Origin of the sequence: Gluconobacter sp. (assembly GCF_047722525.1) — a bacterium.
GTDB lineage: Bacteria > Pseudomonadota > Alphaproteobacteria > Acetobacterales > Acetobacteraceae > Gluconobacter.
This window is the reverse complement of record NZ_JBDNYY010000003.1, coordinates 1-57,671: the sequence shown is the minus strand read 5'-3', so window position 1 is coordinate 57,671 and position 57,671 is coordinate 1. Positions and strand designations below refer to the sequence as shown.

Annotated in this window: 47 protein-coding genes, 1 tRNA gene and 1 pseudogene (1 of these 49 running past the window's edge); 26 read left to right on the top strand and 23 right to left on the bottom strand. The window is 64.0% G+C overall.

Annotated elements, in window-relative coordinates; translation table 11 throughout:
• From ABF859_RS03785 to ABF859_RS03770, 4 genes are all read right to left on the bottom strand, one after another.
• Positions 1 to 588, bottom strand: the 5' end (the start) of a protein-coding gene (locus tag ABF859_RS03785; protein ID WP_415526288.1) for a cytochrome-c peroxidase. 888 nt of this gene lie to the left of the window's left edge; 588 of the gene's 1,476 nt are visible here — the first part of the coding sequence; its start codon is at positions 586 to 588; the stop codon falls past the left edge of the window.
• 81 nt (positions 589 to 669) lie between these two features.
• Complete coding sequence (locus tag ABF859_RS03780) at positions 670 to 1,488, bottom strand: DNA-methyltransferase (RefSeq protein WP_408873675.1); 819 nt, start codon at positions 1,486 to 1,488, stop codon at positions 670 to 672.
• Positions 1,485 to 2,765, bottom strand: a complete 1,281-nt coding sequence (locus tag ABF859_RS03775; protein WP_415526286.1) for a murein transglycosylase A — start codon at positions 2,763 to 2,765, stop codon at positions 1,485 to 1,487. The genes ABF859_RS03780 and ABF859_RS03775 overlap by 4 nt, the downstream gene beginning before the upstream one ends.
• On the bottom strand, positions 2,689 to 3,492 hold the full coding sequence (locus ABF859_RS03770) for a Tim44/TimA family putative adaptor protein (RefSeq protein WP_415526284.1): 804 nt from the start codon (positions 3,490 to 3,492) through the stop codon (positions 2,689 to 2,691). Before ABF859_RS03770 ends, ABF859_RS03775 begins: the two co-directional genes overlap by 77 nt.
• Positions 3,493 to 3,685: 193 nt before the next feature.
• Between ABF859_RS03770 and secB the strand changes: the two genes are divergently transcribed.
• On the top strand, positions 3,686 to 4,207 hold the full coding sequence (gene secB / locus ABF859_RS03765; protein ID WP_415526282.1) for a protein-export chaperone SecB: 522 nt from the start codon (positions 3,686 to 3,688) through the stop codon (positions 4,205 to 4,207).
• Here the strand turns inward: secB and ABF859_RS03760 are convergent, their stop codons facing one another.
• On the bottom strand, positions 4,208 to 4,855 hold the full coding sequence (locus ABF859_RS03760; RefSeq protein WP_415526280.1) for a uroporphyrinogen-III synthase: 648 nt from the start codon (positions 4,853 to 4,855) through the stop codon (positions 4,208 to 4,210).
• 35 nt (positions 4,856 to 4,890) lie between these two features.
• Positions 4,891 to 5,940: a hydroxymethylbilane synthase gene (gene hemC / locus ABF859_RS03755; RefSeq protein WP_415526278.1), complete on the bottom strand. Its 1,050-nt coding sequence runs from the start codon at positions 5,938 to 5,940 to the stop codon at positions 4,891 to 4,893.
• Positions 5,941 to 6,007: 67 nt separating this feature from the next.
• On the opposite strand from hemC, the gene tsaD reads away from it, so the two are divergent.
• From tsaD to ABF859_RS03725, 6 genes are read left to right on the top strand one after another with little or no spacing between them, the layout of a single operon-like run.
• Positions 6,008 to 7,093 carry a tRNA (adenosine(37)-N6)-threonylcarbamoyltransferase complex transferase subunit TsaD gene (gene tsaD / locus ABF859_RS03750; RefSeq protein ID WP_415526276.1) on the top strand — a complete coding sequence of 362 codons (1,086 nt, stop codon included), beginning with the start codon at positions 6,008 to 6,010 and terminating at the stop codon, positions 7,091 to 7,093.
• A 14-nt stretch (positions 7,094 to 7,107) separates the two neighbouring features.
• Positions 7,108 to 7,464 (top strand): hypothetical protein, encoded by a 357-nt coding sequence (locus ABF859_RS03745; protein WP_415526274.1) that lies wholly within the window; start codon positions 7,108 to 7,110, stop codon positions 7,462 to 7,464.
• A gap of 1 nt (position 7,465) precedes the next feature.
• Entirely contained in the window at positions 7,466 to 10,144 is a 2,679-nt protein-coding gene (locus ABF859_RS03740) for a DUF4132 domain-containing protein (protein WP_415526272.1), read from the top strand.
• Complete coding sequence (locus ABF859_RS03735; protein WP_415526270.1) at positions 10,141 to 10,980, top strand: 23S rRNA (adenine(2030)-N(6))-methyltransferase RlmJ; 840 nt, start codon at positions 10,141 to 10,143, stop codon at positions 10,978 to 10,980. Before ABF859_RS03740 ends, ABF859_RS03735 begins: the two co-directional genes overlap by 4 nt.
• 2 nt (positions 10,981 to 10,982) lie before the next feature.
• Entirely contained in the window at positions 10,983 to 11,954 is a 972-nt protein-coding gene (locus ABF859_RS03730) for an NAD(P)H-dependent glycerol-3-phosphate dehydrogenase (protein ID WP_415526268.1), read from the top strand.
• Positions 11,955 to 11,970: 16 nt separating this feature from the next.
• On the top strand, positions 11,971 to 12,672 hold the full coding sequence (locus ABF859_RS03725; RefSeq protein ID WP_415526266.1) for a TylF/MycF/NovP-related O-methyltransferase: 702 nt from the start codon (positions 11,971 to 11,973) through the stop codon (positions 12,670 to 12,672).
• Positions 12,673 to 12,687: 15 nt separating this feature from the next.
• On the opposite strand, the gene sodC is transcribed toward ABF859_RS03725, so the two are convergent.
• Positions 12,688 to 13,212 carry a superoxide dismutase[Cu-Zn] gene (sodC, locus tag ABF859_RS03720; RefSeq protein ID WP_415526264.1) on the bottom strand — a complete coding sequence of 175 codons (525 nt, stop codon included), beginning with the start codon at positions 13,210 to 13,212 and terminating at the stop codon, positions 12,688 to 12,690.
• 100 nt (positions 13,213 to 13,312) lie between these two features.
• Positions 13,313 to 14,518 (bottom strand): NupC/NupG family nucleoside CNT transporter, encoded by a 1,206-nt coding sequence (locus tag ABF859_RS03715; RefSeq protein ID WP_415526262.1) that lies wholly within the window; start codon positions 14,516 to 14,518, stop codon positions 13,313 to 13,315.
• A 164-nt stretch (positions 14,519 to 14,682) separates the two neighbouring features.
• Here ABF859_RS03715 and ABF859_RS03710 point away from each other — a divergent pair, with 164 nt between their 5' ends.
• Entirely contained in the window at positions 14,683 to 15,177 is a 495-nt protein-coding gene (locus ABF859_RS03710; RefSeq protein WP_415526260.1) for a glutathione peroxidase, read from the top strand.
• On the opposite strand, the gene ABF859_RS03705 is transcribed toward ABF859_RS03710, so the two are convergent.
• Positions 15,171 to 15,560, bottom strand: coding sequence for a DUF4112 domain-containing protein (locus tag ABF859_RS03705; RefSeq protein ID WP_415526258.1), 390 nt, complete (start codon positions 15,558 to 15,560; stop codon positions 15,171 to 15,173). The genes ABF859_RS03710 and ABF859_RS03705 overlap by 7 nt on opposite strands.
• Before the next feature lie 108 nt (positions 15,561 to 15,668).
• On the opposite strand from ABF859_RS03705, the gene ABF859_RS03700 reads away from it, so the two are divergent.
• From ABF859_RS03700 to ABF859_RS03685, 4 genes are all read left to right on the top strand, one after another.
• Positions 15,669 to 15,914, top strand: coding sequence for a hypothetical protein (locus ABF859_RS03700; protein WP_415526256.1), 246 nt, complete (start codon positions 15,669 to 15,671; stop codon positions 15,912 to 15,914).
• Positions 15,915 to 15,990: 76 nt separating this feature from the next.
• Positions 15,991 to 17,547, top strand: a complete 1,557-nt coding sequence (gene murJ / locus ABF859_RS03695; protein ID WP_415526254.1) for a murein biosynthesis integral membrane protein MurJ — start codon at positions 15,991 to 15,993, stop codon at positions 17,545 to 17,547.
• 94 nt (positions 17,548 to 17,641) lie between these two features.
• On the top strand, positions 17,642 to 20,293 hold the full coding sequence (gene mutS, locus ABF859_RS03690; RefSeq protein ID WP_415526252.1) for a DNA mismatch repair protein MutS: 2,652 nt from the start codon (positions 17,642 to 17,644) through the stop codon (positions 20,291 to 20,293).
• Positions 20,290 to 23,157, top strand: coding sequence for a [protein-PII] uridylyltransferase (locus tag ABF859_RS03685; RefSeq protein WP_415526250.1), 2,868 nt, complete (start codon positions 20,290 to 20,292; stop codon positions 23,155 to 23,157). The genes mutS and ABF859_RS03685 overlap by 4 nt, the downstream gene beginning before the upstream one ends.
• Here ABF859_RS03685 and ABF859_RS03680 read toward each other — a convergent pair.
• On the bottom strand, positions 23,117 to 24,820 hold the full coding sequence (locus tag ABF859_RS03680) for a tetratricopeptide repeat protein (protein WP_415526248.1): 1,704 nt from the start codon (positions 24,818 to 24,820) through the stop codon (positions 23,117 to 23,119). The two genes, ABF859_RS03685 and ABF859_RS03680, sit on opposite strands and share 41 nt — an antisense overlap.
• Positions 24,821 to 24,999: 179 nt before the next feature.
• On the opposite strand from ABF859_RS03680, the gene ABF859_RS03675 reads away from it, so the two are divergent.
• The 6 genes from ABF859_RS03675 to ABF859_RS03650 all read left to right on the top strand — a co-directional run bounded on the left by ABF859_RS03675 (position 25,000) and on the right by ABF859_RS03650 (position 31,336).
• Positions 25,000 to 25,260, top strand: a complete 261-nt coding sequence (locus ABF859_RS03675) for a hypothetical protein (protein ID WP_415526246.1) — start codon at positions 25,000 to 25,002, stop codon at positions 25,258 to 25,260.
• Positions 25,261 to 25,324: 64 nt separating this feature from the next.
• The gene (locus ABF859_RS03670; RefSeq protein ID WP_415526244.1) at positions 25,325 to 26,308 is read left to right on the top strand and encodes a hypothetical protein; all 984 of its coding nucleotides are present in this window, start codon (positions 25,325 to 25,327) and stop codon (positions 26,306 to 26,308) included.
• Between the two features lie 22 nt (positions 26,309 to 26,330).
• Positions 26,331 to 27,731 carry a threonine synthase gene (gene thrC / locus ABF859_RS03665; RefSeq protein ID WP_415526242.1) on the top strand — a complete coding sequence of 467 codons (1,401 nt, stop codon included), beginning with the start codon at positions 26,331 to 26,333 and terminating at the stop codon, positions 27,729 to 27,731.
• A gap of 61 nt (positions 27,732 to 27,792) precedes the next feature.
• Positions 27,793 to 29,058 carry a M16 family metallopeptidase gene (locus ABF859_RS03660; protein WP_415526240.1) on the top strand — a complete coding sequence of 422 codons (1,266 nt, stop codon included), beginning with the start codon at positions 27,793 to 27,795 and terminating at the stop codon, positions 29,056 to 29,058.
• On the top strand, positions 29,055 to 30,389 hold the full coding sequence (locus ABF859_RS03655; RefSeq protein ID WP_415526238.1) for a TldD/PmbA family protein: 1,335 nt from the start codon (positions 29,055 to 29,057) through the stop codon (positions 30,387 to 30,389). Before ABF859_RS03660 ends, ABF859_RS03655 begins: the two co-directional genes overlap by 4 nt.
• Positions 30,389 to 31,336, top strand: a complete 948-nt coding sequence (locus ABF859_RS03650; RefSeq protein WP_415526236.1) for a Tim44 domain-containing protein — start codon at positions 30,389 to 30,391, stop codon at positions 31,334 to 31,336. The genes ABF859_RS03655 and ABF859_RS03650 overlap by 1 nt, the downstream gene beginning before the upstream one ends.
• Positions 31,337 to 31,534: 198 nt before the next feature.
• Here ABF859_RS03650 and ABF859_RS03645 read toward each other — a convergent pair whose 3' ends face one another.
• The 3 genes from ABF859_RS03645 to ABF859_RS03635 all read right to left on the bottom strand — a co-directional run bounded on the left by ABF859_RS03645 (position 31,535) and on the right by ABF859_RS03635 (position 34,427).
• Positions 31,535 to 32,485 carry a heme o synthase gene (locus ABF859_RS03645; RefSeq protein ID WP_415526234.1) on the bottom strand — a complete coding sequence of 317 codons (951 nt, stop codon included), beginning with the start codon at positions 32,483 to 32,485 and terminating at the stop codon, positions 31,535 to 31,537.
• Entirely contained in the window at positions 32,482 to 33,660 is a 1,179-nt protein-coding gene (locus ABF859_RS03640; RefSeq protein WP_415526232.1) for a cbb3-type cytochrome c oxidase subunit I, read from the bottom strand. The genes ABF859_RS03645 and ABF859_RS03640 overlap by 4 nt, the downstream gene beginning before the upstream one ends.
• An 86-nt stretch (positions 33,661 to 33,746) precedes the next feature.
• A complete protein-coding gene (locus ABF859_RS03635) occupies positions 33,747 to 34,427 on the bottom strand; it encodes a class I SAM-dependent methyltransferase (RefSeq protein ID WP_062507553.1) in 681 nt (226 codons plus the stop codon).
• 162 nt (positions 34,428 to 34,589) lie between these two features.
• On the opposite strand from ABF859_RS03635, the gene ABF859_RS03630 reads away from it, so the two are divergent.
• Positions 34,590 to 34,775: a hypothetical protein gene (locus tag ABF859_RS03630; RefSeq protein ID WP_415526230.1), complete on the top strand. Its 186-nt coding sequence runs from the start codon at positions 34,590 to 34,592 to the stop codon at positions 34,773 to 34,775.
• 33 nt (positions 34,776 to 34,808) lie between these two features.
• Here ABF859_RS03630 and gshB read toward each other — a convergent pair whose 3' ends face one another.
• The 4 genes from gshB to uvrB all read right to left on the bottom strand — a co-directional run bounded on the left by gshB (position 34,809) and on the right by uvrB (position 40,061).
• Complete coding sequence (gshB, locus tag ABF859_RS03625; RefSeq protein WP_415526228.1) at positions 34,809 to 35,786, bottom strand: glutathione synthase; 978 nt, start codon at positions 35,784 to 35,786, stop codon at positions 34,809 to 34,811.
• A gap of 545 nt (positions 35,787 to 36,331) precedes the next feature.
• Positions 36,332 to 36,838 carry a transcription elongation factor GreB gene (gene greB, locus ABF859_RS03620; RefSeq protein ID WP_415526226.1) on the bottom strand — a complete coding sequence of 169 codons (507 nt, stop codon included), beginning with the start codon at positions 36,836 to 36,838 and terminating at the stop codon, positions 36,332 to 36,334.
• Entirely contained in the window at positions 36,831 to 37,748 is a 918-nt protein-coding gene (locus ABF859_RS03615; protein ID WP_415526224.1) for an aldose 1-epimerase, read from the bottom strand. The genes greB and ABF859_RS03615 overlap by 8 nt, the downstream gene beginning before the upstream one ends.
• 102 nt (positions 37,749 to 37,850) lie before the next feature.
• Positions 37,851 to 40,061, bottom strand: coding sequence for an excinuclease ABC subunit UvrB (gene uvrB / locus ABF859_RS03610; RefSeq protein WP_415526665.1), 2,211 nt, complete (start codon positions 40,059 to 40,061; stop codon positions 37,851 to 37,853).
• Between the two features lie 169 nt (positions 40,062 to 40,230).
• Here uvrB and ABF859_RS03605 point away from each other — a divergent pair, with 169 nt between their 5' ends.
• The gene (locus ABF859_RS03605) at positions 40,231 to 40,644 is read left to right on the top strand and encodes a hypothetical protein (RefSeq protein WP_415526222.1); all 414 of its coding nucleotides are present in this window, start codon (positions 40,231 to 40,233) and stop codon (positions 40,642 to 40,644) included.
• A gap of 268 nt (positions 40,645 to 40,912) precedes the next feature.
• Positions 40,913 to 43,300 carry a membrane-bound PQQ-dependent dehydrogenase, glucose/quinate/shikimate family gene (locus ABF859_RS03600; RefSeq protein ID WP_415526220.1) on the top strand — a complete coding sequence of 796 codons (2,388 nt, stop codon included), beginning with the start codon at positions 40,913 to 40,915 and terminating at the stop codon, positions 43,298 to 43,300.
• A 65-nt stretch (positions 43,301 to 43,365) separates the two neighbouring features.
• On the opposite strand, the gene ABF859_RS03595 is transcribed toward ABF859_RS03600, so the two are convergent.
• Positions 43,366 to 44,727, bottom strand: coding sequence for an ABC1 kinase family protein (locus tag ABF859_RS03595; RefSeq protein ID WP_415526218.1), 1,362 nt, complete (start codon positions 44,725 to 44,727; stop codon positions 43,366 to 43,368).
• A gap of 8 nt (positions 44,728 to 44,735) precedes the next feature.
• Positions 44,736 to 46,544 carry a M3 family oligoendopeptidase gene (locus ABF859_RS03590; RefSeq protein WP_415526216.1) on the bottom strand — a complete coding sequence of 603 codons (1,809 nt, stop codon included), beginning with the start codon at positions 46,542 to 46,544 and terminating at the stop codon, positions 44,736 to 44,738.
• A gap of 124 nt (positions 46,545 to 46,668) precedes the next feature.
• On the opposite strand from ABF859_RS03590, the gene ABF859_RS03585 reads away from it, so the two are divergent.
• Positions 46,669 to 47,808, top strand: a complete 1,140-nt coding sequence (locus ABF859_RS03585; RefSeq protein ID WP_415526214.1) for an acyltransferase family protein — start codon at positions 46,669 to 46,671, stop codon at positions 47,806 to 47,808.
• Positions 47,809 to 47,884: 76 nt separating this feature from the next.
• Here the strand turns inward: ABF859_RS03585 and ABF859_RS03580 are convergent, their stop codons facing one another.
• The 4 genes from ABF859_RS03580 to ABF859_RS03565 all read right to left on the bottom strand — a co-directional run bounded on the left by ABF859_RS03580 (position 47,885) and on the right by ABF859_RS03565 (position 55,440).
• The gene (locus ABF859_RS03580) at positions 47,885 to 48,256 is read right to left on the bottom strand and encodes a hypothetical protein (RefSeq protein ID WP_415526212.1); all 372 of its coding nucleotides are present in this window, start codon (positions 48,254 to 48,256) and stop codon (positions 47,885 to 47,887) included.
• Positions 48,257 to 48,270: 14 nt separating this feature from the next.
• Positions 48,271 to 52,791, bottom strand: a complete 4,521-nt coding sequence (gene gltB / locus ABF859_RS03575; protein WP_415526210.1) for a glutamate synthase large subunit — start codon at positions 52,789 to 52,791, stop codon at positions 48,271 to 48,273.
• Positions 52,788 to 54,227: an NAD(P)-dependent oxidoreductase gene (locus tag ABF859_RS03570; RefSeq protein ID WP_415526208.1), complete on the bottom strand. Its 1,440-nt coding sequence runs from the start codon at positions 54,225 to 54,227 to the stop codon at positions 52,788 to 52,790. Before ABF859_RS03570 ends, gltB begins: the two co-directional genes overlap by 4 nt.
• A 190-nt stretch (positions 54,228 to 54,417) precedes the next feature.
• Positions 54,418 to 55,440 carry a complex I NDUFA9 subunit family protein gene (locus tag ABF859_RS03565; protein WP_415526206.1) on the bottom strand — a complete coding sequence of 341 codons (1,023 nt, stop codon included), beginning with the start codon at positions 55,438 to 55,440 and terminating at the stop codon, positions 54,418 to 54,420.
• Positions 55,441 to 55,549: 109 nt separating this feature from the next.
• Between ABF859_RS03565 and ABF859_RS03560 the strand changes: the two genes are divergently transcribed.
• The 4 genes and pseudogenes from ABF859_RS03560 to ABF859_RS03545 all read left to right on the top strand — a co-directional run.
• Positions 55,550 to 55,636, top strand: a tRNA-Leu gene (locus ABF859_RS03560).
• 62 nt (positions 55,637 to 55,698) lie between these two features.
• Complete coding sequence (locus tag ABF859_RS03555) at positions 55,699 to 56,343, top strand: ribonuclease D (protein WP_415526204.1); 645 nt, start codon at positions 55,699 to 55,701, stop codon at positions 56,341 to 56,343.
• Between the two features lie 20 nt (positions 56,344 to 56,363).
• Positions 56,364 to 57,362: a KpsF/GutQ family sugar-phosphate isomerase gene (locus tag ABF859_RS03550; protein ID WP_415526202.1), complete on the top strand. Its 999-nt coding sequence runs from the start codon at positions 56,364 to 56,366 to the stop codon at positions 57,360 to 57,362.
• Positions 57,359 to 57,671: pseudogene (locus tag ABF859_RS03545) on the top strand (LPS export ABC transporter periplasmic protein LptC); the annotation flags it as partial. The gene ABF859_RS03550 and the pseudogene ABF859_RS03545, both read left to right, overlap by 4 nt.

Sequence of the window (57,671 nt, the reverse complement as noted above, 5' to 3'; positions counted from 1 at the left end):
AGCCTTCTTCCAGTCCACATCAACCGTTTCCGGGATCGGCTGGATCGGCTCGCCACGAAACTGCGCGGCCACACCCGGCGCCGCATAATGAAGCTCGCGCTGCTCACGCACCCATTTCAGGATGTCCGCACGCTGCTTTTCGTCCAGATGCGCATGCGGATGCATCAGCAGATAGGCCGCGGGCGGCATCCGGTTCTGCGTAATGACTTCCTCGATCCGCGACAGTTCCTCGACGGAAGGCGGCTTACCCTGCTGCATGGCCTCCAGCACCGGCGCATAATCGAAATGACGCTGCCCCTGCACCAGATCACGCTTCATGATCTGATTGGCCAGCGGCAGCTTGAAATAGAACGGCAGCGCGACATTCTGCGTATGGCAGTAATCGCAGCGCACTTCCCGAAGCGCGGCAAAAGCCGCCATAGCCGCCGGATCCTGACGGGTCGGGCTGCTGGCGGGCAACTGCGGTGCACCAGCATGATCGAAATGCTCAAGATAGGTGACGGTACCGCCCCAGGCGACAACACCCAGCGCCACCAGACCGGCAATTCCCTTTGTAATCGTGCTGGAACGCACCACTTTTCTCCTCATACTCACGGTGTCGTGAGAATGACGAAAAGTGACAGGCAAAGTCAAAGTAATTGAATCTGTCAGGACAACAGGTCCTGTCGATCAGTCCTCGTCCTCATGATCGATCGCCGCCCGCACCCGCTTGCGCGCCACATTCACATAGGACGTATCGGTATCAATCCCGATCCCCACACAGCCCATCCGCTCCGCTGCCACGAGCGTCGTCCCCGACCCCATGAACGGATCAAGCAGCACTCCCCCCGGCCGCAGCCCGTGCAGCCGGATGCACGCCTCGGGCAGGGCCACCGGGAACGTCCCCGGATGGCTGAACTTTTCCTTGCGGCTGCGCACGGTCTCGTAGGGAATGAACCACGTATCGCCCCGGCACCGCCGGTCCGTGATGTGCTGCCGCCGCACGATGTTGCTCTTGTCCGTAAACGGCACACCCGCATCCAGCCGCGACACCGGCACATTCCCCGTCTTGGTCAGATGGAACACATGCTCATGGTTCCGATTGACGAAACGCGCCGAGTTCAGCGGCTTGAAATGCCCGTAGGTGATCTCTCCGACCGAAATCGACTTGATCCAGGTGATATGGTTCTGAAGCACGAACAGCCGCCGCAGCCGCGTCATCAGCTCGAACGGCAGCCAGGGCTGGGACGAGGAGCCCGCGATGTTCAGGAAGAACGACCCGTCATCCTTCATGACACGGGACAGACTGGTGCAGACATCCTCCATCCAGTCCAGATAGGCGTCCTCGGGCAGCCGGTCCTGATAGGTCCGGTAAGGCACCCCCAGATTATAGGGCGGCGACGTCACCACCACATCCACACTCTGCGACGGCATCCGCTTGAGAACCGTCGTGCAGTCCCCCCGGATCAGCGTATGGACACCGAGCTTCTCCCGGCGACTGCGGATCATTGTGCGGCAGGTTCCGCAGGAGGACGCGGCAGGAACAGCACCATCCGCCCATGCGCATGCAGGTTCCCGGCCACGGCCTGTGCCGCAGCCCCCCAGCCTGTGAACAGGTCGGCGCGCCCCGCACCCTTAATGTCGGTCCCGATATCCTGCGCGAACACCAGATGATCCCAGTTCACCTGCTGCCCGGCGCCATAAGGCAGCTTCGTCTCAACCCAGAGCGGCATCGCAAACGGCACCATGGACCGATCCACGGCCACCGACCGCCCGGCCGTCAGCGACATCCCGAATGCCCCTTTCGGCCCCTGCGCCAGATTGCCGTCATCACGGCGGAAAAAGACGTAATTCGGATTGCGCTCCATGACGGACATCATCCGGTCCGGATGCGTCTCCAGCCAGTTGCGGATGCTGTCCATGCTGACCCCATCCGCCGGCAGTTCGCCATCCTGCACCAGAACACGCCCGAGCGGCACATAAGCCTGCCCGTTGCGCCCGTCATAGCTGACACGTACCTGCCCGCCATCCGGCAGGATCAACCGCCCCGAACCCTGAATCTGAAGGAAAAACAGGTCTACCGGGCTTTTCAGCCAGGCAATCTCCAGCCCCTGCCCCACCAGCGCCCCGCCATCAATCGCGGTACGGTCGTAATAGGGCGCGAACTGCCCGTTGACCCAGCGCCCGCTGACCATCTGGCCATTGGTCGCCTTCGCCCGCACCAGATCACGCGGACGGCCATAGACCGGCGTCTGATACGCCCCACCCCGCGTCAGGGACGCCGGGATCTGCGGCTCGAAATACCCGGTATAAAACGCCTCTGTCCCGGCCTCGTAAGGCTGGAACCATGTCTGAAGATACGTCCGCGCATCTGTCGCCGTCGCCAGACCCGCACAGGCATTGGCCCAGTCGGCAGCATGACGGCCATACGTGATATCCTCACCCCCTCCGAGCACCGTCTCTGGCGGCAACTGCGCGAGACGATGACACTCATCCCGCAGCAGCGGCATCAGGGACGAAAAATCCTCCTGCCCCCACCCCGCAAGGGACTCATAACCAACAGGAGAGAGCGAAAACGAAGACGGCGCATTCTGCGGGGTGCATCCGCAAAGCACGCCGAATGTCACCAGGGTCAGCAGTTTTTTCATTGGATCGGCAAAAAACTCGAAGCAGGAAACGCGAACACGAAACAAAAGGATCTGGACCGGATCAGGCCGGACGCGACGCTGCCAGCCGCCACCGCGCATCGGACTGCCCTGCAACACGCTCGAACAGCCACAGGTCATGAAACTCGGTCACGGCCTCGGTCCCGACCAGAGGCTCACCCTGACGATCCGTCAGAATATTCACCTGCCGCGACACGATCTGCACCTCGACTCGGCCCGTACGCATCCCGTCGTCACCGGAGACGAGCATCGCATCCAGAATGGACAGGCTCTCGATCCCGCGCAGATCGCTCCGCTGCGTCTCGCCAGCCTGCACACGCGCATCGATCGCGGCGGAAAAAGCCTCCATGGACGCCGGCGTCAGCAGCTTTTCAAGCGCAGCACGATCTCCGACCGCGAAAGCCGGAACCACCTGCCGGAACGTCCCTTCGGCCTCCTTGAGGAAACCTGAAGGCGAAAATCCCGGAAAAACCGCTGCAATCTCACCCAGAACCGTTCCGACACGCGTCGCGGGAGCGGGAATTTCATATTCCACTTCCGGCGCCGCAGCCGTATCGAACGGCGCATTTCCGGCGCCCGGCTTTCCCGAAGCCTGTCCGGGCAGCGGCGGCGGGACACCCGGACGCGCCGCATCCGGAGCAGCCCCCTTCTGCGCACCCAGACCAAACCGCCCGGCACCCGGACGCTCCTGCCGCACGCCCTGCATCCCGACACGACGGCCAAGCACACGGTACAGCCTCACACCCAGCGCCACCGCGAGCACGAACAGGACCACAAGGTCCCAGGGAAAATAATGACCCGCATGATCCATGAGACCGGCGGGGAGATGAATGTCGTTGGAAGACATGAAGCCCTGTGTTTCGCAGTGTTCGGTTAAAGATCCGTTCTCCTAGAGATAGGGTGCAATCCCTCCGATCTCAACCGTCTGTCCGCCAGAACCGTGTCTTGGCGCGCAGCGGACATCATGCTACCGCCGAGGGATCGCAATCGTTCCAATCGATGTCCGCCCTGGGCTCAGCCCCTGCGGAACCGGAGACTGTATGTCAGAGAACACCACCGACAACGCCGCCCTGGGCCAGGAAAACGTGCCGGCCATGCCGCTCGCCATCAACCTGCAGTACACGAAGGACCTGTCCTTCGAAGTACCGGCCGGCGCCTCCATTTTCGCCACCCTGCGCTCCGCCCCGCAGATTTCCGTCAACATCGACGTTCAGGCCAACCGTCTGGAACAGGATCAGGCCGTCTATGAAGTCGCCCTGGCTGTCCGCGCCGAAGCCGCCGAACCGCCGGCACAGGAAGGTGGCCAGGCCGGTCGCACGGTGTTCATCGCCGAACTGACCTATGCCGCCGTCGTGACGCTGAACAACCCGCCGGAAGAGCTGATCGAGCCGATCCTGCTGGTCGAGGTTCCGCGCCTGATCTTCCCGTATGTCCGCTCCATCGTCAGCGACGTTACGCGTGACGGCGGCTTCCCGCCCGTCGTGCTGCAGCCGATCGACTTCGTTGCCCTGTGGCAGGCCAAGCGCGCCCAGCAGTTCCCGGAACCCGCCGGCGAAGCCTGATCAGACGGCTGGCCCGAGCTGCTCCAGCGGATCGGGCCACATCACCGCGCGCCACTCCTTAGGATCAAGGCGCGCGGCAATGGCCTCTGACAGACAGAGCGCCCGCACGGCAGACAACGCCGTCACCTCTTCGGCCCCAAGCGCTTCCCTGAACGCTTCCGCCGTTTTCCCCGAATACAGCAGCACGGAATCGACTCGCCCGCCCCGCAGGGCCTCAGCCGCTTCATCCGGCAGAGCCATGCGCTTGCAGGCCGCATAAACCTCGACCCGCTGCACACCCAGATCCCGCGCCAGATCCACGCCATAGCCCTCGCCACTGGCCAGCAGCACATCCGCACCCATAATGCCTCGCGCCCGACAGAACGCTGCCAGAGCCCGCGCATCCCCGTCCGCCGCCGCGACATTCACGAACCCGTCCCGCCGCGCCCGCGCCGCCGTCCGCGCGCCCACCGCCACGACAAGCCGATCCCGCGGCCAGTCCCGCAACGCAGGCAGTGCATTGGCACTCGTCACCAGCACGGCCCGGAACGCCCCGGGCGCAACAGGCTCAAATGTCGTGATATCCAGCATCGGACACGCCACCGCATCCCAGCCAAGCGCCTGGACCGCCGCCATCGTAGCGGACAGTCCGGGCTCAGGCCGGGTCACCAGAACAGCACGACCCGGTTCAGGACGACAAAGCGTCAGGGACGCCTCATTTCATCAAAGATATGGGCCGGCGTGTCGCGCCGAAGCTCGTCTGCAAGCTCGGTGCCCAAACGGGCCGCCTCAAGCGGCGCCCCCTCGATCTCACGACGCAGCAGGAACGTCCCGTCCTCGCTTGCAATCAGACCGCTCAGCTTCAGCACGCCCTTCTCGATCCGGGCATAACCACCGATCGGCGTCCGGCACGAACCGTCCAGCTCCGCCAGAAGCGCACGCTCAGCCGTCGAAACCGCCCGTGCCTCCGGATCCTCGATCGCGGACAGCAGTTCGCGCAGTTCCAGATCGCTCTCACGAACCGTCACGCCCACAATGCCCTGCCCTGAAGCCGGCAGCATCTGGTCCGGCTCCAGCACGACATCCACACGGTCTTCCATACCCAGACGCCGCAGCCCGGCGAGCGCCAGAAGCGTGGCCTCACACGCGCCTGACCGCAGCTTGTCCAGCCGTGTCTGCACATTCCCCCGCAGCAGGCCGAACCGCAGATCCGGCCGCACATGCAGCATCTGCGCCTGACGCCGCACCGATGCGCAGCCTACCAGCGCGCCTTCCGGCAGACAGTCATACGGACGCTGCGGATCAACCGTCACACTCCGGTCCCGCAGGATCAGCGCATCCCGCGCATCCTCGCGTTTGAGCGTGCAGGCCAGCACGAGGCCCGGCGGCAGATTGGTTTCCAGATCCTTGAGGCTGTGCACCGCGAAATCAATCCGCCCGGCCACCAGCGCCTCATGGATTTCCTTGGCAAAAAGCCCCTTGCCGCCGATTTCCGCCAGACGCTGCACAAGATTACGGTCGCCCTCGGTACTGATCTGGTATTCCTGAAACGCCCCCATATCGCGCAGAACGGGGCAGAACCGCGTCAGGCGCGTCAGAAAGTTCCGCGTCTGGACCAGCGCCAGCGGAGACGCCCGCGACCCGACACGAAGAGGGAGCTTGCGGCCGGTAGGCGGCTCAGCGGCATGGGAGCGGCGGACGGCTTCCGCGGCGACTCTCTGGAGCGCCTCGGAAGGCAGGACGGGAGCATTCATGAACGGCAGCTTTAGCCCATTCACACGGGACTGTCATGATATGACAGACTCGGCCATAATAAGCCCCATGTCAGCCCCCGCCACTTCTCCATCCGCACCCACGCGCGCCCTTCTGGCCATCGAAACCTCCTGCGACGACACGGCCTGTGCCATCCTCGCCTATGACGGCACGATCCTGGCCGAAGGGGTCCTGTCCCAGACCGACCACGCCATTCTCGGCGGCGTCGTCCCGGAAATTGCAGCCCGCGCCCATCTGGACGCCCTGCCCGCGCTGGTGGCGGAGGTGCTGAAAAAAGCCTCCCTGACGCTGGCCGATATCGACACTTTCGCCGGCACCACCGGCCCCGGCCTGATCGGCGGCCTGATCGTCGGCAGTTCCTACGCCAAGGGACTGGCCATGGCGCTGCACCGTCCCTTCGTGGCTGTGAACCATATCGAGGCCCACATCCTCACCCCGCGCCTGCCCAGCCTCGGCGCGGACCTGCACTTCCCCTACCTGACGATGCTGGTCTCGGGCGGCCATTGTCAGTGCGTCTCGGTCGAGGAAACCGGCCGCTACATCCGCCTCGGCGGTACGATCGACGATGCCGCAGGCGAGGCCTTCGACAAGGTCGCCAAAATGCTCGGCCTCGGCTGGCCCGGCGGCCCCGCACTGGAAAAACTCGCCACCGAAGGCCGCGATGACGCCTACCCGCTCCCCCGCCCCCTCAAGGGCCGCGAAGGCTGCGATTTCTCGTTCTCGGGCCTCAAAACCGCCGTCAGCCGCCTGATCGACACACAGGACCCAACCGGCAGCCGCGATGCCCTGCCCCGCCAGTTCGCCGCCGACGTCGCCGCCTCCTTCCAGCGTGCCGTTGCGGATGTGATGGCCGACCGAGCCGAACACGCCTTGGCCCTCAGCCAGAACGCCACGGCCCTGGTCGTCGCAGGTGGCGTCGCCGCCAATAAAACCCTGCGCCACGCCCTCGAACAGGTCGCGGCAAACCACGGCATCCCCTTCTTCGCCCCGCCCCTGCGCCTGTGCACGGACAACGCCGTCATGGTGGCCTGGGCCGCCCTCGAACGCCTGCACGCGGGCGAGACCCCCAACGAAATCGACACCGCCGCCCGCCCCCGCTGGCCGCTCTCTGAACGCACTCCCGCCCACGCCTGAACACAGGAAACCGCATGACCGCCATCCTCATCCGCGACGAGACCGGAACCGGTATCAGCAGACCCGCCCTGCGTTTCGACTGGAAAACCCGCAGACATCTGCGCGTGCGGGATCTGATCGCCGAGCGCGTCCGCCTCGAATGGGACAACGGCACCAAGGCAGAAGGCGAAGAAACCGCCCTCATCCCGCAGGACGCACCCTGTATCGAAACCGTCGAAGCCGCCATCGACCACGCCCTGAAGGCCTTCGAACGCCGCGCCTATCTGGTCATCATCAACGACCGTCAGATCCCGCATCTGGACGACGACATCACCCTCACCCCGGACATGACGATCACCTTCCTGCGCCTCATTCCCCTGGTCGGAGGCTGACATGCAGCAGCGTGATCCAGTGCTTGTCGCCTCTTTGCCCGGTGGTCCGCTCTATCGCCTCCTGTCAAAAGTCGGCGACATGGAACAGGCCTTCATCGAGTGGCGCACCCTGATGCGCTCCCGCTGTCCTATGGTTTTCGAAGACGCCAGAAAAAAATGGGTCGAACTCTACGAACAGCAGAGATGCGACTACAAAGGCTACGCCTTTAAAGAGCATGCCTACCAATACCTCAGCGATACCATTCCTCTCGCCGCCTATTTCCTGCCCGAGACGATGGGCACTGCGCCACGGCCTGCGTCTCCGAAATGGCTGGAGCGTCTCTCTCGCGAAAGCCTTGATCCCGAAGCTCCCATTCCACTGGCGAAACGCCATTCCTACTGGACCCGCTTCGAAATATTCGGCTCGGGTCCAGCCCCGTCCGTGAATTCCCAATCCCATCGCATCATGGATCTGAAGTGGCTCGCCCAGGCCCGGGCAGATTATGTCCGGATCCCGGTCGAACGGCCCGGAACCTTCCGTCTCGTCCGCCAGCACGTCATTCGCCTGACCCTGCATCCGAGCAAGGCGGACGACCCCGTCTTTGATCGCCTCTCCACCCCCGATAACGTTACACCCTCTGCCAGAACCCTGCGCGACCGCGCCGCCATTCTCGCCGCCCCTGACGGACAGGACGTTCTGACTCTGGCCCGCGCCATCCTGCGCGATTTCGACACGGCACAGGGGCGCTGGATCGACGGTCCACTCTACCGGGCCGCCGTTCTTCCAATCCTCGCGGGTCATGCCATCAACCGCATCAAGGCCACGGGCTCCATCCGCGAAGCCGCTTACGAACTCATCGCCAGGCCGGAATTCTTCATGCCGGAAAAAGAGACCCTCTGGCGGATGGACACGGCAGAGTTTGGCCTGCGGGATCTCGGCAAACGACCTCCTCTGGCGCAGATCAACTTCAACAAAATCCTGTGCGGCTGCCTCTGGCTCGTCGCTGTCAGTGGCACGGCGGAAGACGTGCAACTCCTCAGCACACTGGCAAAAAATTTCCAGAGGGACGACAGGGTCTTCGAGTTCAACCGCATCATCCGGGCCCTCGGCCTCACCGCCGACCGTGATGCCATCAACGAACAGATCGCCCTGCGCCAGAAAACCCGTCATTCCCTGATGCTCAGCCAGATCAACGCCGCCCTGGCCGACTCCGCCCGAAAATCCGGCATCAGCATTACGGAACTCGAAGAACGCTCCGCCTACACCCACGACCTCAACAGCCATCATGAACGGGCCGTCCCGCTTCCCAACGGCCTGACCGCGACCCTGTCCCTCAAGACCAATAGCTCCGGTACCGTCACCCTGTTCTCCACCGACGGCAGCGAACTACGCCCGGTCCCTCCCGCGATCCGCGCTGAACTCAAGAGCATCCGCGCCTATGAAAAACTCAGGGAAGAAGCCCGCGCCCTGACCAAGGAAATGCAGGCCCACCGCCTGCGCCTCGAACGCTCCTGGATCACACAGGAACGCTGGACGGCCGAACGCTTCCGCACGAACTATCTGACCCATCCCGTCCTGTCCTGGCTCGCCCACCGCCAGATCTGGACCCTCACCGCGCCCGACGGCACACAACGCACCGTCCTCTTCCCAAACAGCACACCCGTAGCCCCAGACGGCACCCCGACCGCCTCCCTGCGCGACGACGAAACCGTCACCCTCTGGCATCCGCTGGACGCCGATACAGCCCTCGTCAACCAGTGGCGCGACACGCTGGAAGACATCGCCCTCATCCAACCCATCCGTCAGGCTTGGCGCGAAACCTATGTCCTGACCGATGCTGAACGCGCCACCTCCCCGGCCTCCCTTCGCTACGCAAGGCAGGTCCTGCGTCAGGCGCAGTCCGTCGAACTCGGCCGCCAGCGCGGCTGGCGCGTGCGCACCCTAAGCATGCACATGCCCTCAAGCGAGGGCGACCCCACCAGCCTGACCATCCCTTCCGCCGGTCTGCATGCCGAAATCTGGACCGCTGGCGTCGACGGCCACGCCGCTTTCCATCATGGAACATTCACCCATATCCTCACCGACCGCGTCCAGTTCCGCACCGTCACGGACAAGGGCTCCTGGCGCTACGACGGCGGCAAAAAGCTCTCCGTCGGCAAGGAGACCGTTCCACTCGAAGACGTCCCACCACTGATCTTTTCGGAAGTCATGCGCGATCTGGACCTCTTCGTCAGCGTGGCATCCATCGGCCTGGAGGTCACCTATCTCGACGGAGCGGAAGGCCAAACCATCGCCCAATGGCGCCGCATGCCCGATCTGGCCATGTGGAACTACGACGAAACCCTGCCCCTCAACGGCCGCGCCCGCATCCGCTACGAGACGCTTGAACGGATCCTCCCCCGCCTCACTATCGCAGACCGCCTCGAACTCACCGACACGTATGTCCATGTTCGCGGCGTCCTGCACAGCTACAGGGTTCATATCAGGACAGGAAACATCTTCCTCGATCCCGACCGCCGCTATATCTGCATCGTACCCGACGCCCGCAAAAAGAAATCCACCATCGCCCTGCCCTTCGACGACGACCAGACCCTCTCGGTCATCCTGTCGAAACTCTTCCTTCTCGCCGCCGATGACAAAATCACCGATCCCGTCATCCTCAGGCAGTTCCCCGCATCCACCCCGGAACAGACATCTTGAACTACCGTCACATCTACCACGCCGGAAACTTCGCCGACTGCATGAAGCACGCTTTGCTTCTGGCGCTCATCAGGGCGCTGAAGCGCAAACCCGCAGGCTTCGTCGTCCTCGATACCCATGCCGGATGCGGCCGCTACGATCTGACGTCCGAAGAAGCCGAGAAGACCGGTGAATGGCGCGCAGGCATCGGCCAGCTTCTGGAGCGGCCAGCCGCCGCACCGCTAAAGGACTATCTCGACGCCGTCCGCCCCAACGTGCAGGACCGGCACCGCTACCCCGGCTCTCCCGCCTTCGCCCGCGCCGAACTCCGCCCGCAGGACCAGCTCATCGCCTGCGAACTGCACCCCGAAGACGTCCGCCCCCTGCGCCGCCTCTTCCACGCCGACCCGCAGGCCGCCGTCCATCACCGCGACGGCTACGAAGCCCTGCGCGCCCTGCTTCCACCAAAAGACTTCAAGCGCGGCCTCGTCCTCATCGACCCACCTTTCGAGAAGCCCGACGATTTCGCCCGCTGCGCCGACGCCATCACCCTGATCCGCACCCGTTTCCGCGCCGGGATCGTCGCCGTCTGGTACCCGATCAAACACCGCACCCCCGTCCGCGCCTTCTATACGGCCCTGCAGGACGCCGGCATCCGGGACATGCTCGCCTGCGAGTTCCTGCTCCGCCCGCCCGTCGATCCCTCCCGCCTGAACGGCTGCGGCCTGCTGGTCGTCAACGCCCCCTTCGGCTTCGAAAACGAGGCCCGCAATATCCTGGAAGCCCTCGCCACCGGCCTGCGTTCTCCCGACGCCGAAGACATTCAGATCAACATCGAACGGCTGGCAGAGGAATAACCATGACCAGACCCCATATCGCCATCATCGGTGCCGGCGCCTGGGGCACGGCGCTCGCCTGCGCCACAGCAGCGACCGGCGCGCACGTGACACTCTGGATGCGCAACCCCGTCCCGGTTGGAACCCGCACCCTCCCGCGCCTGCCGGACATCACCCTGCCCGACAACGTCACTATCACCGGCGACTTTCCGCGCAACGCCGACGTCGTCCTGCTCGTCACCCCCGTCCAGACCGCCCGCGACGTCTCCACCCGCCTCCAGACCGTGCTCGACCCCGCAGTCCCCGTCGTGACCTGCTGCAAGGGACTGGAACAGGCCACGTCTCTCCTGCCGCTCGACGTCCTCGCGCAGACCATGCCGAACCGCCCGACAGGCGTCCTCTCCGGCCCCAACTTCGCCATCGAAGTCGCAAAAGGCCTCCCCGCCGCCGCAACCCTCGCCTGCGCGGATCTCGCTCTCGCGCAGAAACTCACGGCGCTCCTCAACACGTCCGCCTTCCGCCTCTACGCCAGCGATGACGCAGCAGGCGTCCAGCTCGCAGGCGCCGCAAAGAACGTCATCGCCATCGGCGCCGGCATCACCATCGGCGCAGGGCTCGGCGAAAATGCCCGCGCCGCCCTCATCACCCGCGCCGTCGCCGAAATCGGCCGCCTCGCCGAAGCCACCGGCGGCCGCGCCAGCACGCTCGCGGGCCTCGCGGGCATGGGCGACCTCATCCTGACCTGCACCGGACGCGGCTCGCGCAATTACAGCGTCGGACTCGAACTCGGTGAAGGTCGCTCTCTCGAAGACATCCTGGCCTCCCGCACCACGGTCGCCGAAGGCGTCCTGACCGCCCCGGCCATGCGCGCCCTCGCCCGCAAACACCATGTCCGGGCTCCGATCATCGAAACCGTCACCCGCCTCCTCGGGGAAGGCTTCACGATTGAAGAAGCCCGACACCTTCTGCTGGACCGCCCCCCCACGCAGGAGTAATCATGACAAAATGTGGATGAGAAACGAAAAGTTACGCCGCATCATCGGACGCAGCCGTATCGCCCGGACGCTGACCTTCGGACTCCAGAACGCTCTTCAGATGCGCCTGCTCTCCGGCCACAAGAACCCGCAGACCCTCTCCAGCCTCCGATACGCCATCCACGGCACAAGATCGCTTCTCAGCGCGGATGAAGCCTTCATCCTGCATGAAATCGCCGCCGCCCAGACAACCCTGCCCGGCGATTTCGCGGAGTTCGGCGTCTATGAAGGCGCTTCGGCTGCCCTGCTCTGTGCCGTGAAAAACGACCACGCCCTGCACCTGTTCGATACGTTCGAGGGCCTCCCCGAAAGCGCCCGCAGCGGAGAAAGCGGCGTCTTCCACAAAGGCCAGTTCATCGGGACCCTGCCCCACGTCCAGCGCAAACTGGTCGGCTGCCGGAACGTCCACTTCCACCCCGGCCTGTTCCCCGACAGCACCACCGGCCTCGAAGACCTGCGCTTCTCATTCGTCCATCTGGACGTGGACCTGCATGACGCCACCCTGGCCGGACTGGAATATTTCTATCCCCGTCTGGTCCCCGGCGGCATCATCCTCACCCACGACTTCTCAATCATCCCCGGCGTCGCCCAGGCATTCCGCACCTTCTTCGCAGACCGCCCCGAACGCATCATCGAGTTCCCGACCACACAGGCCATGATCATCCGTCACCCGGCCTGAACGGCAGGCCCTGCCTCAGTGCAGAACCGCGCAGGCCACCCGGTCCCCCGAGCCACCGATCGGCTGCGTCTGGTAGTCATCAGGCTTGGCATGAATAACCACAGACGCCCCGTCCCCATCCATCAGCGCCGGCAGGCCGCCCGAGCCCTTCAGCGAAACCAGCGTGGAATAAAGCTCCACCGTCGCCGTCCCGTCAGCCCCGACATACAGATTGGGCAGATCCCCCGCGTCATTCGCATCCACGTTCAGCAACCCGTGCACAACCGGCGTCGCCGCATGGACATGCGCGCCCGCACTGGTGAATTTCGGAGCCGCACAGCTCCCCTTTTCATGGAAATGAATTCCATGCCATCCGGGCGTCAGCCCCTGCACCTGCAACCGGAGCAGAACCCCTTTCGGCGCTCCCGTCACGTCCACAATCCCGTGGGAGGCACCATCCGTCCCCTTCAGTTCCCCCGTCACATGATCCGCAGCACAGGCCAGGGAAGGAACGGCCATCACAGAGGCCAGAAGAAGGGTTAGCAATCCGGAACGGCGCATGGGGGAAACTCACAGTCTGAATCAGAAAAGATGATAGCTGTTCTCATCCTAATCCGATCCCGACATGGCAGGGATCAGAGATTCGTGAGCGGCCCCGAAATCAGACGAACAGCCCCGCAATCACCGCACTCATCGCATTGGACAGCGTCCCCGCCACCACCGCCCGCACGGCAAACGACGCCACATCCGTCCGCCGTCGCGGTTCCGCACTGCCAAACGCCCCGATCAGAAGCCCGATCGTGGAGATATTGGCAAATCCGCACAGTGCAAAGGACAGGATCGTAATCGTCCGCGGAGACAGCGCATGGTCATGGATCATCGGCGCCAGGTTCACATAGGCCACGAACTCGTTGAACGCGATCTTCTGTCCCAGCAGCCCCCCGGCGATCGTACACTCGCTCCAGGGTACCCCCAGCAGCCAGGCGAACGGCGCAAACACTGCCCCCAGAATCCGCGCCAGAGACAGCCCGGCCATCCCGAGCAACCCGTTCGCCAGCGCAATCAGCCCCACAAACGCAATCAGGACCGATCCCACCGCCACTGCGATCTTCGCCCCGTTCATCGCCCCGTCCGCGATGGCCTCGAACATGCTGTGATGCCCATGATCCGCCCCCGCGATTTCCGCATTGGACCGCCGTGGCCCCGGAAACAGGATGCGCGAGAACAGAAGCCCCCCCGGTATGGCCATGAACGACGCCGCCAGCAGGTTCTCCATCGGCACGCCGAGCGACGCATATCCCGCCAGCACGGAGCCCGCGATGGACGACGTCCCGCTGCACAGCACCGTCGCCAGCTCCCCTTCGGACATCTCCGCCAGACAGGACTGAAGCGCGATGGGCATCTCGCTCTGCCCCAGAAAAATCGTCAGCACCGCGGCAAACGATTCCAGCGCCGTCGTCCCCAGCACCCGTGACAGCGCCCCGCCAATCAGCTTCGAGAGAAACTGCAACACGCCCCAGTGCTGCAACAGCCCCAGCAGGGCCGCGACATAAACGATTTCCGGCAGCACCTTCAGCGCAAAGACGAAACTGTCATTGCCGAACAGCCCGTCCATCTTCGGCCCCACAAGGCCGCCGAACAGGAACGCACTTCCCACATCGCCGTAAGACAGGACTTTCGTCACCGCATCCGACACCAGATGCAGCCCGTGCGCGCCCGCCGGCACCCACAGCACGCCCACCGCAATCAGCACCTGCAACAGCAGCGCCCGCCCCACCAAAGCCCAGTCAATGGCCCGCCGGTTGGTGGACAGGAGCGCACCCAGAATCAGAAGGCCGGCGATGCCGACAAGGACTCGCAGGATCACGCAGGCAGACTCCTCACCCCGAACAGAACGACCAGACGAAAAAATCGGCACTGGACCCGAAACGATATGAAACTGTCTGGCCTGTCACGTCCTGTCCAGCCCTCCTCTCTCGCCTGAACGCCCTCAAACCGCTAGGATGCAGCAGATTGACAGGGAGAACCCCCATGACCTGCGCCTATGATTTCAGTCTGCCTGGCCTGTCGGGCGAGACGATCGACCTCTCGGCCTGGCGCGGCCGGCCGCTGCTGATCGTCAACACCGCATCGAAATGCGGCTTCACCCCACAATACGAAGACCTCCAGCACGTCTGGTCGCGCTACGGCCGCGACTATCCGGACGGCCTGATGGTCATCGGCGTGCCGTCAAACGATTTCGGCCAGCAGGAACCCGGCTCCTCGGAAGACATCAAGGCGTTCTGCCACCGCAATTACGGCGTGAGCTTCCCCATGACCGCGCGCCAGCACGTCCGCGGCCCCGAAACCACCCCGCTGTTCCGCTGGCTGGACAGACAGGGCGGCTTCCTCGCCCGCCCGCGCTGGAATTTCTACAAATACCTGATCGACCGGGAGGGCAATCTCGCCAACTGGTTCACCCCCCTCGTCAAACCCGCCTCAAACCGGGTCGAGGAAGCGGTCCGCAAGGCCCTGCTCGGTCACTGAACTCCAAGCCGCCCGGCCAGCGCCGCTTCGATCAGCGCAATGTTCCGCAGATCAGCCTTGAACACCGTATCGAACAGATCGCCCGCAAGCGGTACGAGGCCCACCACGGCCTCGATCGCTACATTGCCGAGCATCCGCTGCACGGTCTGGCGATCAACGCCCATCCGGCGCCCTTCCCAGACGATATAAAGCGACAGCGCCGTCCCGATCAGCGCCCCGCCTCCCGGCAGAAGCCCGAGCAGCGTATCCAGCCCCGCCCGCAGCCGCAGTCCGGGAATCCGCGCAGCCGAGTTCAGGAGCCAGGCCAGACGGCGGATCCGCTCCAGCCTCCTGCGGAGTTCAGCAACACTCATGGGCGGGGAAATCATTGAAAAATCAGTCATGGCACCCGCTATCACGCAACAGGGACGTGGAAGTTCGTCTTTTTTCCTTGAACATCCGTATCGAAACCCGCCACAGTTCAGGTCAGAAATGTGACAGGAAGAGATATCATGAAGGACTCACCGCTCCGTCCGCTCCTGCCCCTTCTGGCGGTCGCCGCCCTCGGCGCGCTGACCCCGGCCGTGGCCCATCACGTCACGACATTCCTTGGCCTGTCCGGCATTTTCTGGGCCAGCGCCATGCTGATGCTGGAAGTCACATTGCTCTGCATCGGCCTGGCCGCCGTCCGCCCCGCGATCCGCCAGCCCGCCCGAGCCGAAACACCCCTGCACAGTCGCGAAACGGTCCTGCGCTGAAGCCCATCCGCAACACCGTGTTTTTCCTGTCCCGGAGCATATGTTGCGGCACTGAATGATACGCTAGGATCAGGAAATGCTTCGCAATTTCCTGACAGTCGGCAGCTGGACCATGCTTTCGCGTGTCCTCGGCCTCGTTCGTGACCAGCTTCTCGCCGCGTTCCTTGGTGCCGGCCCCGTTCAGGACGCCTACCTGATCGCGCTTCGCCTGCCCAACATGTTCCGGCGCCTCTTCGGCGAAGGTGCGTTCAACGCCGCCTTCGTCCCGATGTTCACCGAGCGTTATGAGACAAAGGGCCATCAGTCCGCCCTGCGTTTCGCAGGTCAGGCCCTGTCCGGACTGATGCTCTGGCTCGCCCTGCTGACCGTCCTCGCCGAAATTTTCATGCCGCTGGTCGTCAGCTTTATCGGCTCGGGCCTCACCGGCACCCGCTTCGAAACCGCGGTGCACCTGTCGCGAATCACCTTCCCCTACATGCTGCTGATCTGCGGCGCGGCGCTCGTCTCCGGCGTGCTGAACGGCCTCGGCAAGTTCACCGCAGCGGCCGCCGCCTATGTCACCTTCAACATCATCGGCATCGCCGCCATCCTTCTCGGCGCACTGGTCTGGCACAACACCGCCGTTGTCAGCGCCTGGGGTGTGACGCTCTCCGGCGTCGTCCAGCTCGGCGCCCTGTACTGGGCCGCACACCGCGCCGGCATGGCCCCACACCTGACATGGCCGAGCCTATCACCCGACATGCGCGCCCTCCTGCGCCGCATGGGCCCCGGCCTCGTCGGCTCCGGCGTCACCCAGATCAACCTGACCGTAGACACCATCATCGCCACACACCTCCCTGTCGGCACGCCTTCGATCCTGTATTTCGCCGACCGCATCAACCAGCTTCCCCTCGGCGTGCTGGGCTCGGCGGCCGGCACGGCCCTCCTGCCGCTCCTGACACGCCACATCGCCAATAATGACCGCGCTGCCGTCCATTCCAGCGTCAACCGGGCCATTGATTACACGCTTCTCCTGACGCTCCCCGCCATGATCGGCATGATCGTCCTGGCCTCCCCCATCATGGCCGCCCTCTTCAGCTACGGCCATTTCACGGTCGCAGATGCCATCCTCTCGGGACAGTGTCTTCAGGCATACGCGCTCGGCCTGCCCGCCTTCGTCCTCATCAAGGTCCTCTCCCCGGCCTTTTTCGCGGAAGGCGACACCGTCACCCCCGTCCGCATCGGCTTCTTCACACTGGCGCTGAACCTCGTCCTCAACCTTCTGCTCTACCGCCCGCTCGGCCATATCGGGCCGCCGCTGGCCAGCACGATCGCCGCCTTCGTCAACTGCACCCTGCTCGCCGTCATCCTGCACCGCCGCGGCCTCTTTATCGCGGACCCGCTGCTGAAAGGACGCGCCCTGCGCATCGCAGGCGCCGCAGCCCTGATGGCCCTGTGGGTGGCGGCGGGCGAAAAGCTCGCCGCCCCCGGCCTGCCCTACTGGCACGGCGTGTGGCGCCTCGGCATGCTGACGGCCCTGATCGTCTTCGGCATCCTCGCCTACGGCGTCACGCTTGACGCCCTCAGGGTCGTGCGCCTGCGGGACGCCACCGTGGCTTTGCGGACACGCCTGAACCGCCGACGCGCCCGCTGACCCCTCCGCGCCGGTTCACACACCGGCACAGAGACGTTATTTTGCCACACTTTCCCGACGAGACAGCCCGGAGACCGGACCCATCGGCACCTTCATGCCCCTGCCTACCGCCGAAAACGCCAGCCCCGCGATGGCCCAGTGGTTCGACCTCAAACACCAGGAACCCGACGCCCTCCTGTTCTTCCGCATGGGCGATTTCTACGAGCTGTTTTTCTCCGACGCGCAGGCCGCCGCCATGGCGCTCGACATCGCACTCACGGCCCGCGGCACCCATCAGGGCGAGCCGATCCCCATGTGCGGCGTCCCCGTCGCGGCCGCCCCGGCCTACCTCTCCCGCCTGATCCGCCGAGGCTTCCGCGTCGCCGTCGCCGAACAGACGCAGACGCCTCCGAAAAAAGGCGAAAAGCCCCAGAAAGGCCCGCTGTCCCGCGCCATCGTCCGTGTCGTTACCCCCGGCACCCTGACCGAAGACGAACTGCTCGAAGCCGGACGCGCCAACCTGCTCCTCGCCATCGCCCGCAGCCCCGAAAAGCGCACGAAAATGATCGGTGCGGCGTGGATCGACATCTCTACCGGCGCCTTCGAAACCGCCTCGGTCCCCGAATCTGCCCTACCTGAACTGATGGCCCGGCTCGACGCCGCCGAGATCCTCTCCGAACCCGACCTCATCCCCCCCGATTACGCGTCCCGACTGGCCCCCGTCGCCGTCCCGCCCACGCTCGACAGCGCCCGAACCCTCGTCGCCCGCGCCTATGGCGTCGCCCAGATCGACGCGCTCGGGGACTTCCCACCCGAACAGGCCATCGCCTGCGCCATGGCCCTGAACTACGTCCAGCGCAGTCAGGCCGGAGCGCTGCCACGTCTCTCCCGCCCCATCCCGCAGGGCACGGACGGCGTCCTCGGCATTGACCCCGCCACCCGCGCCAGCCTGGACATCCTCCGCACCCGCGACGGCGAGACGAAACACAGCCTCCTCGGCGCCGTCACCCGCACAGCCACGGCGGCAGGCTCCCGCCTTCTCGCCCAGTGGCTGGCCTCTCCGCTGACCGACGCCACCGCGATCACGGATCGCCAGAACGGCTGGCTCTGGCTGCAATCCGTCCCCGGCCTGTCCGGCGCACTCGGCGACATCCTGCGCCGCACGCCAGACCCCGCCCGCGCCTTGGGCCGTATCTCGGCGGGACGAGGCCAGCCCCGCGATCTCGCCGCCATCCGCGACACGCTGATCGCCGCCAACGACATCACCGCCCTGTTCCAGCCCGCCTGCGACCAGAACACCCCCACCCTGATCCGCACCCTCACCGCAGGCCTGTACGGCCGCGCCGACACCCTGCTGGAGCAGCTTCAGGCCGCCGTCGCCGAAACCCTTCCCGCCCGGATCGAGGACGGTGGCTTCATCGCTCCCGGCTACAACACGGAACTGGACCGCTATCGCGGCCTGCGCGACGAAAGCCGCCGCATCATCGCCGCCATGCAGGGCGACCTGTCCGAAAAATTCGGCGTCTCGAACCTGAAGATCAAACACCACGCGCAGCTCGGCTACGTCATCGAAGTCCCGTCCGCCGCCGGCACGAAACTGCGCGACAACCCGGAACTGTCCTTCCGTCAGGGCACGGCCAGCCTCGCCCGCTTCTCCACGGAAGACCTCGCCGGTCTGGACCGCGCCATTCTCGAAGCCGCAGACAAGGCGTCAGCGCTGGAACGCCGCATCTTCGCCGAACTCTGCGCCCGCATCCTGCAAACCCCGGCCCTCGATGAAGTCGCGGAGTTCCTGGCCCTCGCAGACGTCCTGCGCTCCTGCGGCCTGCTCGCGGAAGGCGGCTCATGGTGCCGCCCCACCGTCACGGACGGCACCGAGTTCAGTCTCGTCGCCTGCCGTCACCCGGTCGTCGAAGCCGCACTGGCCGAGTCGGGAAGCGCGGATGCCCGTTTCATCCCCAATGACTGTGCCCTGCCGCCCGAACACCGCGCCATGCTGCTCACGGGTCCGAACATGGCGGGCAAATCCACCTTCCTGCGACAGACCGCGCTTGCCGTGATCCTCGCCCAGGCGGGCCTCCCCGTTCCGGCGAAAGAAGCGCATATCGGCGTGGTAGACCGGCTGTTCTCCCGCGTCGGCGGCGCGGACGACCTCGCCCGGGGCCGCTCCACCTTCATGGTCGAGATGACCGAGACCGCGGCGATTCTCAATCAGGCCGGCCCCAAGTCCCTCGTCGTCGTGGACGAGATCGGCCGCGGCACCGCAACCCTCGACGGACTATCCATTGCCTGGGCCACGCTCGAGGCCCTGCACACCCAACTCGGCTCGCGGACAATCTTTGCAACACATTTCCATGAACTCGGCGCCCTGACCGAATTTCTCCCCCGCCTCGCCCCCTACACGATGGCCGTGAAGGAATGGCGCGGCGAGGTGATCTTCCAGCACGAGGTCCGCCCCGGTGCCGCCCGCAAGAGCTGGGGCCTGCATGTCGCAAAACTGGCGGGAATCCCCCAATCCGTCGTCAATCGCGCCAGCCGTCTCCTGTCCCAGTTCGAGCGCGAACAGGCCGACTCCCGCTCCTCCCTGCCCCTGTTCGAAGCCGTTGCGGAGCCGGAGTCGCCCTCCTCTCCCGAACCCGCACCCGATCCCGTGGCTTCGGCTCTGGAGGACGCGATCAGGGCTCTGAACCCCGATGATCTCTCTCCCCGCGATGCCCTGACTGCGCTATACGATCTGAAACGCCTTGCCACTGGAAACGGCACTTGAAAGAAATCTCTTTCTGGGGCGAAGATCATGCCCTTTCCTTCGCTGACGATACGGATAAGCCCCTGTCTGACCGAACCGCCTCCCCCCCGCGCGACCCGGCCTCCTCCCTGAAGGCTGCCCTGCAGACAGCCGCGGCACAGGGGCTGACAGACCGCGACGATGTCCTCTCCATCCTGCGACGGCATCTGGGCGGCAGCCACGCCACCGTCCGCGAAGAGTTCGAAAAGCGCAGGATCTCCGGGATCGACGCCGCCAGCGCCCTGGCGCATCAGGCCGACGAAATGGTCTGCGCCCTCGCTGACCTCGCCGCCAGCAGTCAGGAAACCCCCGACCCCGCTTCCGCCGGGACGCTCTGCCTCTGCGCCACCGGCGGCTACGGCGCGGGCCTGCTCGCCCCTTTCAGCGACATCGACATCCTCTTCCTGATCTCCGGCGACCCGACCCCGGCCCTGACCGCCCGGATCGAGTTCATCCTCTACGCCCTGTGGGATCTCGGGCTGCGCGTCGGCCATGCCACACGCTCCATCGCCGACTGCATCCGCGACGCCGACACCGACCTCACCATTCGCACCGCCCTGCTGGACCTGCGTTACCTGCACGGCAACCGCACCCTGGCCCGCGACCTGCGCTGTGCCCTGGGGGCCGACCTTCAGAACGACCGGCTGTGCGAGTTCGTCATGGGCAAGATCGGCGAGCGCGAGCAGCGCCATCGCCGCTTCGGCGACAACCCCTACATGGTCGAACCCAACATCAAGGAAGGCCGCGGTGGCCTGCGAGACCTGCAAACCCTGAACTGGATGGGCCGTGCCGCCCTGGGCTGCGCCGTCTCCACGCCCGAGCGCAACGGCAGACCCGCCGAAGCCCCCCTGACCCCGTCCTTCGCCTCCTTCGGCCTGCTGACAGACCGCGAAGCCCACCGCGCCCGCCGCTCGTGGGACTTCCTTTGGACCGTCCGCCTGCACCTGCATTACATCACCGGACGCGCCGAGGAACGCCTGACCTTCGACGTCCAGCCCGTCATCGGCGGCCGCATGGGCTACGCAACCCACGGCCGCCAGCGCGGCGTCGAACGCTTCATGCGGCATTATTTCCTGACCGCCCGCGACGTCATGCGCCTGACCAGCGTGCTGCAACCCGTCGTCCTGATGCACCTTCAGGACCAGACCACCGGCGAACCGCCCAAGGTCGTTCCCGGCCCCGAAGAGTTCCAGACCATCGCGGGCCGCATCTGCCCCATCGAGCCCGTCACCTTCGCGGCCCAGCCCCGCGAGATGTTCCGCCTGCTCGACTGCGGACGCCGCCACGACCTGCCCCTGCACCCCATCGCGATGCAGCAGATCATCCGCAACGAGCGCCACGCCGTCTCCCTGCGTGACGATCCCGAAACCGCGAAAATCTTCCTCGACCTGCTCTGCGAGCCCAGCGCGGACGAAACCAAAGCCGTCCCGTTCTGGCTCCCGATCCTCAACGAGACCGGCCTCCTCGGCCGCCTCCTGCCGGACTGGTCCCGCGTCGTCGGACAGATGCAGTTCGACAGCTATCATATCTATACGGTCGACGAACACATCATCGAAGCCGTCCGCATGATGGGCCAGATCGAAGCCGGACGCATGGCGGACGAGATCCCCCTGGCCTACGCGCTGGCCAGCGACCTCCGCTCCCGCCGCGCGCTCTACGTGGCCGTGCTGCTACACGACATCGGCAAGGGACGCGGCGGCGACCATTCCGAAATCGGCGCCGATCTCGCGCTGACGATCTGCCCGCAGCTCGGCCTCGACCCCGAGGAAACCGACACCGTCTCCTGGCTGGTCCTGCACCATCTCCTGCTGTCCCAGACCGCTTTCACCCGCGACATCGACGACCCCCGCACGATCCTCGACCTCGCCGACACCATCCAGTCCCCCGAACGCCTGCGCCTCCTCCTGCTCCTGACCATCGCCGACATGCGCGCCGTCAGTCCGAAGGTCTGGAACGCGTGGAAAGCCACGCTCCTGCGCGAACTCTTCTCCCGTGTCGCCGAGGTTCTGGAAGGCGGGCTGGCCGCCACCGAACGCGACGGCCGCGTCAACCACGCGCGCGAACTCACCCGGGACGGCCTCACCGGCGCCCTGCCCGACAGCAGCATCGACCGCTTCCTGGACCTCGGCTATCCCAGCTACTGGCTCGGCTTCGACACCGACACCCACATGCGTCACGCCCGCATGGTCCACGACTCGGACCGCTACCGCTCCCCCGTCACGGTCGAAGCCTTCCCCATCCCCGATCGCGGCGTTACCGAACTCACCGTCCTGTGCGCCGACCATCCGGGCCTGTTCTCCCAGATCGCCGGCGCCCTCGCCGTCGCAGGCGCCTCCATCGTGGACGCCCGCATCCACACACTCAGTGACGGCATGGCGCTCGACACGTTCTGGGTGCAGGACGGCGAAGGCTGCTCTTTCGAGGAACCGCACCAGCTCGGCCGCCTCAACCATCTCGTGGAACAGGCGCTTTCGGGCCGTCTCGACATCCGCAAGGGCATCGAGGACGCCAGCCATCACAGCACCTCACGCCGGATGCGCGCGATCCACGTCCCCCCCCGCGTCGTCATCGACAACACGGCCTCGGACCGTCACACCGTCATCGAAGTCAACGGCCGCGACCGCCCCGGCCTGCTGCACGACGTCACCTCCGCCCTCAGCAACGAGTCCCTCCAGATCTCCTCGGCCCACATCACCACCTACGGCATGCGCGCCGTGGACGTGTTCTATGTGCGGGATCTGCTGGGCCTGAAGATCACCGATCCGGTGCGCCTGAGCCGCCTGCGCGAAACCCTGCTCGCCTCTCTTACGAGCCGGCCGGTCGCTGCTCCCGCTCCCATGAGCTGAGCGCAGCTCCCACTTCCCGCAACACGGCCTCCCACCCTCCGGCAACCGCCGTACCGGAGGGTGGCCGGAACTGCCGCACATCCCCGTACCACTCCACATCCTTCCACCGCCAGTCGCCGCCCTCGCGGTTGAGCAGCCATAACGGCCGCCCCAGCGCACCCGCCATATGCGCCACCAGCGTATCCACGCTGATCACAAGCGCGCACCGCCCCACTTCCCGCGCCAGATCCTCAGGCGTCTCAAGCAGCACCCGCTCCATCCAGTCCGGCACGTCCCCCGGCTGAAGCGCCACGAACCGCACCCCCGCCACCGACCGCAACACCTCCAGACACGCCACCGGAACCGACCGCCTGCGATCAAACCGATAGGACGGATTCCCCGACCAGCAGACCCCGATTCGCCCCGCCTCAGGCTTTTCCGCAACAGCCAGATAAGGCCGACGTGACGGCTTATCCTCCAGCCCCAGAACCGCAGGCAGACTCAACAGACCGACCTCCGCCTCCACGGGCCCTTCCGCTGGCAGGATCCGCCCCTGATCCAGCTCCGGCATCACCCCCGCCAGAGCCGCCGTCCTCAAGCGCAGCCGCAGAGGCCGCCGTTTTGCCGCCTCCGTCAGAAACCGCAGGAACTGGACCTCATCCCCCAGCCCCTGCTCCCCGACGACCGCCACCGGCCCCGATCCAGCCGACCCGTCCCATTGCGGAACCTCCGAACCGATTCCCAACAGCACGCGACGGCTCTCGAAATCCCGCCAGCCTTCCGCAAACCGCCCCTGCCCCAGCAGAATGGTCGCCCGGTTGAACCGCGCCCGCGCCGCCTCTTCGCCACCCTCACGCGCCATGATCGCCTGAAAAAGCGCCTCAGCCTCCTCCAGCCGCCCGCCTTCCATCAGGATCGTCCCCAGACTGTTGGCAATCCGCCCGTCCGAAGGCCGAAGTTCCAGAGCCTGCCGCAACGTCTCACATGCCGCCCGAAGATCACCCAGCGCCATCTCCACCAGCCCCAGACTGTTGAGAGTCTCCGCCGTCCGCGCCCCAAGCTCACAGGCCCGCAGCAGAATCCCCCGCGCTTCCCCGAACGCATTGCACGCAAAAAGCGCAGCTCCCAGATTGGCCAGCGCGGCCCCGTCCCGCGGCCTGCGACTCACGACCTGCCGGAACTGTCCGACCGCCTGCTCAGACAACCCCTCATCGAGAAAAAGCGTCCCGAGCCGCGTCCTCACGAAACTGTCATCCGCCGAAAGAGCAGCCGCCTTTTCCAGAGCCTGACAGGCATCCTCCCGGCGCCCCAACCCGACAAAAGCCTCTCCCAGAGCAGCATGTGCCCGAGGATCGGAAGGCTGAAGAATCACGGCCACAGTCAGCGCCGCGCGCCCCGCCTCAGCATGTCCCTGGGCCACCAGCGCAAGCCCCAGCGTGATGTGCATCCGGGCCTTCCGATCCGGAGAAATACCGTTTTTCTGCAGAGCCCGTCCCACCAGCGCGATGGCCGTCGCGTTCTGTCCACGGGCCCGCGCCAGACAGGCCATCCCATGCAGGGCATCCGGCTGCCCCGGCTCCGCAGTCAGGATGGTGCGAAACCCCGCCTCCGCTCCGGCAAGGTCACCCGCACTGAAACGGGCAAAGGCAGCGTCGGTCGGATCAGGGGAAAACAGGGGCATCATCAACTCTTCGTGCTCCGAAAGTTGCAGAAAATCCAGATAGACAGACGTTAACGAAGTTTTCACAATTCTTTGGTCAAAACGTAAATCCCAGTACGGTGTCAGAGGTTTTTCAGACGATGCATCTTGAACAGAGAACCGGCCCGGTCCCGGGCCTGGTGTACGCGACGGTCCGACAGGGAATGACCACCCGCACCTTCCCCATCGAAGTCCGCCGGACCGCCTCGGGTCATTATATCTCCCGCATGCCCGACAACCGCTGGTCAATCGAGTGCCTGACCATCGCAGCCGCGCTGCTCATGCACGCTGCCGTCCATTTTCCGGTTGAACACGAACTCTCACCCTGGCTCTCAAATCCCAAGCCCACACCGCCCCTCGTCGAACGTCTGGCTGCCGGGTCCGAGACCGTCATCAGCGAGCCAAAAACCGAATCCCAGACCTGAAAGACTGGCGCCGCCGGTCCACTTCTGACTTGCCAAACACGGCTGGCAGGGCAATGTCTGGAACATGAAAACCCGTCTTCTGCATGTCACCGCCGTTACAGGTCTGGCGGCACTGGCCTTTACGGCCACCCCCGCCAGAGCGGATCACCCCTGGCAGGATGCTCCAGTTCCGGCCTCCATCACCGCCGATGCCGCCCTCCCCATCCTCCAGCCCACAACGCTGCTCGCAGGTGATAACGGAACCTATCTGGCCCTCGATACCGACGGTCACCCCGTCCGGATCAGCGCCGCCAACACGGCATCTTCCCTGCCCGGCCCCAACCTTCCCACCGAACGTCTGGTCGCCCTGACCACATCCGGTCCCGACCTCTGGGGGCTGACTGCGGGAGACCAGCCTACTCTCATCCGCATGTCCCGGGACGGATCGGTCCAGTCCCGTACCCCCCTGAGCGGCGCCACTGTCGCGGGCAGCAACCTGACCGCCCTTCAGATCCACGATACGCACGCCTATCTGGCGGATGAGGGAAAACCGGCGCTGATCGTGGCAAATCTCCAGACCGGTAAAGCCACCCGCTTCCTGCCCTACGATCCGTCGCTGACCGGCCGCCACCCGCTCCTGCGCGCCGGCCAGCCCCATATGGGCCCCGACGGGCACCCGATGGCCGGCGGAAACGTGCGCTTTCTGCTCCTTGATGCAAAAGGCCAGTGGCTCTTCTACCAGCCCGCCTGCGGCCCCATGTCCCGCATCGACACGGCGCTGCTGACCGATACGGACTTCACCCCGGTCGAACAGCTCGACGGCATCACCGAATGGCGCACGACTCCCAGCGTAGGCGGCGTCACCCTGACCCCGGATGACACCTTCTACCTGTCCGACATCACCGTCGGCAGCATCCTGAAATTCGGCAGTGACCGTATCCCCCTGCGTATCCTCAAGGACACGCGCCTCTTCGATGCCGGTGCTCCCGCCGTCTCCGACAGTCACCAGATGGCCGTTCTGGTCACGGAAGATAACGCAACGCACATTCTTCGCATCGCCTTGCCCTGACAGGTCGTGATATAATTTTCCCATGCGCTACCGATCTACCCGCGGCGAGCTGACCGCCGACGCCCCGAACTTCTCTGACATCCTCCTCGCCGGACTTGCGGGAGATGGCGGTCTCTACATGCCGGAGAGCTGGCCGAAGATCAGCCCGCAGACCCTGCGCGAGTGGCGCACGCTCTCCTATCCGGACCTCGCCGCCGAAGTCATCGCCCTCTTCACCGAAGGCGCGATCGACGTCGACACCCTGCGTGACATGACCCGTGACGCCTATGCGGATTTCGATCACGCCGCCGTCGTTCCGCTGGTCGAGGTCGAGCAGGATCTCTACTCCCTCGAACTGTTTCACGGCCCGACGCTCGCCTTCAAGGACATGGCGATGCAGATGCTCGGCCGCCTGTTCGATCACGTCCTGACCCAGCGTAACCGCCACGTCACGATCGTCGGTGCGACCTCCGGCGACACCGGCTCGGCCGCCATCGAGGCCTGCCGCGGCCGCGAACGCCTCTCCGTCGTCATCCTGCACCCCAAGGGCCGCACCTCGGACGTCCAGCGCCGCCAGATGACGACCGTCCAGGACGACAACATCCTCAACATCGCCGTCGAAGGCGATTTCGACACCTGTCAGGATCTGGTCAAGGCAATGTTCGCCGACCACACCTTCCGTGACGAAGTCTCGCTCTCGGCCGTCAATTCGATCAACTGGGCGCGCATCGCCGCCCAGATCCCGTATTACGTCCGTGCCGCCCTCGCCCTCGGCGCACCGGACCGCGAAGTCTCCTTCTCGGTTCCGACCGGCAATTTCGGCAACGTCCTCGCCGCCTGGGCCGCAAAGCAGATGGGCCTGCCCATCAAAAAGCTCTGCATCGGCTCCAACCGCAACGACATCCTCACACGCTTCGTCATCGACAACGACATGAGCGTGCGCACGGTCGAGCCCAGCCTGTCACCGTCGATGGACATTCAGGTCTCGTCCAACTTCGAGCGTCTCCTGTTCGAACTGCTGGACCGCAATTCCACCCGCTGCGCCGCCATCATGCGCGAGTTCCGCGAGACCGGCCGCATGGCCGTCCCGCACGACGCCTGGACCCGCATGAAAGAGGTGTTCGAGGGCATGACCCTCACCGACGAACAGACCAGCGAAGCCATGCGCCTGTTCTATAACGAGAGCCTCTATCTCGCAGACCCGCACACCGCGATCGGCCTCGCCGTCGGCAAGCGTTTCCAGGAACCCGGCATCCCCATGGTCGCGGCCGCCACAGCCCACCCGGCCAAGTTCCCGGACGCCGTCATCGCCGCCACCGGCATCCACCCCAAACTCCCGCCGCACCTGTCCGACCTGTTCGAGCGCACCGAGCGCTACGAGTGCATGGACAGCCAGATTGCCGGCCTTCAGGACGCCGTCCGCGCCCATATCAAGCGCGGCTGATCGTCCGCAACACAGGCTCCCCAGCCGGGGAGCCTGCCTTCCTTCGACAATACGGAACCTCATGCCCGATACGATTGAAGTCACCAGACTCGATAACGGCCTGACCATCATCACCGAACGGATGGACCGCGTTGAAACCGTGTCTTTTGGAGCCTATGTCTCCATCGGCACGCGCGACGAGACTGCCGCCAACAACGGCGTCTCCCACTTCCTCGAACATATGGCTTTCAAAGGCACGGAACGCCGCTCGGCCTCCCGCATCGCCGAGGAAATCGAGAATGTCGGTGGCTACATCAACGCCTATACCGCCCGCGAAACCACCGCCTATTACGTCAAGCTGCTGAAGAACGACCTCGCCCTTGGCGTGGACATCATCGGCGACATCCTGACCCACAGCACGTTTCTGGACGCCGAAATCGAGCGCGAACGCGGCGTAATCCTTCAGGAAATCGGTCAGGCCAATGATACCCCGGACGACATCATCTTCGACCAGTTCCAGGAACGCGCTTTCCCCGAACAGCCCATGGGCCGCCCCACACTCGGCACCGAAGACCTCGTCTCGAACATGACGCGCGACACGCTCATGTCTTACATGCGCGAGCACTACACCACCCACAACATCACCATCGCCGCCGCCGGAAACCTGCATCACCAACAGGTCGTCGATCTGGTGAAGGACCACTTCCGCGACCTCCCCACCCATCAGACGCCCCGCCCCCGCGCGGCCGCATATGAGGGCGGCGAACTGCGCACGACCCGCGAACTGGATCAGGCCCACCTCGTCATGGGCTTCCCTTCCGTCAGCTACATGCACCCCGACCACTACGCGGTCATGATCCTCTCGACGCTCCTCGGCGGTGGCATGTCCTCACGCCTGTTTCAGGAAATCCGTGAGCGCCGCGGTCTGGTCTACAGCGTCTATTCCTTCGCCTCCCCCTTCAGCGACAGCGGCCTCTTCGGCCTCTACGCCGGCACGGGCGAAGAACAGACCGCCGAACTCGTCCCCGTCATGATCGACGAACTCAAGCGCCTTCAGGACGGCCTGAGCGCCGAAGAACTGTCCCGCGCCCGCGCCCAGCTCAAATCCTCGCTCCTGATGTCGCTGGAAAGCACCGGCAGCCGCTGCGAGCAGCTCGCCCGCCAGATCCAGGTCCATAACCGCCCGATTCCCACCGCCGAAACGGTCGGCAAGATCGACGCCGTGACGGAAGACGACATCCTCCGCGTCGCCCGCACCATTTTCTCCGGCACGCCGACCTTCACCGCGATCGGCCCCGTCGGCAACATGCCCTCGCTCGAGGACATCACAGCAAGGCTCGCCGCATGACCTCCACAACGCCCGTCGAAGCCCTCCTCGCCGCCGCCCGCCGCCACGGCGCAGACCATGCGGACGCCATTCTCGTCCGCGACGAATCCGAATCCGCCATGATCCGCAAAGGCGTCCCCGAAGGGATCGAGCGCTCCGAAAGCGTCGCCCTCGGCCTGCGCGTCTTCCGCGGCAAGCGGGCGGCAACGGTTTCGACGAGCGTCCTGAATGATGCCGAATTCGACCGTCTGGCCGAACAGGCCTGCGCCATGGCCCTCGTCGTCCCCGAAGACCAGTATGCCGGTCTCGCCGAAGCCGCCCTTCAGGGCCGTTTCGACGCCTCCGGACTGGACCTCGAATGCAGTTCCACCCCGAGCATGGACGATCTCCTCGCCCGCGCCCGCGAAGCCGAGGACACCGCCCTGTCCTTTGAAGGCATCACCAACACCAACGGCGCCTCCGCCGGACATGGCCGGACCTCCGTGATGCTCGGCACCTCCGCAGGCTTCTTCGGCGCCTACAGCCGCACCGGACATTCCACCAGCGCGAGCGTCCTCGCCGGCGAAGGCGCGAGCATGCAGCGCGACTACGCCTATCGCAGCGCCGTGCACCTCGAAGACCTCGAAAGCCCGACCATCATCGGCCGCGAAGCCGCCGAGCGTGCCCTCGCCCGCGTCAATCCCGGCCGTCCCCGCACCGGCACCTACAGCGTAATCTACGACCCGCGCGTCTCCGGCACGCTGCTCGGCCATCTGGTCGGCGCCATCAATGGGGCCGCCATCGCCCGCGGCACCTCCTTCCTCAAGGACAGCCTCGGCAAACAGATCCTCTCCGCCGGTCTCACTGTCCATGACGATCCGCGCCGCCTTCGTGGCCAGGCGTCCCGCCCCTTCGATGGCGAAGGCTGTGCCGCCCTGCCGCTGGACCTGATCGCCGACGGCATCCTCCAGACCTGGCTGCTCGACTCCCGCAGCGGTCGCCAGCTCAACATGCCCACGAACGGCCGCGCCAGCCGTGGCATCGCCTCCCCGCCCTCACCGAGTGTGACAAATCTTCACCTCGCCCCCGGCCCCCTTTCCGCCGAGGCCCTGCGTTCCGATATCAGTGAAGGGATCCTGATCACCGAACTCATGGGTTCGTCGGTCAACATGCTGACCGGCGATTACAGCCGTGGCGCTTCAGGCTTCATGATCCGCAACGGCGAGATCGCCGAACCCGTCGCCGAACTCACGGTGGCCGGCAATCTCAAGGACATGTTTGCCCGCATGGTTCCGGGCAGTGATCTAACGTTCCGGCAAAGCGTTAACGCGCCGAGTATCCGGATTGATGGCATGAGCATTGCAGGACTTTGATGCGTAATTTCCGACTTTCTTCGACCGCCCTCGCCCTCCTCTGCGCTGTCAGCCTCGGCGCGCTGGGAACAGCGGATGCGCGCCCGGGCGGCGGCAGCTCCATCGGAAGCCGCGGCTCCCACACCTGGAGCGCCCCGCCACGCACCTCCATCACACCCGGCTGGGCGCGCCCGATGGACCAGTCCGCCACACCGCGCACGCCGCCCGGTTACGGCTCGCCGGGCTATGCCAGCCCGCGCCCGATGCCCGGCTTCGGCGCCCCGGCCTACAGACCGTCCTACCCGGTCCGCCATCCGTTCATGAGCGGCTTCGCAGGCGGCTTTCTGGGCGCTGGCCTGTTCGGTCTGCTGAGCGGTCACGGCTTCATGGGCGGCATGACCGGCGGCACGTCGTTCTTCGGCTTCCTGCTACAGGTTCTCATCATCGGCGGCCTGATCGCCTTCGTCCTGCGCATGTTCGGTAACCGTGGCCAGCGCAGCCCGATGGGTATGCCCTCTTCCACAGGCGCACCCCCCTTCGTGAACGTAGGCGGCAGCGCGCCCGTGACGCTCACCAATGACGACTACACGAGCTTCCAGAGGCTCCTGCTCGACATTCAGGCTGCCTGGAGCGCACAGAACATGCGCGCCCTCGCCAGCATGGCGACACCGGAAATGACGGGCTATTTCAACGCCCAGCTTTCCGATCTCGCCAGCCGTGGCGCCCGCAACATCGTCTCCAACGTCCAGTTCCAGCGCGGCGATCTCTCCGAAGCCTGGCGAGAAGGCAACCTCACCTACGCCACTGTCGCCATGCGCTACTCCATGACGGATGTCACCACGGACGCCATGGGCAACGTCATCGACGGTAGCTCCACAGAGCCCGTCACCGTGACCGAACTCTGGACCTTCGTCCGCGCCGATGGTCGCGGCAACTGGATCCTCTCCGCCATCCAGCAGGCCGGCTAACGAACCCCAGAAACAGAAAAAGGCCCGGGAAACCCCCGGGCCTTTTTTATTGCGGGCAATACAAACGAAATCCCGGGCGTTACAGCCGCGTCAGCGTAATCACATAAAAGATGACGGCCAGCAGCACCACACCGCCAACAATCCCCGTAATCCGGCTCAGACGCCGCTTGCGGGCAAGATCAATATCAGTGGTCATGTTCATCCGATCAGAACCCGGTCAACCAGCAGCCCACAGAACAGCAGGAACAGATAGGCCAGTGAATACCGGAACGCGAACCGCGCCGGCTTGTCCTTCGTCAGGCTCACTCCTTCCGCATCCTGCCTGTCCATCAGCACCCGGAACGCGCAGAGAATGAACCCCAGATCCAGCAGACTGGTCACAACCGTATAGGTCAGCCCAACTTCATGCACGAAGCTCGGCACCAGCGAAACCGCCGTGAGAATGAAGGTGTAGATCAGGATCTGCCAGCGCGTATGCCGCGCACCCTTCACAACCGGTAGCATCGGAATGCCCGCCTTGCCGTAATCCTTGCACGCATAAAGCGACAGCGACCAGAAATGCGGCGGAGTCCACAGAAACACGATCGCAAACATCGCCACCGGCAGCACAGCCATGGAGTTCATGGTCGCAGCCCAGCCGATCATCGGCGGGAATGCCCCCGCAGCCCCACCGATCACGATGTTCTGCGGCGTGCTCCGCTTGAGCCACATCGTATAGATGACGCTGTAAAAGAAGATCGAGAACGCGAGGATCCCCGCCGCCAGCGCATTCGTCGCCAGCCACAGCACAACCACGGACAGAACCGACAGCACCACGCCATAAACCAGCGCCGCCTGCTCCGGCATCCGCCCATCGGGGATGGGCCGCACGACCGTCCGCTTCATGATCGCGTCAATGTCGCGATCATACCACATGTTGATCGCACCCGCGGCCCCGGCCCCGATGCAGATGCACAGGATCGTAATCAGCCCGATGGGAATGGACGGCCAGCGCGGCGCCACTGCCATACCCGCAGCGCCCGTAAACACCACCAGCGAAATCACGCGCGGTTTGAGAAGCGCCAGCCACTCACGCAGGGACGGATCACCATCCTTGCCCGGAACGGAAAAAACCCCCGAAGGGGCTAAAGGTGTCGCCGTATCGCTCATGCCGAGACCCGGGCACGCCCGGTCTCCCTCAACAGGAACAGCCCCAGCAGACCAAAGGCCAGCAGGCTGATCCCCATCAGAATTTCACCATAGATCATGACCCCCGGCACCACGGAGCAGAACGCTCCTGCCAGCATCAGGCAGGCATGCCCCCGGCTCATCATCGCGGGGATCCGACCGGGGAGAAGCATCTCGACCCAGGCATAGAACCCGCCGCAAAGCGCCATGATGCCACCAAACGCCACAGCCGTATGATCGCCCGAATGTCCCGGCAGCCAGTCAGACAGCCATCCCGCCGTAAACAGCAGAATGCTGCCGATTGCCCAGAGCGCGGCCCCGTCCAGATCTCGCTTCTGCTGCCAGACATCCCGGCACAGCGCCCCGATCAGCACAACGGACGGCACGATCTGCGTCACAAGAACAAGGCCCGGCGTCATGCCCGACGGAAGCGCCCCGTACAGCCCATCCATCCAAAGAAGCGGGCCACCAATGCCCATCACGCCAAACACATAAGGCGCGACCGTCCAGGAGGCTCCCGCCCCAGCGGAACGCGACAGCAGCGCGGACGCCACCAGCCCCAAGGCGGGCGTCAGCATCAGCGCCATTTCCGGAAGATGCAGCGTCTCGATCAGCGCATCCGTCGTAATGCCATCCAGCATGCCGCGCGTCACGACCGCCGCCAGAACAGGCGCTACCAGCACCACGCTGCACGCAGTCGCCAGAAGCGACCAGGCCAGCGGCGACATGTCGCGGAAACGGCAGACGCGGCCCTCAAGGCAAGTCGTAATCACATCGATCGCAACAGCCAGAATCCCGACCGACCACAACAGCAGCGCGACAAACGGCAACACCGGAAGCAGCACCACACCGGCCGACAGAAATCCGAACCCGGCCATCGTCAAACCACGCAGCACCGTGCGATCCGTTCCCAGCGCAGACGGCAGAAGCCACTGGCCGAACCCGCCCAATGCTGCCGGGCACATGACGAAGAACGTCATGAGAATACCGTGGCAGAAAGCCTGACCGCTCGTGGGATGTGTCTGAAGAATTGGCAGAGCCAGCGACCCGCCCAACAGACCGGCAAACAGTGCCAGCAGAATGAAAGACGTTCCGACTCGGCGGCTGGAACGGGCCGAGGGAGTATCCGGAGCAGTATCGACGGCCTGATAAGTCATGATCGCGTAGTCGGTCCCTGAACTAGGAATACCGCAGCGAGCGTCGGAATACTCGGCGCCGACACAAGTGCGGAACCAAACGCCGATCAGGCGACCAGGGCTGCTGCGTCGCTTTTACTCTCGCATTGCGGCAATGTCACGAGTGTAAACAGCCCCGCAGGCGGAACCGGCGTCAGCGTGGCGCGGCGCAGGTCTTCCGGCGGCAGAAGGGACTCAATGGCAAAATCCGGATGCCAGCCCAGCGAACGCGAAGCGCGCGCCATGCCCCGCTCGACCGAAAGACGCAGCCCACCCGTCGCCAGGAAGTGGTTGACGAACAGGATATGCCCGCCCGGCTTCACGACCCGCTTGAGCTCGGCCAGCAGCCGGTCCGGATGCGGCACGACGGAGGCCACGAACATCGCAACCGCGATATCGAAGCTGTCATCCTCGAACGTCGTGGCTTCCGCATCCATTTCGAGCAGATCATCCACATTCGTCAGGTGCTCCTGAAGCACCCGCATCCGTGCACGCTCAAGCATGTCCTCGGACAGATCGATTCCCGTAATGCGCTTGTCGTGGTTGTAGGACGGCAGGGCAAGGCCCGTTCCGACACCGACTTCCAGGACCCTCTCTCCCGGCAGAGCATTGACCGCGGCCACTGCTCTCTTGCGTCCGTACCCCGAAATACCGCCAAAAACAGTATCATAAACGCGGGCCCAACGACGATAAGCCGTCTTGACGGCTTCCGCGTCCAGTGCCGAACGCGGGGAAAGGGTTGAGGACATGATGATATGCGACCTTCTTTGTCCGCTCGCCCTTCAAGGGGCAGAGCTGTCCGGAACATGTTCAATTGGCACCTTCTTGCCCTCCCGGATATGCATCTGGCAAGACACGGAGTGCGCATGACGTTTCGAAGCCACGTCTGAGACCAGGTCAGGAGGACAACCGTGCTGATCTATTTGCTTGTAGCGATCACCTTCGTAATCTGGGTCGCAATTTATCTTCTGTATTTCCGTCAACAGGTTATGGCCTGGATCGGCAACCGTTTCGGAAAAGATCACGCAGCTCCCCCGGCAGAAAACGAGCCCGAAGCCCAGCTTCCTTTCAGCTATACGCCTCCCCCAAAGGAGTGACAGTCCCACAGGACTGCCCTCCCCCGCACGGCTTCAGACCCGAACACGCCTCTCGATCGCATCCCAGATCAGCCCGGCACTGTTGATCCCGTCAAAACGGTCCAGCTCCTGCAATCCGGTTGGCGACGTGACATTGATTTCCGTCAGCCAGTCCCCGATCACGTCGATCCCCGTGAAAATCAGTCCATGATCGCGCAGATAAGGCCCGATCGACTCACAGATTTCCTTATCCCGCACCGTCAGATCCACGCTCATGGCCCGTCCGCCCACATGCATGTTTGACCGCGCTTCACCCGCGGCCGGAACGCGATTGATCGCCCCGATCGCCTCCCCATCCACCAGAATGATGCGCTTGTCGCCCTGACGCACGGCCGGCTCGTAACGCTGGATCATCAGCGGCTCGCGAGACCGCGCGAAATGCATCTCCAGAAGCGCGCCAAGATTTTCATCATCCGGCTTGATACGGAAAATCCCCGACCCGCCATTGCCGTAAAGCGGTTTGACGATGATGTCCTGATACTTCTCACGGAATGCCAGGATCTCGCGCGTATCCCACGTCACGAGCGTCGGCGGCATCAGATGCGGAAAATGCGTCACCAGCAGCTTTTCCGGCGCATTGCGCACGGCCACCGGATCATTCACCACCAGCGACCGCCCCTCGCCCACGCCATGCACATGCTCCAGCATATGCGTCGCCGTGATGTAGCCCATGTCGAACGGCGGATCCTGACGCATCAGGATCACATCCGTCTGCCCCAGATCCAGCACCTGCTCCTCACCGAACGTCGCATGATTGCCGCGCTCACGCCGCACCTCGACCGGCCGCGCCCGCACCTGCACGCGCCCACCATGCCCCTGTCCTTCGACAAGGCTCAGCGTCGTCACCGGATAGACCCACAGCTCGTAGCCGCGCGCCTGCGCCTCAAGCATCATCGCAAACGTGGAGTCACCGTCAATATTGACGTACTCCAGAGGATCCATCTGGACAGCAACGCGAAGGGAACGGGACATCGGAAAACTCCGGCAGGGAGAAAGAGGAGTGGTCCCGTCTTCTCTAACCGCATGATGCGGTTTTTCAAAGCCGCCCGTCTCCGGAAGTCCTCTTATTGCCCCCCACGACTTGCCCCCCACGACGCGCCCCGTTCCAGGTCCTCGTCCTGCCCTTCCGCAAAACCGGTAGCAGCACCGAATACGCCCTCTTCCGGCGCAGCGATTCCGGCCACTGACAACCCATCGCAGGCGGAGGTGACGACGGCGAAACAGCACTTCAGGCCTCAAGACGCGAAATGCTGGCAGAAAGCAGCCTCTCGGCAGAGACACCACCCCGGTCAGCCATTTCGCCGCCCGATCCGAATGGTCCCCGCTGCTCGACACCACCCCGAACACTGTTTCGCAACCGACGCCGACGGGCAGAACCTGTCCCTCCGCCGAACACACGACCTGCGCGTGCTTTTCCTACGAAGACGCCCATCGACACCTGAACTGGCACTCCAACCGCCCGCCCCTGTGGAAAACAGCCGAACGCCTGCGCGACGGCACACTGCTGCCGTAAATGCTCAGTCCGCCGCCACCGCCACGGGATAAACAATCTTCAGGATCTCGATCTCCACCGGCCCGCGGGGCGTCTGCAACATCGCAACGTCCCCGACCCGCGTCCGCATTAGCGCCCGCGCCACAGGCGACACCAGACTGACCTCCCCCCGCGCCAGATCGGCCTCGTCCACACCAAGGATCGTTACGGTATGCTCGACGTCATCCTCGTCCACATACGTCACGGTCGCCCCGAAAAACACACGATCCCGCGTCGTCTGGGCCGCAGGATCCACGATCACCGCATTCTCCAGCCGCTTGCCCAGAAACCGCATCCGCCGGTCGATCTCCCGCAACCGGCGCTTGCCATACTGGTAATCCGCATTCTCCGAACGATCGCCATTCCCCGCCGCCCAGGACACGATCTCCACGATCCGCGGCCGCTCCTTCTGCGCCAGTTCCCGAAGCTCGGCCCGCATGACCGCGGCCCCCTTCGGCGAAAGATAATGCGACAGTGGTGTCTTTTCAGCCATCGACCTTCTCCACCCGAAACCGCATGGAACCCCCGACCTGCGCCTCCGGCTCCAGCACATGCAGCCCCCGGTCGGCGATTTCCGGATGATTGATCGCATCCGTCATGTTCGTCACCGGCTCGACCGCCACGAACGGACTGTCCGGCGCCGTGAACACCACGACATGCCCGAACAGCCGATCCGCCTCGACTTCCACTGACAGCCCCGTCTCCCGGTTCGCCAGCACGGCGCGGCCGCCAAACCCCGAGAAACAGTTATCGATCGCCCGCGCATGAACATCCACAGGCCGCCCGAACGCCCATTCCCCCTCACAGGGCACCCGCCGGGACGGCAGGGCATCCGGCGTCGTCAGCCAGACATCCTGCGCCTCGAAAGCCAGCGTCGCGGCACCCTTCGCGGCAAGAAACGGATGAAACCCCAGTCCCACCGGCTGCCTGCCCGCATCACGGTTCTCCACCACAAGCCGCACCTCCAGCCCGTCCGGCCGCAACCCGTAAGACAGTTCGGCGCGATAGGCGAACGGCCACTGCGGATCATCAGCCTGAGGCACATGCTCCAGCACCAGCACGACATCCCTGTCTGTCCGGTGCGTCACTGTCCATTCCCGCTCCCAGCCATTGCCGTGAATGGCGCTGCTGTCGCCCGCCATGTTCGGAGCCAGCCGGTATTCCCTGCCCTCAAACGCAAAACGCCCCTGAGCAATCCGATTGGAATATGGAACCAGCGGATATGCCGCCACGGCCTCCCCCCGCTGCGCCACCAGCGCCGGATTGGCAACGGGAAGGAACACGTCCTTCCCCCGAAACTGCCAGCGTCCAAGCGCGGCACCGAGCTTCGGCAGAACAACCGCCCGCTGCTCCCCCGCCACAAGCTCGATCATCCCGGACACATCGCGCGAAGCCTCAGTCACAGGCGCAACCACCCGAAGAAAAAGTCATGAAAAAACCGGTCCTGAAAAAAACATGCGCGCCCCGACACGGGCGCAGCAGAAAAAACGGGCTTATGCCCCGGATCAGCGTCCCCGGCCACGCTTCTTCTTCGCCGGATCATACCCACCCCCGCCCGGCCCGAGCGGCACAGGCGTCTTCGGAGCCTTCCGTGCCCCCGGCCGCCCTGCGGTCGAATTTGCAATCGGCGGCGGCTCCAGCCCCATATCGATCGCCTCCAGCCGCTTGACCTCGTCACGCAGCCGCGCGGCCTGCTCGAAGTCCAGATTGGCGGCCGCCTCGCGCATCCGCTTCTCCAGATCCTGGATCGTGGCCGGCAGGGACTTGCCAACGAACTGTTCCGTATCCCCGGCCCCATCCGGCGCCACCGTCACATAATCCTGCTCGAACACCGAGGACAGCGCATCGCCAATCCGGGAACGGACCGTCATCGGCGTAATGCCATGCGCCTCGTTCCACTCCATCTGCTTCGTCCGACGCCGCGCCGTCTCCTCGATCGCGTATTTCAGACTGTCCGTCATCTTGTCCGCATAAAGCAGCACACGCCCATCGACGTTACGCGCCGCACGCCCGATCGTCTGGATCAGCGACGTCCGCGACCGCAGGAACCCTTCCTTGTCCGCATCCAGAATCGCCACAAGCGAACATTCCGGAATATCCAGCCCCTCACGCAGCAGGTTGATCCCTACCAGCACGTCAAACGCCCCAAGCCGCAGATCCCGGATGATCTCGATCCGCTCCAGCGTGTCCACATCCGAATGGAGATACCGGACCTTGACGCCCGCTTCCCCCAGATAATCCGTCAGATCCTCGGCCATCCGCTTGGTCAGCGTCGTGACGAGCACACGCCCGCCCTTGCCAATCGCCTGATGACATTCATGCAGCAGATCATCGACCTGCCCCTCGACCGGCCGCACATCCGTCACCGGATCAATCAGCCCCGTCGGACGGATGATCTGCTCGGCAAACACACCCCCCGTCTGTTCCATTTCCCAGGGGCCCGGCGTCGCCGACACAAAGATCGACTGCGGCCGGAACGCATTCCATTCCCCGAACGCCAGCGGACGGTTATCGATGCAGGACGGCAGACGGAACCCGTAATCCGACAGCACGCTTTTCCGCGCCCTGTCCCCACGCTCCATCCCGCCGATCTGCGGCACCGTGACATGACTTTCATCCACGATCAGCAGCGCATCTTCCGGCAGATATTCGAACAGCGTCGGCGGCGGATCCCCCGGCCCACGCCCGGACAGATAGCGCGAGTAGTTCTCGATCCCCTTGCACGCGCCGGTCGTCTCGATCATCTCCAGATCAAACGTGGTCCGCTGCGACAGACGCTCCGCCTCCAGCAGTTTGCCTTCTTCGGTAAACTGCGTCAGCCGCCCGCGCAGCTCGTTCTTGATCCCGATCATCGCCTGATTGAGCGTCGGCCGCGGCGTCACATAATGCGAATTCGCATAGACGCTGATTTCCGCCAGATCCGCCGTCTTGTTCCCCGTCAGCGGATCGAACTCCACGATCTGGTCAATTTCGTCACCAAACAGCGACACCCGCCAGGCCCGGTCCTCGTTCTGCACCGGGAAAATATCAATCTGCTCGCCTCGGACCCGGAACGTCCCACGCTCGAACGCTGCGTCATTGCGCCGGTACTGTAATTCCACCAGCGCCTTGATCAGCCGCTCCCGGTCAATGGACCCACCAACCTCAAGCCGCACCACCATCTTCGAATACGTCTCAACCGATCCGATACCGTAAATGCACGACACGGACGCCACGATGATGACGTCATTGCGCTCCAGCAGGGCCTGCGTGGCAGCATGACGCATCCGGTCGATCTGCTCGTTGATCTGGCTGTCCTTCTCGATATACGTATCCGACCGCGGCACATACGCCTCCGGCTGGTAGTAATCGTAGTACGACACGAAATACTCGACCGCATTGTCCGGGAAGAACTGCTTCATCTCGCCGTAAAGCTGCGCGGCCAGTGTCTTGTTGGGCGCGAGAATGAGCGTCGGCTTCTGCGTCGCCTCAATGACTTTCGCCATACTGAACGTCTTGCCAGACCCCGTGACACCCAGCAGGACCTGATCCCGCTCCCCGCCCTCGACGCCCTGAACCAGTTCGGAAATTGCCGTCGGCTGATCCCCCGCCGGATCGTAATCCGATTTGACAACGAACTTGCGTGTCTTGGCCTTCGCAGGCTGCCGCTCCGGCAGGAACTGGGTCAACGGCATTGCGGTTGCGTTACGAACGGATGAGGATGCTTTTCTGGCCATCATGCCAAGATGGGAAAGCCCGCCACAGACAGCAAGAGCCTTCCCCACCCTCTCCCGCAAAGACAGCATTCCGCCTGCGTATCTTTATGACATTTTATTGCTGAAAGGGATGGAGAGACTCGCATCCCGGGGCTATCAAGACCGGCGTATCTTTGAAGGAAGAACGGTCATGGACGTCCAGACGATCGAGCAGACCTACACCCAGCTCCAGCAGCAGGCCCAGCAATCCGCACAGGCGCTTCAGGCTCTCGGCTCCAAGATGCAGGCCGCCGCCCAGACCGGCGACATGCAGGCCCGCGAATGGTCCCTCGACCTGCGCGAACTCGCCCTCGCCTTCCAGGCCGAGCAGCAGCAGGTCACGAACCTCCTGCAACAGCTCCACGCCGCCCTCGCCAACGCCCAGCAGGACTACGGCACGCAGCAGACCTATCAGGCCCCCACGCAGCAGGTCCCCGTCCAGCCGGTCCAGTCCGTCCCGGACAACAATTTCGTCTCCAACATCCTCAATTCCGGCTTCGCCCGTTCCGTAGAAGCCGGCGCCGGCTTCAGCATCGGCAACGACCTCATCAAGGAAATCTTCTGATCCACCCGGTGCCCGGCGCCAGTCCGGGCCTGCCACGCTTCACGTCAAAACATATCACATACATGTTGTGACGTTATATTGACCATTCCGTTATCCCTCCTCATGTCAATGTTATATTTAACATAAGCACAGACATGCCATGCATCGTCCTGATCAATCCTGATCCAAGGGATTTCAGTCCGATGCACACCCGATCACCTCATCTCCCCCGCGGCACGGCAATATGCCCCCGCCGCCAGACGCCTCCCTGCGCAGGAGGCCCCTTCTGATGAACAGCGGTCCCCGCATCCTCTCGATGGTCATCGGGATCCTCGGCGCCCTCATGGCCGCCTTCCTGATCCTCGAAGGCGCACGCCTCATCGTCCTCGGCGGCTCATGGTTCTATGCCCTCGCCGGCATCGCCCTCGCCGCCAGCAGCTATTACATGATCCGTCGCAACATCCTCTCGACATGGATCGCCCTCGGCCTCCTGCTCGCCACGCTCCTGTGGTCGCTCGCAGAAGTCGGCATCAGCTTCTGGCCCAGCTTCTCCCGCCTGATCGTCTTCCTGTGCGTCGCCCTGATCGCGACCCTCATGGCGCCCTGGCTCAGCGGCCCCGGCCGACGCTACTTTACCCGCCCCGTCACCGGCGCCACCTCAGGCGCCCTCGGTGCCATCATCGTGGCTTTCCTCGCCGGCATGTTCCAGGTCCACCCGACCATCGCCCCGCAGGACACGCCCCACCCGCAGGACACCGCGTCAGCAAACAATCCGGACCAGAACAGCCCTGACGCCAGCCACGACCCCGGCCATGACTGGCCCGCCTACGGCCGCACAGCGTCCGGTACGCGCTATGCCAGCTTCACCCAGATCAACCGAGACAATGTCGACAAGCTCCGCGTCGCCTGGACCTACCGCACCGGCGACATGGCGCTGAACGGCGCCGAGTTCCAGGGCACCCCCATCAAGATCGGCGACACGGTCTATATCTGCTCGCCCCACAATATCGTCTCGGCCCTCGACCCCGACACGGGCACGCTGAAATGGAAGTTCGACCCCCACGCCCAGACCAAAGTCTGGCAGCGCTGCCGTGGCGTCGGATACTGGCATGACAGTACGGCGACGGACGCCAACGCGCCCTGCGCCTCGCGCGTCGTCCTCACCACGATCGACGCCCGCCTCATCACCATCGACGCCCGCACCGGCCAGGCCTGCACGGATTTCGGCACGAACGGCACCGTCAACCTCCTGACCGGCCTCGGCCCGACCGCCCCGGGCTCCTACTATCCCACAGCCGCCCCCCTCGTGGCCGGTGACATCGTGGTCGTCGGCGGCCGCATCGCCGATAACGAGCGCACCGGCGAACCCTCCGGCGTCGTCCGCGGCTACGACGTCCGCACCGGCGCACAGGTCTGGGCCTGGGACGCCACCAACCCGCATCGCGGCACCACGCCTCTTGCCGACGGCGAAATCTACCCGCCCGAAACCCCCAACCTCTGGGGCACGGCCAGCTATGATCCGAAGCTGAACCTGGTCTTCTTCCCGCTCGGCAACCAGACCCCCGATTTCTGGGGCGGCAACCGCAGCAAGGCTTCGGATGAATACAACGATGCCTTCGTGGCCGTGGATGCCAAAACTGGCGACGAACGCTGGCACTTCCGCACCGCCAACCACGACCTCGTGGACTACGACGCCACAGCCCAGCCCATCCTGTACGACATCCCGGACGGCCATGGCGGCACACGCCCGGCGATCATCGCGATGACCAAGCGCGGCCAGATCTTCGTGCTCGACCGTCGCGACGGCACCCCGATCGTGCCCGTGGAAATGCGCAAAGTCCCGCAGGACGGCGCTCCGGAACACCAGTACCTCGCCCCCGAACAGCCCTACTCCGCCCTGTCCATCGGAGCCGAGCGCCTGAAGGCCAGCGACATGTGGGGCGGCACGATTTTCGACCAACTCCTGTGCCGCATCCAGTTCGCCTCCTACCGCTACGAAGGTGAATTCACCCCCGTCAACGAGAAGCAGGCCGCCATCATCTATCCGGGCTATTACGGCGGCATCAACTGGGGCGGTGGCGCCGTGGACGAAAGCACCGGAACCCTGCTGGTCAACGATATCCGCATGGCCCAGTGGGGCAAGTTCATCAAACACGAAGAAGCCCTGCGCATCGGCCTCAAACCCACCGCGGAAGGCGAATATTCCGAACAGAAAGGCACCCCCTGGGGCGTCGTCCGCTCGATGTTCTTCTCCCCCGCCGGTCTCCCCTGCGTAAAACCGCCTTACGGCACGATGAACGCCATCGACCTGCGCAGCGGCAAGGTCAAATGGAGCATGCCACTCGGCACGATCCAGGACATGCCGATCCACGGCTTCGTCCCCGGCCTCGCCATCCCGCTCGGCATGCCGACCATGAGCGGCCCGCTGGCCACCCGGACCGGCCTGGTGTTCTTCTCCGGCACGCTCGACAACTACGTCCGCGCCCTGAACACCGACACCGGCGAAGTCGTCTGGAAAGCCCGGCTCCCCGTCGCCTCACAGGCCGCTCCCATGAGCTACCTGTCCGACAGGAGCGGCAAACAGTACGTCGTCGTCACCGCAGGCGGCCTCACCCGCTCCGGCGTCGACAAGAACCGCGGCGACTACGTCATCGCCTACGCCCTGCCCTCCGAATAAGAGCGCAGAAACAAAAAGGGGCGCTTCCCGCAAAGGAAGCGCCCCTTTTTCATAACCGGAAACCCTCAGAGCGAAGACAGCGCCGGCGGCACCTTCGCCTTCGCCAGAGCGTCCTTCTGACGCTGCGCCAGAACATTCACATCGAAGCCCTCGATCAGTTCCTCGAACATCTTATGCCAGTTCAGCCGCGCTTCCAGACGCAGGAACGCACTGCCCAGCCCGATCGCGGACCGATCCATCAGCACGAACTCACGCGGCAATCGCACCCCGCCCGTCCGTTTCAGCCCATCATAGACCTTCTCCAGAACCTGGCGCGCTTCGGCCGGATCATTGCTCTCCTGCATGGAGCATACCCGATCCGTCATCAGCGGCCGGTAGAAGAACCGCGCCCATTCATTCAGGATGCTGGCCGTCTCGCGCGAAATCCCGACAAAGCCCCATTTACTGTACGCATGGAACGCCAGTTCCTCGTTATTCTCCCGCAGCGCCGTAAAGAGATCGATGATCCCTTCCACGAAACGCGGCGAGAAAATCCGCACAGCCCCGAAATCCAGCAGGTTCAGGCCATAATCATCCCGCACGGTGAAATTGCCCATATGCGGGTCACCATGAATGACACCATAGCGATAAACCGGCGTGTACCAGGCCTTGAACAGCGCCGTGGCCATCGCATTGCGATCCTCCAGCGGCAGGTTCTCGCCCAGAACAGTCCGCATGCTGCGCCCGCTCACCCAGTCCATCGTCAGCAGCCGCCCGGTGGACAGCTCCTCGACCGGCGCCGGCACCGTCACCTCGGGCGTATTCGAGAGCATGTCGCGATACAGCCGCAGATGACTCGCCTCACGCCGGTAATCCAGTTCTTCACGCAGCCGGTCCGCAAGCTCGGTATAAACCTCGTCCTGACGGATCGCCGTCTCGAACTGCCGGTAAATACCCAGCGCCGCGCGGAACTGCCGCAGATCCGAATCCACAGCGGCCTGCATGTCCGGATACTGCAACTTGCACGCCACTTCGCGCCCGTCGACCAGACGCGCCCGGTGCACCTGCCCGAGCGACGCCGCGGCCACGGCCTCATGACTGAAGGAGCGGAAATGCTTTTCCCAACCCGCGCCAAGCTCTGCCTGCATACGACGGCGCACGAAGCTCCAGCCCATCGGCGGCGCGTTGGACTGCAAATGCGCCAGTTCGTCCGCATACTCGTCAGGCAAAGCGCCCGGAATGGTCGAGAGAAGCTGGGCCGCCTTCATCAGCGGCCCTTTGAGGTTTCCCAACGCGGACTTCAGGCCCTCTGCGTGAACGCCCTTATCCGTCTTGAAGCCCAGACGGCTGCCCGCCATCCGCGCCGCAATGCCGCCGACCGCGCCAGAGGTCCGCGCCATGCGACGCAGCTCCCCCATGAGGCCGGTGTTGTCGAGATCCCTCGCCATGATGCTCCTCAGTCCTCCTGCTCGAGCTGATCAATCAGCCCCGAGATCACATCCAGTCCTTTACGCCAGAAACCCGGATCTGTCGCATCAAGTCCGAACGGCGCGAGCAGTTCCTTGTGACGCAGCGTCCCGCCCGCTTCGAGCATGGTGCGGTATTTCGCAGCAAAACCCTCAGGTTTTTCCTGATAAACGCCATAAAGCGCATTCACCAGGCAGTCCCCGAAAGCATACGCATAAACATAAAACGGGGAATGCACGAAATGCGGAATATAAGACCAGTACAGGTCATAATCCGGTGTGAAATGGAACGCAGGCCCCAGACTCCGGACCTGAACCTCACGCCAGATTTCCCCCAGACGCTCCGGCGAAAGCTCACCCTTCGCCCGCTCGTCATGGACCTTCACTTCAAACTGATAGAACGCGATCTGCCGGACAACCGTGTTCAGCATGTCCTCGACCTTCGCCGCCAGCATGTGACGACGGCGCTTCGGATCGCTCTCCGCATCCAGCAGGGACTGGAACGTCAGCATCTCCCCAAACACCGAGGCCGTTTCCGCCAGCGTCAGCGGCGTATCCGCGTTCAGATAGCCCTGCGTCTGCCCGGCGAGCGTCTGATGCACGCCATGCCCAAGCTCATGCGCCAGCGTCATCACGTCCCGCGGCTGCCCGCGATAGTTCATCAGGATATACGGATGCACGGACGGCACACAGGAATGGGAGAAGGCCCCCGAAGACTTCCCCGCCACGGGCGCCGCATCAATCCAGGGATGCGTCAGGAACCGGTTCACGATCTCACCCAGCGCAGGATCAAACCCGGCATAGGCGGTCCGCACGATTTCCTTGCCCTGCTCCCAGTCAATCTTCCGCGCCTCGACACCCGGAAGCGGCGCATTGCGGTCCCAGTGCTCCAGCGTCTCAAGCCCGAGCCACTTCGCCTTGAGCGCATAATACCGGTGCGCCAGCCGCGGATAAGCCTCGTCCACCGCGCCCACCAGCGCATCGACAACCTCGTCCTCGACCATGTTCGCCAGATTGCGCGAACTCGTCGGGCGCGGATAACCCCGCAGCCTGTCCCCGATCGCCTTGTCCTTGGCGAGCGTATTGGTAATCATCGTCAGCAGACGCGAGTTCTCACCCAGCACCGCACTGATCTGCTGCGCCGCACCCTCACGCTTGGCGCGATCCGCATTCGTCAGCAGATTGAACGCCTCGCCGAGCGGCTTTTCCTCACCGTCGATCGTGACACTCAGCGTCGCCATGGTCTCATCGAACAGCCGGTTCCAGGCGTTGCGCCCCGTCACCGACTTGTCCATCAGCACCTGCTCGACCTCGTCGGAAAGCTGATACGGCCGGTACATCCGCAGATCCCGCAGATACGCATCCCATTTGCGCATCTCGGACGCTTCACAAATCCGCGCCAGAGCCTCGTCGGGGATGCGGTTCAGCTCCAGCGTGAAGAACATCAGATCGGAGGCCACCTCCGTCATCCGCTCCTGCACACCCTGCGCAAACCGCCCCCAGACCGGATCGGTCGTATGCGCCGCAAAGCCAAGACTGGAGAAAGACCCGATCTTGCCGAGCCCTTCCTCGATCGCCTCATACTCCGCGAACGCCTTCGCAAGCTCCGCACCGCTCAGCGTCTCAAGGCTCCCCTTGTACGTCTCGCAGAAACTGCGCGCCGCACCGGCCCAGCGATCGAAATCCGAAGCCAGCACCGGATCTTCCGGCGACGCATAAAGATCAGAGAGATCCCAGCGGGGAGGCATCTGCTCCCCGGAGGACGAATTCAGCGTGCCGTCAGCGGCAGAAAAGAGCATGGTCATATCCTGACCTTAGAGCCACAATCCCCGCCGTCAAACGGGATGTTGATGACAAATCCGTAGTGTAAAACCACCCACCGAACCCTGACAAAGCCCGCAACCCCGGATCTTCCGCCCCTCCATGCAGAAATACCCCCCCCAGGCATCCAGTCCCCTGACATCATTTGAAAACCTGCGCGAACGAATCGCAGGCCCCGACCTGGTCCGCACCGTCGCCATCCTCGATGTCCTGATCTGCCATGACGGGGGCCTGTTCATGGACTGGTGGCACCGGACCCTCCCGTTCCATCTGGCCGTTCTCGGCTTTTATGGCGTGATGCTGTTCTTCGTCCTCAGCGGCTTCCTGATCGGCACGATCATGCTCGACCTGCTGGAACGCGGAACCTCCCTGAAAGGCTGGGGCATCTTCCTGACCCGCCGCTGGATGCGCACCCTCCCGGCCTATTATTTCTGGCTGTTCGCGCTGCTCATCCCGCTCGCTTATTTCGGCCCCTACGGGGTCACATGGGACGAAGCCCGCCGCGTCCTGCCCTGGTTCCTGACCCTGACGCAAAATCTCGGCTGGCCCATGGTCTCGGGCTGGTACGGCGTCACATGGTCGCTCTGCGTGGAGGAATGGTTCTACATCGCCTTCCCCGCCCTGCTGCTCACGCTCCTCGCCTGCCGCCTGAAACCCGCCGCAGCCTTCGGAACCACGCTCGCAGCCTTCTTCATCGTCCCGCTCTGCTGGCGCCTGTCGCTGCCCACAGACGTGAACTGGAACGAAGTCACCAGCAAGATCGTCCCCTGCCGCTTCGACTCCATCGCCTGGGGCATCGCCGCCGCCTGGCTCTACCGCTCCTCGGAAGCCGTCACACGACTGCGCAAACCCCTGGCCATCATCGGCACACTCATCGTTCTCACGACATGGCTGTCAGACGTCCTGCCCGTCCCGCTCTGGACCCATCATTTCCAGAGCATGGCCCTTTTCGATGTCGCAGGCCTCGGCTACGCGCTCTGCATGCCCGCCATGATGCGCCTGCGAACCCTGCCGCCCCTGATCGGTCCGGCAGTCCGCAGCATCAGCACCCACAGCTACGGGCTCTATCTGTGCCATCTCCCGCTGGTGATGATGGCTGGCGACCTTCAGGCCCGCTACGGCCTCGGCCGCAGACAGGCCGTGATCTTCACGATCCTCACCACAATCGGAGGCGCGATCCTGTCATGGCGCCTCGTGGAACGCCCCTGCCTGAAACTCCGTCCCGGTCAGCCTCTTCCATAACCAGCGCAGAGCAATAGCCCTATCAGAAAAATCCCGACTTCAGACTTTTGCCAAACCAACATTAATAACCAGGTCGTCAGCCTGCACTTTTCCTATATTCCAGAATATAATTGTAAATTTTGTCTTTTGTAATTCCAAAATCACAGGTATCGTAGTCGATATATTTTTTGTAGGTCGAGTAAATTCCGAGAGCCATCTCTCCATGGAAAATGCAACTATTTATAATTTTATAATCATTATCAGAGAATATATTCGTATATTCTTTTACATCCCACCTTATAAAAGAATATATTTTGTTTGCCATTGATAATATTTCATTAGGCTGGAACATTCCCAATATTCCCATTTCAATACTATCAGAAAATTCAAAAACCGTTGCGATGAGATAGCTCCTCAGCGAAGCCATCTCATCATAAGTCAACGTCAGATCACCGACAGTATCGACCATCTTCCTTACGCCCGTCAGGCCGAAAGCTGCGACAGGTCTTCCTGAACATAGCCGATGATCCGCGCATAATCGCGCGGCACAACGTGCCAGAACCGCTCCAGCGTCCGCTCCCAGCAATGCAGCAGATCCGCGGCATAGGTGCTGCCGGTCTCCGCCACATGCCGCTCCACCAGCGCACGCAGCTCCTGATCCCAGCGGCTGCCAGCCTGCACGCGGCTCCAGATCACCGTATCGGGGTTGATCTGCGCCTCAAACCGCCCCTTCACATCCAGCACATAGGCCATGCCCCCTGTGAAACCGGCGCCGAAATTGTCGCCCGTCTCCCCAAGGATCACGACCGTCCCGCCGGTCATGTATTCGCAGCCATTCGAGCCACAGCCCTCGACCACGGCCGTCGCCCCGGAGTTCCGGACCGCAAAGCGCTCACCCGCCTGCCCGGCCGCAAACAGCGTACCCGCCGTCGCCCCGTACAGCACCGTGTTGCCCACGATCGCGCTCTGCTCGGACGCCCACTGCGCCGCCGGTGACTTACGGACAACGATCGTCGCCCCCGAAAGCCCCTTGCCAACATAGTCATTGGCATCGCCCTCGACCTCGATCTTGAGCCCCTGCACACCAAACGCGCCCAGCGACTGCCCGGCAGACCCCCGCAACGACAGCGTAAGCTGCCCTTCCGGAAGCTCCTTCATGCCAAACTTGCGCGTAATCAGCCCCGAAACCCGCGTCCCGATCGCACGATGCGTATTCTGCACCGTGTAATGCAGGTGCAGCTTCTCCCGACGCTCGAACAGCGCCGTCGCATCCGGGATGATCTGCCCGTCCAGCGTCTCGGGAACCTCGTTGCGCCCCTCACGGGTGCAGAACCGCGCATGCTCGCCCGGATCAGCCTGAACCAGCAGCGAGTTCAGATCCAGATCATCAAGATAATCCGCACCACGCGACACCTGACGCAGCATGTCCGTCCGCCCGATCACCTCTTCCAGCGACCGCACACCCAGATCAGCCAGAATATGCCGGATATCTTCCGCAATCAGCGTGAACAGGTTGATAACCTTCTCCGGCGATCCCCCGAACTTCTCCCGCAGCTTTTCATCCTGCACACACACACCCACCGGGCAGGTGTTGGAGTGGCACTGACGCACCATGATGCAGCCCATCGCCACAAGCGCCGCCGTACCGATGCCGAACTCTTCAGCCCCCAGCATCGCCGCCATGACAACATCACGCCCCGTCTTGATGCCACCGTCGGTCCGCAGCACCAGACGATGCCGCAGCCGGTTCAGCATCAGCACCTGATGCGCCTCCGACAGCCCCATCTCCCAGGGCAGACCCGCATAATGGATCGAAGACTGCGGGCTCGCACCCGTCCCGCCCGAATGACCGGAAATCAGGATCGCATCCGCCTTGGCCTTCGCCACACCGGCCGCAATCGTGCCGATACCGGTCCGTGCAACGAGCTTGACCGTGACGGTCGCCGTCGGATTGATCTGCTTGAGATCGTAAATGAGCTGCGCCAGATCCTCGATCGAATAGATGTCATGATGCGGCGGCGGCGAAATCAGCGTCACCCCCGGGGTCGCATGACGCAGACGCCCGATCAGCTCTGTCACCTTGAAGCCCGGAAGCTGCCCGCCCTCGCCGGGCTTCGCACCCTGCGCCATCTTGATCTCGATCTCGCGGCAGTCATTCAGATACTGCGCCGTCACGCCAAAACGCCCGGACGCCACCTGCTTGATCGCCGAAGACGCATTGTCCCCGTTCGGACGCGGCTTGGAGCGCTCGGCATCCTCACCACCCTCACCGGAATCGGACTTCGCGCCAATCCGGTTCATGGCAATCGCCAGCGTCTCATGCGCCTCGGGGCTGAGCGCGCCCAGCGAAATTCCCGGCGCCACCAGACGACGCCGGATCTGCGTGATGCTCTCCACTTCGTCCACCGGAACCGGTGCATGAAGCGGCTTGAAATCCAGCAGATCACGCAGCGCCACCGGCGGCATCTGACGCACCGCATCCGCATAACGCCGGTACAGCGTAAAGCTGTTCGCCGTCACCGCACTCTGGAGCATGTGCACGAGCTGCCCGGAGAACGCATGCGTCTCACCCTGACGGCGCAGCTTGTAACGCCCGCCGACAGGAAGCGCCTCGACCTTCCGGTTCCACGCCGCCGCATGCGCACCCAGGATATTGCGCGCAATGCCCGGCAGACCGATCCCCGAAATCCGCGACGGCATGCCCGGGAAGAACTCCGCCACAAGCGCGCGGGACAACCCGATCGCCTCGAAATTATACCCGCCACGATAGGCCGAAATGATCGAAATGCCCGACTTGGACATGATCTTCAGCAGACCCTTGTCCACGGCCTTGCGATACCGCTCCATCGCCTCACGCAGCGACATCTTCCCAAACAGCCCGCGACGCAACCGGTCCGCCACGCAATACTGCGCCAGAGCCGGGTTCACCGTCGTAGCACCTACACCAATCGTCACCGCAATCGCATGAACGTCGATCGCCCCGGACGTCCGCACGTTCAGCGACGTGAACGTCCGCAGCGAATTGCGCACCAGATGGATATGCACAGCCGCCGTGGCGAGAATCATCGGAATCGCAACCCGCGTCGCATCCGTATTGTCGTCTGTCAGAAACAGATGCGTGCACCCGCCACGAACATGATCCTCAGCCTGCGCCCGGATGGACGCAATCGCCGCCCGCAGACCTTCCTCGCCCTCTTCGGCCGGGAAGGTGCAGTCGATCACGCCCGCATTCTCACCGCAGACCTTCAGCAACTCGTCAAACTCACCAATCGTGAGAACCGGGCTCGGCAACTGCAACAGATCGCACTGCTCCGGCGCCTGATCGAGAATATTCCCCAGATTGCCCAGCCGCGTGACCAGGCTCATCACCCGCGTCTCACGCAGCGAATCAATCGGCGGATTCGTGACCTGGCTGAACCCCTGACGGAAATAATGCGCCAGCCCGCGATAGATCGTCGACAGAACCTGAAGCGGCGTATCATCGCCCATCGAGCCCAGAGCCTCGGCCGCATTCTCCACCATCGGGTGCAGAATGGTCTCCAGTTCCTCATGCGTCAGACTGACCGCGACCTGATGCCGCCGCAGCAGATCGGCGTCCAGCGCCTCCGGCTCGACCACATCCCGCACGATCGGTTCGATATCGCGAATGCGCTTCACCCAGCCCCGGAAATCCTGACGCGACGCCAGCATCTCCAGCAGTTCCTCGGACTGGTAAAGCCGCCCTTCCTTCAGATCCAGCGCCAGAGTCTGCCCCGGGCCAAGCCGCCCGCGGCTCTTCACCCGCGCATCCGGCACCCGCACCATCCCGGTCTCGGAGCCCACAATGAGCAGACCATCCTGCGTGATGCTGTACCGCAGCGGACGCAACCCGGCGCGGTCCAGTCCGGCCACGACCCAGCGTCCATCCGTCGCACACAAAGCCGCCGGACCATCCCAGGGCTCGATCACCGCATTGCAGTACCGGAACAGCGCCCGCGCCGCGTCGGACATCGCCGAGTTCGCACCGCCAGACGCCGGCACCAGCATCGTCTTCGCCATCGGCGCATCACGCCCGGCAAAGGTCAGCAGTTCGAACACATTATCCAGCGCTGCCGTATCCGAACCCGCAGCCTGCACGACCGGCTTGAGATCCGCCATGTACGGATCCAGCTCCGGATGCGCGAGTCGGGTCTCATGCGAGCGCATCCAGTTCGTATTGCCCGAAATCGTGTTGATCTCGCCGTTATGCGCCACCTTGCGGAACGGCTGGGCCAGCTTCCAGGTCGGGAACGTGTTGGTCGAATAGCGCTGGTGATAGATCGCAAACCGCGAGACAAACCGCTCATCCAGCAGATCCGGATAGAAATCCGTCAGGTTCTCCGCCAGGAACATGCCCTTGTAGATCACCGAGCGGCAGGACATCGAACACACATACAGATCAACCTGCTGCGCCGTCGCCTGCTTCTCGATCCGCCGGCGCAGAACATACAGGTCGCGCTCGAACTCGTCCTCGGACCGGCCAAGCCGGTTGCGGATCATGATCTGCTCGATCTCCGGCCGCGGCTGGTTGGCCTTCTCGCCAATGCACGCCGTATCGATCGGCACCTGACGCCAGCCATAAATCCCGTAACCGAAGTTCAGGATCTCCGTCTCGATGATCTGACGGCCCCGCTCCTGCGATCCCAGATCGGTCTTGGGCAGGAACACCATGCCGACAGCAATGCGCCCGTCGATCGTATCGTCGCTGGAGCCGTTATGGATCGCCTCGGCAAAGAAATCCTGCGGGATTTCCACATGAATGCCCGCACCATCGCCGGTCTTGCCATCCGCATCCACCGCACCGCGATGCCAGATATTGCCCAGCGCCTCGATACCCGCCTGAACCACACTGCGCGACGGCTTGCCATCCAGCGACGCCACCAGACCCACACCACAGGAGTCGCGCTCCTGCGACGGGTCATACAGCCCCTTCAGACGCTCGACGTTCTCGGCATACTCGCGGATGAAATCGTTATTCTGTGTCATTCCGCGGCCTCCAGAGCACCGGTCATTGTTTCAGTCAGATGATGATGGATCGCATCGGCCGCATCCCGGCCATCCTTGATCGCCCAGACAACCAGGCTTGCCCCGCGTACGATATCGCCCCCGGCAAACACACCCGGCAGGCTCGTCGCAAAGCCTCCCGGCGGCACCGTCAACGTGCCCCAGCGCGTCACGGCCAGCTCAGGCGCACTGAACTGCCCCGGCAGATCCTCGGGATCAAAGCCCAGAGCCTTGATGACCAAATCGCCTTCGATCACGTCATGCTGCCCCGTGCCCTCAATGGACCGGCGCCCCGACGCATCCGGAGCCCCCAGCCGCATCTTCAGCACCCGCACGCCCGACACGCTGCCGTCACCGAGGAATGCCTCCGGCGAGCCCAGCCATTCGAAGTGGGCGCCTTCTTCCTCGGCATTGTAAACTTCCTGCCGCGACCCCGGCATGTTCGCCCGGTCCCGACGGTAAACGCATGTCACACGCTCGGCACCCTGACGGATCGATGTGCGCACGCAGTCCATGGCCGTGTCACCACCGCCAATGACCACGACCCGACGTCCCTTCGCATGAAGCGCCGCATCCTCGCCCGGATCTTCGTCATAGCCCCGACGGTTCGACGCCGTCAGGAAGTCGATCGCATCGACAACACCCTCAAGCCCTGCCCCCGGCACCTTCACATCACGCGAGCGATACACACCCGTCGCAAGAAAAACTGCATCATGCCGCGCCCGCAGATCCTCAAGCGCCGTCTCACCTTCGCCCGAACCAACCGGCGTGGAGAGATGGAACACGATCCCCTGCTCCTCCAGCAGCGCATGACGCCGCGCCACCACATGCTTTTCCAGCTTGAAGCTCGGAATCCCGTAAGTCAGCAGCCCGCCCACACGGTCCTGACGCTCATAGACATGAACCTCATACCCCTGCGCCCGCAGCCGCTCCGCACAGGCCAGCCCAGCCGGCCCGGACCCCACAATCCCGACACTCCGCCCAAGATCCCGATCCGGAAGCGCAGGCTTCACCCAGCCCTGCTCGAACGCATTTTCGGTAATGAACCGCTCGACAGCGCCGATCGTGACGCTCTCAAAGCCCTTGTTGATGACGCAGTTGCCTTCGCACAGCCGGTCCTGCGGACAGATCCGCCCGCAGATCTCCGGAAACGTATTCGTCGCGGACGACATCTCATACGCTTCCTCCAGCCGGTCCTCAGCCGTCAGCTTCAGCCAGTCGGGAATGTTGTTCCCCAGCGGACAATGCACGGAGCAGAACGGAATCCCGCACTGCGAGCAACGCGACGCCTGCTCTTCCGCACGGCTGCGCGCGAACCCACGGTAAATCTCCCCGAAATCCTGACGGCGTTCGTGCGCGTCGCGCTTCTCCGGAAGCACCTGGGGGTGGGTAACGAACTGCAACATGCGTTCGGCCATGCGTCGTGTCTCCTGCAAAACATGCCCGCCCGAACACAAACCCCGGACGCACATCAGACCTGTCCGAAAGCAGCTATTCCGTCACTTTATCCAATAACAGTCAGTGACACTGACCTTTCATGCGAAATGACCCATGTTCCCGCCGCATGGGCCATTTTTCACACATTTGTTTAGGTCCGTAACGGCCCTATCACTTCCTGAACCGCCGCCAGCTCTCACAAATGCTGCCCCTCAGATAGTCCGGCACCACGCTTCGCATCGCCGTCGGCCTGATCCCGAGCGCCTGAAGCGTCTCCGCCCCCGGCTGCACCACATTATCCAGCCCCATCATCACGACCTGATCCCGCGTCAGCAGATGCCCGGGCAACGGCTCCAGGATTTCCGCCTCCAGCTTCGCCACACAGTCCGGCACCGGCAGCAGGACGCGACGACGCCCCGAAGCCTCCAGCACAAACGCCATCAGCTCTTTCATGGTCAGCACATCCGGCCCACCGGCCTCGACCGTCATCCCCGCACGCTCCGGCGTTACCAGCGCGATGACCGCCCGCGCCACATCCCCCACATAGACCGGCTGAAAACGAGTCTCCGGCGCAAACACGGGCAATACCGGCGAGAGCTTCGCAATCAGCGCGAACATGTTGAAGAAACTGTCCTCCGGCCCGAAAATCACCGAAGGCCGCAACAGCGCGGCTTCGGGAAACACCTCCCGCACCACACGCTCGGCCAGCCCCTTGCTGCGCCCGTAATTCCCCGGCGACTGCAACGACGCCCCGATGGCGGACATGTGCATATACTGCTCCCCCCCCTCGCGCCGGGCCACCAGCGCCGCCAGCCGCGCGCCCTCCACATTCACCCGGTGCATCGCCTTCACATCCGGCGACATGATCGACACCAGATTGATCCCCGCATCCGCCCCGCTGAACAGACGCTCCAGCGAATCCGCGTCATTCACCGACGCTTTGATGAATTCCACACGCCCGTCACCCGGAAACCGGGCCAGCGCCTGATCGCCTTCAGGATTCCGGCTCCCCACCCGAACCACATGCCCCGACGCCACCAGCCGGCCGACCAGTTCGCGCCCGACAAAGCCCCCACCACCCAGAACGGCGACCGTCCGCCCCACGGATCGCGGGTCCCTGTCCGTTCGGCTCCCCTGATAGATTCCGTCATCCATCCCGCCGCCAGTGCCTTCTACGGAAAAATTCGTACGCATTTTCGCTTTTCTTTCAGTTTGGCTGTTGACGCCCCACACGTGCAGGGGTAAACGCCTCTTCACCGAGCCGGGATGCCTCAGGAAACTGAAAAAACCCGGTGCTTTCTGAGCCCAGATGGCGGAATTGGTAGACGCGCAGGTTTCAGGTACCTGTGTCCGAAAGGACGTGGAAGTTCGAGTCTTCTTCTGGGCACCACAGACGATCAGGCGACATATCGCCTCGATCCTCTGGTGATCAAAAAAACTTGGTGACGACAAATGAGCCAGCAGAACGCCATCCATCTTCATGACGGCGATCTGCCCGATGATTTTGATCTTGGCCCGCTCGTCGCCGTCGATACCGAGACCATGGGTCTCAATCCCCACCGTGACCGTCTCTGCCTCGTCCAGCTCTCAGCCGGCGATGGCGAAGCCCATCTCGTGCAGATCAAACCGGTCTCCATGGGCGGCCGCGGCTATGACTGCCCGAATCTCAAGGCCCTCCTGACAGACGATTCCGTCACCAAGCTGATGCATTTCGCACGCTTTGACGTCGCAGTCCTGCAGAACGCCTTCGACATCACGATCCAATCCGTCATCTGCACCAAGATCGCCGCCCGACTGGTCTATACCTTCACCGACCGTCACGGTCTGGCCTATCTGTGCCGCGACCTTCTGGGCGTCGAAATCTCCAAGCACCAGCAGAGTTCGGACTGGGGCGCGCCAACCCTCACCCCCGACCAGCTCCGTTACGCCGCATCCGACGTGCTGCATCTTCACGCCCTGTGGGATAAGCTCGAAGCCATGCTGATCCGTGAAAACCGCCGTGACCTCGCACAGGCCTGCTACGATTTCCTTCCGGCCCGCTGCCGGCTGGACCTGCTGGGCTACGAAGAGCCCGACATTTTCTCGCACCGCGCATAAGTTCCGGCCCGGCTGACCCCATGCACCGCCCGTCGCCACCCCCCGCACGCGCCCCCCTCGATTCGGCCATCCAGACCCTCGCCATCGAGCGCGACGGCCTTCAGGCCCTCGAACACGCCCTCTCCGGCCCCCTCGGGACCGCCTTCTGCGAAGCCGTGAACCGCATCGCCGAAAGCAGAGGCCGCCTGATCGTCACCGGGATCGGAAAATCGGGCCATATCGCCCGCAAGATCCAGGCCACCCTCGCCTCGACCGGCACCCCCTCGCTGTTCCTCCATCCCGCGGAGGCCGCCCACGGCGATCTCGGCATGATCGCGCCGGGCGACATCATCCTCGCCCTCTCCAATTCCGGCGAAACGACCGAACTCGCGGCCATCCTCACCTTCGCCGCCCGCCAGAAGCACTGCGTGATCGCCATCACTTCGGTCGGCACCTCCGCCCTGGCCCGCGCCGCCCAGATCCCCCTCGTGCTCCCCACCAGCACCGAGGCATGCCCGATGGGTCTCGCCCCGACGACCAGCACCCTGCTGCAACTCGCTCTGGGCGACGCGCTCGCCATCGCCCTGCTGGAAAAACGCGGCTTCACCGCCCGCGATTTCGGCACGTTCCACCCCGGCGGCCTGCTCGGCGCCCGCCTGCGCCCCATCCGCGACCTCATGCACATCGGCGACGCCCTGCCCCTCGGACAGGGCAGCCTCCCGCTGCGCTCCGTTATTCTCGAGATGACACGCAAGTCATTCGGGTGCATGGGTGTCATTGATGACAATGGTGTACTTCAGGGCCTCATCACGGACGCCGACCTGCGCCGTGCCATCTCCGGTGACCTCGACACGACCACAGCGGAGGACGTCATGAACCCCGCCCCCGTCACCGCAACCGCCGACACACTGGCGCAGGACGTGCTGCATCTCATGAACCAGCGCGAACGCCCCATCACGAGCATCTTCATCGTGGACGAAACCCGTCGCCCCGAAGGAATCGTCCACATCCACGACCTCCTGCGAAGCGGCCTGTCATGACGTCCCCCGACAATTCCAGCCAGGACAACGCCGGCAACGGCGCCCCCCGCGTCCGCCGCGAGGATTTCGATCCCGACCGCACCGAAAGCCTCGCCCGGCTGGACGGCCTGCGCCGCGCCGCCTTCCAGCGCATCCGTCAGGCCCCGAACGCCGAACAGCTCGCCCGCCGCCGCTCCCTGCTGGGTTTCGCCAAATGGGCGCTCCCGGGTCTGGCCCTCGTCCTCCTCAGTTCCATCGCCGCCTGGCCCGAGATCTCCCATCTCATGAACCAGAACCGCGCGGCGCTGAAGGAAATGGCCCGCCTGCGCG

Bases quoted from the DNA above. Each gene is read 5' to 3' on its own strand.
- ABF859_RS03780 (WP_408873675.1), bottom strand. From the start codon at position 1,488: ATGATCCGCAGTCGCCGGGAGAAGCTCGGTGTCCATACGCTGATCCGG.
- ABF859_RS03570 (WP_415526208.1), bottom strand. From the start codon at position 54,227: ATGGCCGAACGCATGTTGCAGTTCGTTACCCACCCCCAGGTGCTTCCG.
- gshB (WP_415526228.1), bottom strand. From the start codon at position 35,786: ATGTCCCGTTCCCTTCGCGTTGCTGTCCAGATGGATCCTCTGGAGTAC.
- ABF859_RS03655 (WP_415526238.1), top strand. From the start codon at position 29,055: ATGACCTCCACAACGCCCGTCGAAGCCCTCCTCGCCGCCGCCCGCCGC.
- ABF859_RS03555 (WP_415526204.1), top strand. From the start codon at position 55,699: ATGAGCCAGCAGAACGCCATCCATCTTCATGACGGCGATCTGCCCGAT.
- ABF859_RS03770 (WP_415526284.1), bottom strand. From the start codon at position 3,492: ATGTCTTCCAACGACATTCATCTCCCCGCCGGTCTCATGGATCATGCG.
- gltB (WP_415526210.1), bottom strand. From the start codon at position 52,791: ATGACACAGAATAACGATTTCATCCGCGAGTATGCCGAGAACGTCGAG.
- ABF859_RS03740 (WP_415526272.1), top strand. From the start codon at position 7,466: ATGCAGCAGCGTGATCCAGTGCTTGTCGCCTCTTTGCCCGGTGGTCCG.
- ABF859_RS03725 (WP_415526266.1), top strand. From the start codon at position 11,971: ATGAGAAACGAAAAGTTACGCCGCATCATCGGACGCAGCCGTATCGCC.
- ABF859_RS03680 (WP_415526248.1), bottom strand. From the start codon at position 24,820: ATGATGCCCCTGTTTTCCCCTGATCCGACCGACGCTGCCTTTGCCCGT.
- hemC (WP_415526278.1), bottom strand. From the start codon at position 5,940: ATGAATGCTCCCGTCCTGCCTTCCGAGGCGCTCCAGAGAGTCGCCGCG.
- ABF859_RS03640 (WP_415526232.1), bottom strand. From the start codon at position 33,660: ATGACTTATCAGGCCGTCGATACTGCTCCGGATACTCCCTCGGCCCGT.
- tsaD (WP_415526276.1), top strand. From the start codon at position 6,008: ATGTCAGCCCCCGCCACTTCTCCATCCGCACCCACGCGCGCCCTTCTG.
- ABF859_RS03600 (WP_415526220.1), top strand. From the start codon at position 40,913: ATGAACAGCGGTCCCCGCATCCTCTCGATGGTCATCGGGATCCTCGGC.
- ABF859_RS03635 (WP_062507553.1), bottom strand. From the start codon at position 34,427: ATGTCCTCAACCCTTTCCCCGCGTTCGGCACTGGACGCGGAAGCCGTC.
- sodC (WP_415526264.1), bottom strand. From the start codon at position 13,212: ATGCGCCGTTCCGGATTGCTAACCCTTCTTCTGGCCTCTGTGATGGCC.
- ABF859_RS03700 (WP_415526256.1), top strand. From the start codon at position 15,669: ATGAAGGACTCACCGCTCCGTCCGCTCCTGCCCCTTCTGGCGGTCGCC.
- secB (WP_415526282.1), top strand. From the start codon at position 3,686: ATGTCAGAGAACACCACCGACAACGCCGCCCTGGGCCAGGAAAACGTG.
- ABF859_RS03670 (WP_415526244.1), top strand. From the start codon at position 25,325: ATGAAAACCCGTCTTCTGCATGTCACCGCCGTTACAGGTCTGGCGGCA.
- ABF859_RS03580 (WP_415526212.1), bottom strand. From the start codon at position 48,256: ATGGTCGATACTGTCGGTGATCTGACGTTGACTTATGATGAGATGGCT.
- ABF859_RS03745 (WP_415526274.1), top strand. From the start codon at position 7,108: ATGACCGCCATCCTCATCCGCGACGAGACCGGAACCGGTATCAGCAGA.
- ABF859_RS03710 (WP_415526260.1), top strand. From the start codon at position 14,683: ATGACCTGCGCCTATGATTTCAGTCTGCCTGGCCTGTCGGGCGAGACG.
- ABF859_RS03565 (WP_415526206.1), bottom strand. From the start codon at position 55,440: ATGCGTACGAATTTTTCCGTAGAAGGCACTGGCGGCGGGATGGATGAC.
- greB (WP_415526226.1), bottom strand. From the start codon at position 36,838: ATGGCTGAAAAGACACCACTGTCGCATTATCTTTCGCCGAAGGGGGCC.
- ABF859_RS03595 (WP_415526218.1), bottom strand. From the start codon at position 44,727: ATGGCGAGGGATCTCGACAACACCGGCCTCATGGGGGAGCTGCGTCGC.
- ABF859_RS03650 (WP_415526236.1), top strand. From the start codon at position 30,389: ATGCGTAATTTCCGACTTTCTTCGACCGCCCTCGCCCTCCTCTGCGCT.
- ABF859_RS03550 (WP_415526202.1), top strand. From the start codon at position 56,364: ATGCACCGCCCGTCGCCACCCCCCGCACGCGCCCCCCTCGATTCGGCC.
- ABF859_RS03730 (WP_415526268.1), top strand. From the start codon at position 10,983: ATGACCAGACCCCATATCGCCATCATCGGTGCCGGCGCCTGGGGCACG.
- ABF859_RS03585 (WP_415526214.1), top strand. From the start codon at position 46,669: ATGCAGAAATACCCCCCCCAGGCATCCAGTCCCCTGACATCATTTGAA.
- uvrB (WP_415526665.1), bottom strand. From the start codon at position 40,061: ATGGCCAGAAAAGCATCCTCATCCGTTCGTAACGCAACCGCAATGCCG.
- ABF859_RS03605 (WP_415526222.1), top strand. From the start codon at position 40,231: ATGGACGTCCAGACGATCGAGCAGACCTACACCCAGCTCCAGCAGCAG.
- mutS (WP_415526252.1), top strand. From the start codon at position 17,642: ATGCCCCTGCCTACCGCCGAAAACGCCAGCCCCGCGATGGCCCAGTGG.
- ABF859_RS03660 (WP_415526240.1), top strand. From the start codon at position 27,793: ATGCCCGATACGATTGAAGTCACCAGACTCGATAACGGCCTGACCATC.
- ABF859_RS03590 (WP_415526216.1), bottom strand. From the start codon at position 46,544: ATGCTCTTTTCTGCCGCTGACGGCACGCTGAATTCGTCCTCCGGGGAG.
- murJ (WP_415526254.1), top strand. From the start codon at position 15,991: ATGCTTCGCAATTTCCTGACAGTCGGCAGCTGGACCATGCTTTCGCGT.
- ABF859_RS03705 (WP_415526258.1), bottom strand. From the start codon at position 15,560: ATGACTGATTTTTCAATGATTTCCCCGCCCATGAGTGTTGCTGAACTC.
- ABF859_RS03675 (WP_415526246.1), top strand. From the start codon at position 25,000: ATGACCACCCGCACCTTCCCCATCGAAGTCCGCCGGACCGCCTCGGGT.
- ABF859_RS03645 (WP_415526234.1), bottom strand. From the start codon at position 32,485: ATGAGCGATACGGCGACACCTTTAGCCCCTTCGGGGGTTTTTTCCGTT.
- ABF859_RS03775 (WP_415526286.1), bottom strand. From the start codon at position 2,765: ATGACCTGTGGCTGTTCGAGCGTGTTGCAGGGCAGTCCGATGCGCGGT.
- thrC (WP_415526242.1), top strand. From the start codon at position 26,331: ATGCGCTACCGATCTACCCGCGGCGAGCTGACCGCCGACGCCCCGAAC.